This window comes from Glaciecola sp. 1036 (genome assembly GCF_050306235.1).
Lineage (GTDB): Bacteria > Pseudomonadota > Gammaproteobacteria > Enterobacterales > Alteromonadaceae > Glaciecola.
Map to the genome: position 1 here is coordinate 403,701 of NZ_JBLWFH010000001.1, position 57,671 is coordinate 461,371.

General features: G+C 40.1%; 50 protein-coding genes and 1 tRNA gene (2 of these 51 cut by a window edge). 17 read left to right on the plus strand and 34 right to left on the minus strand.

The genetic code is table 11. The annotated features are described in order from the left end of the window. The 3 genes from ACNKW3_RS01765 to ACNKW3_RS01775 all read right to left on the minus strand — a co-directional run. Positions 1-129, minus strand: the 5' portion of a protein-coding gene (locus tag ACNKW3_RS01765) for a DUF3109 family protein (protein WP_427397567.1). Its footprint begins 3,231 nt before the window's first position; 129 of the gene's 3,360 nt are visible here — the first part of the coding sequence; the start codon lies at positions 127-129; the stop codon falls past the left edge of the window. An 89-nt stretch (positions 130-218) separates the two neighbouring features. After that, complete coding sequence (locus tag ACNKW3_RS01770; protein WP_427397568.1) at positions 219-722, minus strand: prepilin-type N-terminal cleavage/methylation domain-containing protein; 504 nt, start codon at positions 720-722, stop codon at positions 219-221. A gap of 141 nt (positions 723-863) precedes the next feature. Beyond that, a complete protein-coding gene (locus tag ACNKW3_RS01775) occupies positions 864-1,595 on the minus strand; it encodes a hypothetical protein (protein WP_427397569.1) in 732 nt (243 codons plus the stop codon). Positions 1,596-1,947: 352 nt separating this feature from the next. On the opposite strand from ACNKW3_RS01775, the gene ACNKW3_RS01780 reads away from it, so the two are divergent. Next, complete coding sequence (locus tag ACNKW3_RS01780) at positions 1,948-2,484, plus strand: prepilin-type N-terminal cleavage/methylation domain-containing protein (RefSeq protein WP_427397570.1); 537 nt, start codon at positions 1,948-1,950, stop codon at positions 2,482-2,484. A 128-nt stretch (positions 2,485-2,612) separates the two neighbouring features. Then, positions 2,613-4,523 carry a GGDEF domain-containing protein gene (locus ACNKW3_RS01785; protein ID WP_427397571.1) on the plus strand — a complete coding sequence of 637 codons (1,911 nt, stop codon included), beginning with the start codon at positions 2,613-2,615 and terminating at the stop codon, positions 4,521-4,523. 19 nt (positions 4,524-4,542) lie between these two features. On the opposite strand, the gene ACNKW3_RS01790 is transcribed toward ACNKW3_RS01785, so the two are convergent. From ACNKW3_RS01790 to dapB, 6 genes are all read right to left on the minus strand, one after another. Next, positions 4,543-4,619, minus strand: a tRNA-Pro gene (locus ACNKW3_RS01790). A gap of 64 nt (positions 4,620-4,683) precedes the next feature. Beyond that, complete coding sequence (locus ACNKW3_RS01795; protein WP_427397572.1) at positions 4,684-5,385, minus strand: carbon-nitrogen hydrolase family protein; 702 nt, start codon at positions 5,383-5,385, stop codon at positions 4,684-4,686. A gap of 79 nt (positions 5,386-5,464) precedes the next feature. Then, on the minus strand, positions 5,465-5,941 hold the full coding sequence (gene greA / locus ACNKW3_RS01800; protein ID WP_427397573.1) for a transcription elongation factor GreA: 477 nt from the start codon (positions 5,939-5,941) through the stop codon (positions 5,465-5,467). Between the two features lie 184 nt (positions 5,942-6,125). Continuing rightward, on the minus strand, positions 6,126-9,347 hold the full coding sequence (carB, locus tag ACNKW3_RS01805) for a carbamoyl-phosphate synthase large subunit (RefSeq protein WP_427397574.1): 3,222 nt from the start codon (positions 9,345-9,347) through the stop codon (positions 6,126-6,128). Positions 9,348-9,356: 9 nt separating this feature from the next. Continuing rightward, positions 9,357-10,508, minus strand: coding sequence for a glutamine-hydrolyzing carbamoyl-phosphate synthase small subunit (gene carA / locus ACNKW3_RS01810; protein WP_427397575.1), 1,152 nt, complete (start codon positions 10,506-10,508; stop codon positions 9,357-9,359). Positions 10,509-10,833: 325 nt separating this feature from the next. Then, the gene (dapB, locus tag ACNKW3_RS01815) at positions 10,834-11,637 is read right to left on the minus strand and encodes a 4-hydroxy-tetrahydrodipicolinate reductase (protein WP_427397576.1); all 804 of its coding nucleotides are present in this window, start codon (positions 11,635-11,637) and stop codon (positions 10,834-10,836) included. 126 nt (positions 11,638-11,763) lie between these two features. Between dapB and ACNKW3_RS01820 the strand changes: the two genes are divergently transcribed. Continuing rightward, a complete protein-coding gene (locus tag ACNKW3_RS01820; protein ID WP_427397577.1) occupies positions 11,764-12,450 on the plus strand; it encodes a cytochrome b/b6 domain-containing protein in 687 nt (228 codons plus the stop codon). An 85-nt stretch (positions 12,451-12,535) separates the two neighbouring features. On the opposite strand, the gene ACNKW3_RS01825 is transcribed toward ACNKW3_RS01820, so the two are convergent. From ACNKW3_RS01825 to grpE, 8 genes are all read right to left on the minus strand, one after another. Beyond that, a complete protein-coding gene (locus tag ACNKW3_RS01825; RefSeq protein WP_427397578.1) occupies positions 12,536-13,015 on the minus strand; it encodes a c-type cytochrome in 480 nt (159 codons plus the stop codon). Between the two features lie 101 nt (positions 13,016-13,116). After that, positions 13,117-13,668, minus strand: coding sequence for a PqiC family protein (locus tag ACNKW3_RS01830; RefSeq protein WP_427397579.1), 552 nt, complete (start codon positions 13,666-13,668; stop codon positions 13,117-13,119). Next, positions 13,665-15,275 (minus strand): intermembrane transport protein PqiB, encoded by a 1,611-nt coding sequence (gene pqiB, locus ACNKW3_RS01835; protein ID WP_427397580.1) that lies wholly within the window; start codon positions 15,273-15,275, stop codon positions 13,665-13,667. The genes ACNKW3_RS01830 and pqiB overlap by 4 nt, the downstream gene beginning before the upstream one ends. Before the next feature lie 6 nt (positions 15,276-15,281). Further along, positions 15,282-15,911, minus strand: a complete 630-nt coding sequence (locus ACNKW3_RS01840; RefSeq protein ID WP_427397581.1) for a paraquat-inducible protein A — start codon at positions 15,909-15,911, stop codon at positions 15,282-15,284. Next, positions 15,904-16,518: a paraquat-inducible protein A gene (locus ACNKW3_RS01845; RefSeq protein ID WP_427397582.1), complete on the minus strand. Its 615-nt coding sequence runs from the start codon at positions 16,516-16,518 to the stop codon at positions 15,904-15,906. The genes ACNKW3_RS01840 and ACNKW3_RS01845 overlap by 8 nt, the downstream gene beginning before the upstream one ends. A gap of 176 nt (positions 16,519-16,694) precedes the next feature. Further along, positions 16,695-17,822, minus strand: a complete 1,128-nt coding sequence (gene dnaJ / locus ACNKW3_RS01850; protein WP_427397583.1) for a molecular chaperone DnaJ — start codon at positions 17,820-17,822, stop codon at positions 16,695-16,697. Positions 17,823-17,966: 144 nt separating this feature from the next. Then, positions 17,967-19,892, minus strand: a complete 1,926-nt coding sequence (gene dnaK / locus ACNKW3_RS01855) for a molecular chaperone DnaK (protein WP_427397584.1) — start codon at positions 19,890-19,892, stop codon at positions 17,967-17,969. A 91-nt stretch (positions 19,893-19,983) separates the two neighbouring features. Continuing rightward, positions 19,984-20,625, minus strand: coding sequence for a nucleotide exchange factor GrpE (gene grpE / locus ACNKW3_RS01860; RefSeq protein WP_427397585.1), 642 nt, complete (start codon positions 20,623-20,625; stop codon positions 19,984-19,986). 123 nt (positions 20,626-20,748) lie between these two features. Here grpE and ACNKW3_RS01865 point away from each other — a divergent pair, with 123 nt between their 5' ends. Then, positions 20,749-24,093 (plus strand): hybrid sensor histidine kinase/response regulator, encoded by a 3,345-nt coding sequence (locus ACNKW3_RS01865; RefSeq protein WP_427397586.1) that lies wholly within the window; start codon positions 20,749-20,751, stop codon positions 24,091-24,093. Between the two features lie 38 nt (positions 24,094-24,131). Then, entirely contained in the window at positions 24,132-25,208 is a 1,077-nt protein-coding gene (locus ACNKW3_RS01870) for a diguanylate cyclase domain-containing protein (RefSeq protein WP_427397587.1), read from the plus strand. 32 nt (positions 25,209-25,240) lie between these two features. On the opposite strand, the gene ACNKW3_RS01875 is transcribed toward ACNKW3_RS01870, so the two are convergent. After that, positions 25,241-25,915, minus strand: coding sequence for a response regulator transcription factor (locus ACNKW3_RS01875; protein ID WP_427397588.1), 675 nt, complete (start codon positions 25,913-25,915; stop codon positions 25,241-25,243). 45 nt (positions 25,916-25,960) lie between these two features. After that, positions 25,961-28,261: a TonB-dependent receptor gene (locus ACNKW3_RS01880; RefSeq protein WP_427397589.1), complete on the minus strand. Its 2,301-nt coding sequence runs from the start codon at positions 28,259-28,261 to the stop codon at positions 25,961-25,963. Positions 28,262-28,459: 198 nt separating this feature from the next. Here ACNKW3_RS01880 and ACNKW3_RS01885 point away from each other — a divergent pair, with 198 nt between their 5' ends. From ACNKW3_RS01885 to ACNKW3_RS01920, 8 genes are all read left to right on the plus strand, one after another. Further along, complete coding sequence (locus ACNKW3_RS01885) at positions 28,460-29,755, plus strand: GntP family permease (RefSeq protein WP_427397590.1); 1,296 nt, start codon at positions 28,460-28,462, stop codon at positions 29,753-29,755. Between the two features lie 12 nt (positions 29,756-29,767). After that, the gene (locus ACNKW3_RS01890; RefSeq protein ID WP_427397591.1) at positions 29,768-30,961 is read left to right on the plus strand and encodes an E22 family MetX-like putative esterase; all 1,194 of its coding nucleotides are present in this window, start codon (positions 29,768-29,770) and stop codon (positions 30,959-30,961) included. A 3-nt stretch (positions 30,962-30,964) separates the two neighbouring features. Further along, positions 30,965-31,966, plus strand: a complete 1,002-nt coding sequence (locus ACNKW3_RS01895) for an extracellular catalytic domain type 2 short-chain-length polyhydroxyalkanoate depolymerase (RefSeq protein WP_427397592.1) — start codon at positions 30,965-30,967, stop codon at positions 31,964-31,966. Between the two features lie 3 nt (positions 31,967-31,969). Then, entirely contained in the window at positions 31,970-32,737 is a 768-nt protein-coding gene (locus ACNKW3_RS01900) for a 3-hydroxybutyrate dehydrogenase (RefSeq protein WP_427397593.1), read from the plus strand. Positions 32,738-32,813: 76 nt separating this feature from the next. Further along, on the plus strand, positions 32,814-33,686 hold the full coding sequence (gene nadK, locus ACNKW3_RS01905) for an NAD(+) kinase (RefSeq protein ID WP_427397594.1): 873 nt from the start codon (positions 32,814-32,816) through the stop codon (positions 33,684-33,686). A gap of 75 nt (positions 33,687-33,761) precedes the next feature. Then, on the plus strand, positions 33,762-35,438 hold the full coding sequence (gene recN, locus ACNKW3_RS01910; protein WP_427397595.1) for a DNA repair protein RecN: 1,677 nt from the start codon (positions 33,762-33,764) through the stop codon (positions 35,436-35,438). Between the two features lie 76 nt (positions 35,439-35,514). After that, positions 35,515-35,862, plus strand: coding sequence for an outer membrane protein assembly factor BamE (locus ACNKW3_RS01915; RefSeq protein ID WP_427397596.1), 348 nt, complete (start codon positions 35,515-35,517; stop codon positions 35,860-35,862). A gap of 112 nt (positions 35,863-35,974) precedes the next feature. Continuing rightward, positions 35,975-37,081, plus strand: coding sequence for an AI-2E family transporter (locus ACNKW3_RS01920; RefSeq protein ID WP_427397597.1), 1,107 nt, complete (start codon positions 35,975-35,977; stop codon positions 37,079-37,081). 25 nt (positions 37,082-37,106) lie between these two features. Here ACNKW3_RS01920 and ACNKW3_RS01925 read toward each other — a convergent pair whose 3' ends face one another. The 5 genes from ACNKW3_RS01925 to fabB all read right to left on the minus strand — a co-directional run bounded on the left by ACNKW3_RS01925 (position 37,107) and on the right by fabB (position 45,442). Next, positions 37,107-38,927, minus strand: coding sequence for a glycoside hydrolase family 2 protein (locus ACNKW3_RS01925; RefSeq protein WP_427397598.1), 1,821 nt, complete (start codon positions 38,925-38,927; stop codon positions 37,107-37,109). A gap of 101 nt (positions 38,928-39,028) precedes the next feature. Beyond that, positions 39,029-41,884 (minus strand): FimV/HubP family polar landmark protein, encoded by a 2,856-nt coding sequence (locus ACNKW3_RS01930; RefSeq protein ID WP_427397599.1) that lies wholly within the window; start codon positions 41,882-41,884, stop codon positions 39,029-39,031. A 61-nt stretch (positions 41,885-41,945) separates the two neighbouring features. Next, positions 41,946-42,962 carry an aspartate-semialdehyde dehydrogenase gene (locus ACNKW3_RS01935; RefSeq protein WP_427397600.1) on the minus strand — a complete coding sequence of 339 codons (1,017 nt, stop codon included), beginning with the start codon at positions 42,960-42,962 and terminating at the stop codon, positions 41,946-41,948. A 32-nt stretch (positions 42,963-42,994) separates the two neighbouring features. Then, positions 42,995-44,143, minus strand: coding sequence for a 4-phosphoerythronate dehydrogenase (locus tag ACNKW3_RS01940; protein WP_427397601.1), 1,149 nt, complete (start codon positions 44,141-44,143; stop codon positions 42,995-42,997). Positions 44,144-44,227: 84 nt separating this feature from the next. Then, entirely contained in the window at positions 44,228-45,442 is a 1,215-nt protein-coding gene (gene fabB, locus ACNKW3_RS01945; protein WP_427397602.1) for a beta-ketoacyl-ACP synthase I, read from the minus strand. Between the two features lie 164 nt (positions 45,443-45,606). Between fabB and mnmC the strand changes: the two genes are divergently transcribed. Then, positions 45,607-47,619, plus strand: a complete 2,013-nt coding sequence (gene mnmC, locus ACNKW3_RS01950) for a bifunctional tRNA (5-methylaminomethyl-2-thiouridine)(34)-methyltransferase MnmD/FAD-dependent 5-carboxymethylaminomethyl-2-thiouridine(34) oxidoreductase MnmC (protein ID WP_427397603.1) — start codon at positions 45,607-45,609, stop codon at positions 47,617-47,619. Between the two features lie 12 nt (positions 47,620-47,631). Here mnmC and ACNKW3_RS01955 read toward each other — a convergent pair whose 3' ends face one another. From ACNKW3_RS01955 to ACNKW3_RS01980, 6 genes are all read right to left on the minus strand, one after another. Continuing rightward, positions 47,632-48,393 carry a FlgO family outer membrane protein gene (locus ACNKW3_RS01955; RefSeq protein WP_427397604.1) on the minus strand — a complete coding sequence of 254 codons (762 nt, stop codon included), beginning with the start codon at positions 48,391-48,393 and terminating at the stop codon, positions 47,632-47,634. Between the two features lie 35 nt (positions 48,394-48,428). Beyond that, positions 48,429-49,181, minus strand: a complete 753-nt coding sequence (locus ACNKW3_RS01960) for a FlgO family outer membrane protein (RefSeq protein ID WP_427397605.1) — start codon at positions 49,179-49,181, stop codon at positions 48,429-48,431. Next, positions 49,178-49,837 (minus strand): FlgO family outer membrane protein, encoded by a 660-nt coding sequence (locus tag ACNKW3_RS01965; protein ID WP_427397606.1) that lies wholly within the window; start codon positions 49,835-49,837, stop codon positions 49,178-49,180. Before ACNKW3_RS01965 ends, ACNKW3_RS01960 begins: the two co-directional genes overlap by 4 nt. 283 nt (positions 49,838-50,120) lie before the next feature. Beyond that, the gene (locus tag ACNKW3_RS01970; protein ID WP_427397607.1) at positions 50,121-50,429 is read right to left on the minus strand and encodes a YfcL family protein; all 309 of its coding nucleotides are present in this window, start codon (positions 50,427-50,429) and stop codon (positions 50,121-50,123) included. 1 nt (position 50,430) lies between these two features. Then, positions 50,431-51,555, minus strand: coding sequence for an ATP-NAD kinase family protein (locus tag ACNKW3_RS01975; RefSeq protein WP_427397608.1), 1,125 nt, complete (start codon positions 51,553-51,555; stop codon positions 50,431-50,433). Continuing rightward, complete coding sequence (locus tag ACNKW3_RS01980; protein WP_427397609.1) at positions 51,543-52,154, minus strand: elongation factor P hydroxylase; 612 nt, start codon at positions 52,152-52,154, stop codon at positions 51,543-51,545. The genes ACNKW3_RS01975 and ACNKW3_RS01980 overlap by 13 nt, the downstream gene beginning before the upstream one ends. A 135-nt stretch (positions 52,155-52,289) precedes the next feature. Between ACNKW3_RS01980 and ACNKW3_RS01985 the strand changes: the two genes are divergently transcribed. Next, the gene (locus ACNKW3_RS01985) at positions 52,290-52,781 is read left to right on the plus strand and encodes an acyl-CoA thioesterase (RefSeq protein WP_427397610.1); all 492 of its coding nucleotides are present in this window, start codon (positions 52,290-52,292) and stop codon (positions 52,779-52,781) included. After that, positions 52,778-53,932, plus strand: a complete 1,155-nt coding sequence (locus ACNKW3_RS01990) for a retropepsin-like aspartic protease family protein (RefSeq protein WP_427397611.1) — start codon at positions 52,778-52,780, stop codon at positions 53,930-53,932. Before ACNKW3_RS01985 ends, ACNKW3_RS01990 begins: the two co-directional genes overlap by 4 nt. A 120-nt stretch (positions 53,933-54,052) precedes the next feature. On the opposite strand, the gene ACNKW3_RS01995 is transcribed toward ACNKW3_RS01990, so the two are convergent. From ACNKW3_RS01995 to ACNKW3_RS02005, 3 genes are all read right to left on the minus strand, one after another. After that, the gene (locus ACNKW3_RS01995) at positions 54,053-54,376 is read right to left on the minus strand and encodes a hypothetical protein (RefSeq protein ID WP_427397612.1); all 324 of its coding nucleotides are present in this window, start codon (positions 54,374-54,376) and stop codon (positions 54,053-54,055) included. Between the two features lie 211 nt (positions 54,377-54,587). Then, on the minus strand, positions 54,588-54,971 hold the full coding sequence (locus ACNKW3_RS02000; protein WP_427397613.1) for a hypothetical protein: 384 nt from the start codon (positions 54,969-54,971) through the stop codon (positions 54,588-54,590). 413 nt (positions 54,972-55,384) lie between these two features. Further along, the gene (locus ACNKW3_RS02005) at positions 55,385-55,798 is read right to left on the minus strand and encodes a hypothetical protein (RefSeq protein ID WP_427397614.1); all 414 of its coding nucleotides are present in this window, start codon (positions 55,796-55,798) and stop codon (positions 55,385-55,387) included. A gap of 217 nt (positions 55,799-56,015) precedes the next feature. On the opposite strand from ACNKW3_RS02005, the gene ACNKW3_RS02010 reads away from it, so the two are divergent. Beyond that, on the plus strand, positions 56,016-56,213 hold the full coding sequence (locus ACNKW3_RS02010; RefSeq protein WP_427397615.1) for a hypothetical protein: 198 nt from the start codon (positions 56,016-56,018) through the stop codon (positions 56,211-56,213). A 63-nt stretch (positions 56,214-56,276) separates the two neighbouring features. Here the strand turns inward: ACNKW3_RS02010 and ACNKW3_RS02015 are convergent, their stop codons facing one another. Beyond that, positions 56,277-57,671, minus strand: the 3' portion of a protein-coding gene (locus ACNKW3_RS02015; protein WP_427397616.1) for an FAD-dependent oxidoreductase. The gene runs 645 nt beyond the window's last position; only the last 1,395 of its 2,040 coding nucleotides appear in the window; its start codon lies off the right edge, out of view; its stop codon occupies positions 56,277-56,279.

Sequence of the window (57,671 nt, forward strand, 5' to 3'; positions counted from 1 at the left end):
AAAACGTTGGACTAAAGAGGTTTTTCCGACTCCAGGTTGGCCTTTTAACAAGATTAACTGGGGACCATTTTCTAATTCACCAAATGCACGGTAAATTCGTTTTAATTCTGATGTTCTGCCCTGAAACACGCTAAAAGACTTCTTCTTATAAATTTTTACGCAAGTTATAAGTTGAATCTTACACTAGAGTTTCAGCTTTATCAGTATTTGTTGGGTATTTAACAATCACTATCTAAAACAGTAATTGTCGGAGGCGTTCCTTCTGCTTGCGCTTGCTGATAAATAACTTTGCAATTATCTAATGAAGCAACCCCGCTAGGTAAAATAGCAAATTCATCACTACGGGTTACAGCCTGAGGCGCAGAATCAGTTAGCACGCCAATTCGCCAATCGGTATTATTGCCAGTTCCGCTACCATCAAGATCTATCCATGACCTGTGGTTTGTCACTATGTCTCTAATCGCTGGATAGCCATAAACAGTGTAGACAGTGCTATTATTGATTGACATATTCTCATCTGCAGCGCGCTCTTTACCAGCTAACACTGCTTTTGAATAGACTAGATCTGCACCGCCTTGAATTGCAGCTTTAAGCCCCTGTAGACTCGCCTTTCTTGCATCACTTTGCACATCAATAAATCTAGGGGCCGCAGTAACAGCAAGAATGCCCAAAATAACAATGACTATAATGAGTTCGATAAGAGTAAAACCGCGTTGCTGCATGTAAGTGGAATCCAAAAAAACAAAGACTTCTTTAGTTTGCCACAAATGAATAATAGGAAGGTTGTTAAAAACTAAGCTTAGTTATGAAAATTAGTACCTTACAACTATCATATTTGTAAGGTACTAAAAGTTTAATCTAGACTACTTAAAACGGCGACGATTGGCGTATGCCAGACCAGTAAAAAATATCAAGATCATTGACATTGTTGAAGGACCGTCGGTGCTAATTGCGGGACATCCGCCGACGCCTGGAGGGTTAGTTGCACAAGGATCTTGACCACCAACAGAAAATTCCGTAATAACGCGAACGAAATCTCCAGGTGTTGATGCTAACCAATCGACATACAAACGATTTGTTTCGGTGCCTGTGCCAATCCACACGGTATCCTGAGCTGGCTCTAGACCGCGAGCACCTGGATTAAGATAGGTAACATTATTGTTTAGAAGATTATCACTTGCTGCAAGCAAATTGGTACTAGTAATAACTGCAATAATGTTCGAATCAAAATCCACATAGCCTTGTTGAGCCGTTGAATCGTCTGGGTCAAAAAAGACATAATGACTTGCTATAGTGGTTCCAGAGGCAACGGTTCCACCAATATTTGTCATTAGGTCTGATGCCAGAAGTATATTTTGACCTTCATTAAACCCGTACAAATTTGGCGTTTGAAAAGTATCATTCCCTACTGTGTTGGCAGGTCCTGCTGGAGGATTAAAAGGCAAGGTTAATAACTGGAAAATGCCGCCTTGGTCAAATGCATCAGGGTAAAGTGCGCCACTACCAATATCAGTTACTGCCCCTCCGATGATAACTGCATGAGAATGCGCTGCAAAAAGACACCCAACTAGGGTAATAGCTATTTTTTTAAACATTGTTACAAACTCCATGTAAGATTATTTTTCTTGTCAGATAAATACAGCGAAAAATCTTTCCTTTTATCCTTTTGAACAAAGTGTAAAGTCATTAATTCAAAAGTTAGATTAATAACCAACACCTTTTGATTAATTTTTAAGCAATTCATACACCAAAATACTATTCTTCATTTAAAACAACGGCTTATAAATTATTTTTACTAATTTGCACTTGGTAATTTAGTAATGCGTAAAAATTACTGACACCAGATATAAGTTTTCAAGTCAAACTAGCTATTTTAACTAAGGCTAAAGTTCTACTCATGAAGCCGATACAACTAAAGTAAAGCTATTTATGGAGTAAGTTCCCACTATGGAAAAATCATATTCAACTATTTCGTCTATTCGTGGATTCACCCTTATTGAGTTGATAATAGTAATTGTGATTATTGGTATACTCGCAACCGTAGCCGCGCCTAGATTTATCGATATTAGTACGGATGCTCGAATAAGTGCATTAAACAAAGTAGCATCTGAAATGAAATCCACCATTACTTTGGTGAAAAGTAAGGCCATTGTAAGCGGGCTTAGAGCGGCCGCCAGTAATCCCGCCGGCGGTTCTAGTAGTAATCAAATTGGTTACGCAGTGGATTTTGGTTTTGGAAATACAGAAGTAGACTGGCGAAACTTATGTCCGGAAGCAGAAGCCGAAGTTAATGACGCCCTTGGTATGCTGGACTTTGTCAACTATGAAGCAAACGACTTTCAAGTAAGAACTGATAATCAGTATGCTCTTTTAGGATTTGAAGTCCCGTCTAGCGGTATACCCACAAACCAAGGTTGTTACATAATTTACGATTCCTTTGGCTCTCCAGAGTGCACTATTACAGTTGTGACTACCGATTGTTAATCTCAATACCAAACTGAACTTCTCATTTGTCGGTATGATTTACTGAAAATTCAATTTATACTCTCGCTGTTATCATGAGTCCAGTCCAATTAAACCTTTAAATTTAATTAAAATCAGAGTGTTAGCCGATGTTGAAGTATGAAAAAAAGCTACTAAACTGTCTCTGTAATGTGTCTAGTTCATTTTTCATCTATATTGCCGCAGTTTGGCTAATCTGGGCCATGCCCATGTACGCTTTAGCTAGTGAATTTGCTCAAGCTCAGCAGATAGAAGACAGTGATATTAGCTTCAACGAAAAGTATAAATCCTTATTGTTATTGCTTGAAGATTCTGAAACTTGGTCAACCGAAGAGCAGAGCTCATATTTTCAATGGTTAGGAACTGCGGCTGGCGAAATTGACAAATTAGAAGAAGCAGAAACCTACCTTACTAAATCAATTGTATTGATCAAAGATTCAGCGCCGTCAGAGCAATTGGCGTTTAGCTTATTAGAACGTTCGTATTTTAGATATTTAGATACAGGAGACACTCAAATCTATTGCCCTGATAGATTTTTAGCTATTGATATTGCCAGACAACTTGAAACATCTGAGATGTTGCTTAAAGCATTAACTCAGGCGGCTTTTTGTGCCACAGACACCAAGGACTTTCAAACCGGATTAAGTTTGCTAAAAGAAGCATTAAATATAATGGAAGTTGATTCTATTCCAAGCACCGATAAAGGACTAATTTATAATGCTACCGGTAATATTTATCGCAGCAATGGCCTACATGAGCGGGCTTATTTCTACATCAAAAAAGCTTATGACGAATGGTTTGCAATTCAAGATTATGTAGGTATGTTCAACATGTTGCATACGTTAAATGCAGAAGCTATCTCTTTGCAACAATTCGAGGTAGCACAAAGTCATGTGGATAAAATGTTTGAAATGGCAAATGCTAATTATGCGGGAATAGACTTTTTATTCTTTGCAAATTTTAACCAAGGCACCTTGTTTTATGCACAAGAAAAGTTTGAAAAAGCCTATGCCAGCTTTTTAAACGCTTATGAGTTAAAAGAAACTACTGTAGAGCAAGATTTTGTAAACACTCTGGTGTCCTTTCTATCTTTTTCAGCTTGGTATAATAACGACTTCACCTCAGCCCTTGAATACGCAAATTTAGCGTCCCAAAGCAAGCCTAAGAGTATTAGAGAAAAACTCTTACTGGACGGAATAATTCACAGCGCAACGAGTTCTAAAAATGAAAAGCAAACTATGTATAGGCTTTTAGAGCTCGATAAATACTATCGGCAAAAAAATTCTGAGTTATTGTCTAATCAAATCGGTGTACTTTCCCTTGAACACGATGTGGTTGTCACCAATGTTGAAAAAGAACTATTGGAAAAACAACTAGCTTTAAGCCAACTTGAAATTGAAAAAAAGCAAGCAGAAGAAGAGCACACACAATTTGTACAGCGGATATTAATTATAATTCTAGGTATGCTGTTTCTCGGTCTGTTTGGCTTATTTTGGGCATTGTCCTATTTCAAGAAGATGGCGGGAACCGATTTTCTTACCGGAGTAAAAAGCCGTAGGGCCGCATTTAAGCTTGGCGAAAAAATCATGCACAGCAATTTGGAGCAAGATAAAGAATTTAGTGTACTTGCCATTGATGTGGACCATTTTAAACGTATAAATGATAACTATGGACACCACATTGGCGATATTACGTTAAAAGAGATCGCTAAACGATTGCAAAATGCATTACGCAAAAAAGACATCCTAGCCAGAATTGGTGGCGAGGAATTTCTGATTTTATTACCCAATACTGCTCAGACAGAAGCAACCGATTTAGCTCAGCGGTTACGTGAAAAAATGAATAAGGATCCCATCAACTTCGATAAACGTTCTTTGTCTATTACCATCAGTATTGGTGTAGCAACAAACACATCAGGCGTTGCTTTCGATAAGCTGATTGCAGTTGCTGATAATGCTTTATATCAAGCAAAGGAAACAGGTAGAAATAAGGTTGTGGTAGCGGACGTTGCTAGTTCGTGAATAAGGTGAGGATGTTAATTGGTCGGTGTGAGAGGATTTGAACCTCCGACCCCTGACACCCCATGACAGTGCGCTACCAAGCTGCGCCACACACCGACCGTAGGCTGCGCATTATATGGATTTGGTACAGATAAGCAAGTGTTTTATAAGCTTAATTCAGCTAAATATCTATGCAAACAAGACCGGTTTCAGTTTTATTTAATACTGCTTTCAGTGCACCTGAATTAGTCCAGACTGCTGATTGCCCTGCGTTAATATAATCAGCACTTTTCCCAGTGGCATTTGAAAATATTATCGGCATATTGAGTTTTCGAGCTGTTTCGCCATAAAATTCAAACGCACTTGCCATTGAGTGATTTGATTTTGCTACCCCAACAAGGTAAGCATCAGCATTTTTGTGTCGATTAACATGTGGTTGTTGTAGAGACTCATAACAGATACCTATGGCTAGATGCTTGTTTTGCCATTGCAATAAATTATCTTTTTGCCCAGGCGTGTAATAAGGCAATTCATCGTCATGCAAAAGGCGTTTTTGATAATCCCAACAAGCGCAATCTGGAAAAATGAATCTATGGTTAATAAACACCTGTTTGCCATCTAACTTGGGAAAGCCGCCCCCGATTGCTATCTGAAATTGGTTAGAGGCTTGTTGCAAAACTTGGGTAAATTGCATTATCAAAGGAGCAAATTCTTTCGCCATCTCTATAGCGCCTTTATCTAGATATCCGGTAAGCGATAATTCAGGGTATATTATGAGATTTGCACCCTGCTCTGCCGCTAAACTCATCAAGTGAAGATGCTGTTCAAGATGATAATCGAAATCACCCAATCGGCTCTCTATTTGTCCCGCGGCAATCCTCATTCTATTGTCCTTTAATGAATACACATAAAAAAATCCGGTGTAGCTAGGCTAGACCGGATTTAGTATTAAATACGTTTACTTATTTATATTCAACTTCGATGATTTCGTACTCAACTGTACCTGCTGGGGTTTGAATATTCACAATATCATCTAGCTCTTTTCCAATTAACCCTCTGGCAATAGGCGAGTTTACTGAGATTAAACCATTTTTAATATCCGCTTCATCATCACCAACGATACGGTAAGTGGTTTCTTCTTCATTGCTGACATTTAAGATGGTAACAGTTGTACCAAACACAACTTTTCCGTTGTTAGGCAATTTGGTGACATCAATAATTTGAGCGTTTGAAAGCTTACCTTCGATATCTTGGATGCGACCTTCACAAAAGCTTTGTTGCTCACGAGCTGCATGATATTCAGCATTTTCTTTTAAATCGCCATGCTCTCGTGCTTCAGCAATAGCATTAATGATGCGCGGGCGCTCTACAGACTTCAAATGATCTAATTCTTCACGCAATTTTTTAGCGCCTTCCGCTGTCATGGGATAAGTTGTCATGATTATTCTCTTTGTTTTTCTGCTTATACCTGATTGTTTGTTCCTTCAAATGAACAATCAATACGTTTAAAAACAAAACGAATGCCAATTGGCATTCGTTGTTTCGATAGAGATGAACCGATAAGTATATGTCAATTTTGATGTTTTATCATCTTATTTGATACTTAACAGCTTCCGTTGTGGTTTAACCTGTAATGCGCTTATGTAATTCCTGAACGGATTGTACATTACGTTTCGCGTCAGCAGCACTTGCTTTTAACGTAGCGAATGCGGCATTCAGCGTTGTCGTATAAGGCACTTTATTCAACAAAGCTTCGCGGCGAATATAGACTGAATCAGTTATCGCCTGACGTCCTTCAGTTGTATTTACTACATAACAGTATTCACTGTTTTTGATAGCATCTACAATATTAGGACGACCTTCTGATACCTTATTTACTTCTTTGCAATCGATACCTGCGATTTCAAGAGCTTCGGCAGTGCCACGGGTTGCTTCGATAACAAAACCACTTTCCAGTAACTGTTTAGCTAAATCAACAATTCGCTTCTTATCATTATTTCGAACAGACAACAGAACTTTACCGGCTTCAGGTAAAGGTGCAGAAGCACCTAGGTTTGCTTTCGCATAGGCCTCTTCAAATGTCTCCCCGACGCCCATAACTTCGCCTGTAGAACGCATCTCAGGACCAAGTAAAGGATCAACGCCTTGGAATTTAGCAAAAGGTAACACCACTTCTTTGACTGAGAAAAACGGCGGAATGACTTCTTGGGTTACACCCTGCTCTTTCAACGATTTATTCACCATTGTTCGAGCTGCAACCTTGGCTAAAGGAATACCCGTCGCTTTAGATACAAAAGGAACAGTTCGAGCAGCCCTTGGGTTTACCTCAATCAAATAAACTTCATTGTCTTTAATTGCAAATTGGGTATTCATTAGGCCTTTCACACCTAACTCAAGTGCCATTTCTTTTACCTGAGTACGCATAACGTCCTGAATATCTTTATTCAATGAATAAGGAGGTAAACTACAAGCAGAATCACCAGAGTGTACGCCAGCTTGTTCAATATGTTCCATGATCCCGCCGATCACTACGTCGGTACCGTCGCAAATGGCGTCAATATCAACTTCTACTGCGTCATCAAGGAATCTATCTAACAATACAGGCGCTTCGTTTGACACCTTCACCGCTTCATTTAGGTAGCGTTTTAAGTCTTTGAGGTCATACACAATTTCCATTGCTCGACCACCTAGAACATAAGAAGGTCGCACTACCAGTGGAAAACCAATTTCTTTTGCCTTTTCTAGTGCTTGTTCCATATTGCTCACAGTCGCATTAGCAGGTTGTTTCAAACCAAGCTTTTGCACCATTTTTTGAAAGCGTTCACGATCTTCTGCCATATCGATAGAATCTGGTGAAGTACCTATGATAGGTACGCCGTTTTTCTCTAGATCTCTAGCTAGTTTAAGTGGTGTTTGACCACCATATTGCACAATGACGCCCGTCGGTTTTTCAACTCGAACTATCTCTAATACATCTTCTAATGTAACAGGCTCAAAATACAATCTATCTGACGTATCATAGTCGGTGGAAACAGTTTCAGGGTTACAGTTCACCATGATAGTTTCGTAACCATCTTCACGCATCGCCAGTGCCGCGTGTACGCAGCAATAATCAAACTCAATACCTTGACCAATTCGATTAGGGCCACCGCCAAGTACCATGATTTTTTTCTTGTTAGAGGGCGCAGCTTCACACTCTTCGTCGTAGCAAGAATACATATAAGCAGTTGAGGTAGAAAACTCTGCAGCACAGGTATCAACCCGTTTAAATACCGGCAGAACATCAAGCTTTGTTCTTTGTTCACGAACATTTGTTTCACTGGTATTAGTTAAAGTCGCTAAGCGGGCATCAGAAAAACCTTTACGTTTTAAATTTCGCATTAGGTTTTCGTCAATGCCAGTTAGCCCAACCCTGGACGACAATTTTTCCAGCTCAATGATTTCTTCGATTTGCACTAGGAACCAGCGATCAATATTGGTAAGTCTAAACACTTCTTCAATGCTCATACCTAATCTAAATGCATCGCCAATGTAGAAAATACGTTCAGCGCCAGGTTCTCTTAATTCATAAATTATTTTGCTTTGTGCTTCAGGGTCGTCAAGGTCAATGATGGGATCAAAGCCTGACACTCCAGTTTCTAGCCCTCGAAGTGCTTTTTGCAAAGATTCCTGCTGATTACGACCAATGGCCATAACCTCACCAACAGATTTCATTTGAGTAGTTAATCTATCGTTTGCGCCGGCGAACTTTTCGAAGTTAAAGCGTGGTATTTTAGTCACAACATAATCGATAGAAGGCTCAAACGAAGCTGGCGTTAATCCGCCGGTAATGTCGTTATCAAGTTCATCAAGGGTAAAGCCTACCGCTAGTTTTGCTGCAATTTTGGCGATTGGGAAGCCGGTAGCTTTAGACGCTAAAGCAGATGAGCGAGAAACCCTTGGGTTCATCTCAATGATGACAAGGCGTCCTGTTTTAGGATCCACACCAAATTGCACATTAGACCCACCGGTTTCAACACCGATTTCACGTAGTACTGCCATAGCGGCATTACGCATAATCTGGAATTCTTTGTCGGTTAATGTTTGCGCTGGCGCTACGGTAATTGAGTCACCAGTATGAACGCCCATGGCATCGATATTTTCAATAGTACAAACGATAATACAGTTATCCGCTTTATCGCGAACCACTTCCATTTCGTACTCTTTCCAACCAATTAAGGATTCGTCAATTAACAATTCATTGGTGGGAGATAAATCTAGGCCTCTGGCACAGATTTCATTAAATTCTTCGATATTGTAAGCAATACCACCACCTGAGCCGCCCATGGTGAAAGACGGGCGAATGATACAGGGAAAACCAATGCGCGATAAAACGTCATGAGCCTGTTCCATATCGTGAGCTATCTCAGCTCTTGGACATTCCAATCCGATTGATTTCATGGCTTTGTCGAATCTTTCGCGGTCTTCAGCTTTATCTATTGCGTCAGCTGTAGCACCTATTAGTTCAACGTTAAATTCATCTAAAACACCATGCTTATTCAAGTCTAGAGCACAGTTAAGCGCAGTTTGTCCACCCATGGTAGGAAGGATGGCGTCTGGCTTTTCTTTAGCAATGATATTTCTGACCACTTCCCACTGAATTGGCTCGATATAAGTAGCGTCGGCCATTTCAGGATCTGTCATGATAGTTGCAGGGTTCGAGTTAACCAAAATAACTCGATAGCCTTCTTCTCTTAACGCTTTACAAGCTTGAGCACCTGAATAATCGAACTCACAGGCCTGGCCTATTACAATAGGACCAGCGCCTAAAATCAAAATACTTTTGATGTCGGTACGTTTTGGCATTCTTTCTTCCTATTGCTTAGATTGGGTAATTAAATCGATAAAATGATCAAATAAATCTGCAGCTTCATGGGGTCCAGGGCTTGCTTCTGGGTGTCCTTGGAAACTGAACGCTGGTCTGTCAGTAAATTCAATACCTTGTAGAGAATTATCAAATAAACTCACGTGGGTTACCTGTATGTTGTCAGGTAATGATGCTTGATCCGCGGCAAATCCATGGTTTTGGCTGGTGATCATAACTTTATTCGATCTCAGGTCTTTCACTGGGTGGTTTGCCCCGTGGTGACCAAATTTCATCTTAATTGTTTTAGCTCCTGCGGCTAACGCTAGTAGCTGATGGCCTAAACAAATACCAAACACAGGAATTTTCTTTTCCAAAAACACTTTTATTGCGTCGATTGCGTAATCGCATGGCTCAGGGTCGCCAGGTCCGTTTGATAGGAAAACGCCGTCAGGATTCATGGCTAATACTTCTTCTGCTGAGGTTTGCGCCGGTACTATAGTCAGTTTGCAGCCTCTGTCGACAAGCATTCTTAGAATGTTCTTTTTGGCACCGAAATCGTAAGCCACGACATTAAATTTATAGTCTTGAACATTTGTTGCGTGCCCAGAGCCTAGATTCCAAAGGCCATCAGACCAAGGGTGAGTGTCTTTACAGCTTACGACTTTAGCGAGGTCCATCCCTTTAAGACCGGGGAAAGCTTTTGCTTTTTCTAAGGCTGCTTGAGTCGCTTCTTCGATATTATCAACATCTAGCTCAACTGTCATAATACAGCCGTTTTGCGCACCTTTGTCGCGAAGGATCCTAGTTAACCTTCGAGTATCTATGTCTGCAATACCTAAAATCTTATTCATTTTTAGATATTCTGAAAGTGATTGCTTGTTTCTAAAATTACTTGCAATTAAAGGTAAATCTCTAATGATGAGACCTTTTGCCCAAACTGTATCTGATTCAACATCTTCTTCGTTGGTACCAGTATTGCCTATGTGAGGATAGGTAAGAGTAACAATTTGTTCGGCATAGGATGGATCTGTAAGAATTTCTTGATAACCTGTCATTGAAGTATTAAATACCACTTCACCAACAGAGTATCCGTGAGCACCGATTGCAGTTCCTTTAAATACAGAACCATCGGCGAGTACAAGCAGGGCAGAAACAGCCAAGTCGACCTCCTGAAATGAGAGATAACTAAGAAAAACTTGCGTTAAGCAAGAATTTCTATATTATTGTCCTCTTTCCTCGCAAAAAGAGGATAACATGTCTCTACCAAAACACCTTGCATGTTGCCTTTTTTCTTGATTGCAAGCCTTATTATTTAAGGATTCAATCCTCAATGACCACCAATCAAAACAAGCTGCAAGAATTTCTTTTTGGCAAATTCCGAGCATTATATACAACAAATTAAACTAGGTCTAACAGTTTTTAAATTGATTTTTAAATATGTAAAAACAAAGCTTTTATTACCATTATTAGACTTAAGCCCTAAAATCACAACAATTCCAAAACATTCTGCATCGAAAACAGACCTTTTTCTTTACCTTTTAGCCATTGCGCTGCATGCAATGCGCCGTTGGCGAAGGTCAATCTACTCGAAGCTTTATGAGTAATTTCAAGGCGTTCCCCAAGCGTCGCAAACATGGCTGTATGCTCACCAACAATGTCTCCTGCGCGTACTGTGGCAAAACCTATGGTTTCTCGTGATCTTTCTTCGGTAACACCTTCTCGGCCGTAAACCGCACATTGGTCTAGATTTCGATCCAAAGCATCGGCAATTGACTGCCCTATTGCCATAGCTGTGCCCGATGGAGCATCTTTTTTAAATCTATGGTGGGCTTCGAGGATTTCGATATCTGCTGTGTCTCCCATGACTTTAGCAGCCGTTTTCACAAGATTCAGCATCAAATTAACGCCAACTGAATAGTTGGCAGCAAATACGACTGGGATATATTTTGCAGCCTCGTCAATCAAAGTTAGCTGTTCGGATGTAAGTCCTGTAGTACCAATAACTATTGGCGTTTTAGAATCTACGGCTAAGTGTAAATTCTGCTCTAATGCCTCAGGTAACGTAAAGTCAATGAGTACGTCAGCGTGTGTAATAATATCTTTTTTCAGTTCAACCACCTTGATATATTGCCGGCTAATTCCAGCTAATTCACCTGCGTCCATTCCGATAAAGGGAGAATTTGACCTTACACTGGCAAATCCTAACGCGACAGATGAATGTGCATATGCGGCTTCGATAAGAACTCTACCCATGCGACCATTTGCGCCTAAAATACCCACTTTTACCATTTCTTTGATTCCTTTGTTTAAGGTCAATTTGATGAGGGGTATTGTGCATTAATGTATGGCGATTAGTAAGTCTAATCTGTTATTCTTTAGATGTTTTTTTACTTTTTTCGTTAAATTGGATTTACTATGCAACAAGCAGATGTCTGGGATTTCCCTACCCGTCTTTTTCATTGGTTATTGGTAGCTGCGTTAATTTTTCAATATGTAAGTGGTGAGATTTTAGATGATGCTATGCAGTGGCACTTTTATATTGGTTACTTCACTATTGGACTGATTGTTTTTCGACTATTGTGGGGCTTTGTTGGTCATACTCATTCAAGGTTTAGCCAATTTATTGTTGGCCCTGGCCGCGTGGTAAACTATGTTAAAGGCCAAGATAGCCAGCATTATCTAACTCACAATCCATTAGGCGCTCTGTCAGTGATTGCTATTCTAGCAATAGTAGCAACCCAAGCGATCAGTGGACTTTTCATTGATGATGATATTTTCTTTCAAGGTCCTTGGTATGCAGCTGTGGATAAAGACACTGTAAGCTTAGCTAACACTATTCATCATACGTTTTATAAGGTAATTATTGGATTAGCAATTTTGCATATCATTGCGATTGGGTTTTATCAGCGAGTCAAGAAACAAGCCATTGTGCAAAGTATGATACATGGTAAAAAGCCGACTCAAAAAGCTCACGCTTATCCAACGTTTAGTCGTTCTCTTGTTTGGCGCTTTTTAATCGTAGTGGCTATTTCGGCTGCTATAGTCTATTTAGGCGTTGAAGTGTTGTCACCAGAGCCAGTCGAAGAGTTTTTTGGATTCTGATAAGGATTAACTCGCACTCGTTATCATTAAAAAAGGACAAGCATGGTCCGCCATACTTGTCCTTTTACATTATTGAAACTTTTATTTAGTCAGCTTTGTAAGCGTCGTGACATGCTTTACAAGTGCCGCCCACAGCACCTATAGCTTTACGATAATTATCTTCATCTTTGCTAGCAGCAACTTTTTCTAAGGCTTGTGCAGCTTCAACCATATCCATGGCTTTTTGATTAAAATCAGCAGAATTTTCCCAAATAGCATCTAAAGCTTCAGTGTCTACGTCAAAGCCACTTGTATCAGGCGCAAAGTAATCTTCCATCATCATGCCAAGTTGTGCGATACGCTTGGCGTTTGTTTCCATTTTTGCTGCATCAAAATCGATCTGGCCTTTAGCCATTGCACCCAAAGGACCCATATTGGAATACACCAATTTTAAAATGGATTGGCGAAAAGCAACAATAGATTGCGCTTGTTTTTCAGATTTAACGCCGTGGTCATCGGCCAATGCAATGGTAGACAAGCCTGAGATTACTAGCCCACAGGCTAATGCCATAACGGTTTTTTTCATTTTATTTTCCTTGTGTGAAACGTTTTGAATAATTGATTTATCTTAATTTTTACAGCATGAATCGGCGAAAAGTTTATATTTTATTTTTAGTGGTCAAATCATCAACGTTTTTGCTTAAGGATTTCCTTCGCTAACTCTGATATGGCCTTTCTCATAGCTTGCACCGAAGACAAATAGCCTTTGGTAGCTTGCCTAACTTGTATTTCAAAAGTATGACCTGTACTAGTCACATTTGCTTTCGAAAATTTAAAATACCCAGTTAATACTATATTGCCATCAAATGTTGGGTAAAAGCTGTCTAAATAAAGTTTTAACTTTTCACAATCACGGCAGGTATCGACAAAATTAGTCGCATCTGTTTGCTGGTTTAAATCAAACACCAGAACATTCTTTAACATTGTGTCTAGATCCACAGCCCATTGATGATAATTAGCAATATAAAGTTTGTGACTCTGCTCCAACATTACAATATTTTTCTGCTGTAAATATGCAGGGATTGCGACAATCTCAACGCTAACACTTTGGTTTCCCTCTTCCCATTGCATCACTAAGGGTTTATCTTCAAGTAAATAATAATGGGTTTCTGGCACCGACTCAGTAGTCACACAACCAAATAAAATTGTTATCAGCAGCAAAATTACAGATTTTTTCATTTATCTTCACCCGATGAATTGTCAGGATTGGGTTCTTTGTCTTCTGGCGCAGCATCACTAAAAATAAGAGAATTGGGCTTGTTACTGATATCAGATATCATGGGCTGCACCATTAATAACGTTTGCTCTAACTCATCTAAGCTTGACATTAGCCTATGGTAAACGGCTGAATCCGGTTGCACTCCCTGTAAAGCATCATCCACCTCTTTCATAGTGGATTCTATAGTATTCACAAGTGACTGCATCGAAATTAAAGTGTCTTGGGCCACTAAAACAGTTTGATCAGTACTTTGTAATAATTGTTCGATGGGAAGCGCATTTAGCTTTTCTAATAAGGCATCAGTTTTACTTAAAAGAGAAGCAAAACCGCCTTCAGCCAAAGGAATTATGGGATATTCACCAAAGGTCTCATAGTTACCAACACCGGCTGGATTAAAATCTAAAGTCACCTTCAAAGAGCCTGTAATGTAATTGGCGGTTTCAATTCTTGCTTGCAAACCGTTTTTAATCCAATGCTCAAAATGCTCGGTAAAGCCTTCTATATTACTTTCGTTTGAACGCTGAGTAATGCGAGCAGGTTCAATATTGATAACCACTGGTATTCGGGTTTCGTTTTCCCGTATTTCATTCGTTTCGTAAAAGCCTAGGTAAGGTTTAGCAACTCTACCGATTTTAATTCCTCTGTACTCGACAGGAGCGCCAGTATCCAAACCACCAACTGTTTCTTCAACCAAAATGACGTAAGTTATGGTTTCGTATTGCCTTTCTTCAATTGTCGCTAGTTGTGAAGGATACAGCTTAAACGTAGTGGATTCTGAAACAGCTTCACCTGGTGTTAGATCTTCAGGTACATCAAAAGCAACACCACCAGCCACTAAGGACTCAAGTGAAGAAAAATCTACTTCTATGCCACTAACACTGGTGGAAACTGTGATACCACTAGCATTCCAAAAATGGGTATTAGATGTGACCAGCTTATCAAAGGGAGCGCGAATAAAAATACCATAGGTGATGCTTCTATCTTCTATATCAAAATCTATGGATTCCACAACGCCAACTGAAATTCCGCGATACACTACGGGATTTCCTTCAAATAAGGACTTCCCACCATAAGAGATCAAATCTAGTTTGATCCCAGCCTCAGATGGCGATGCCACAGGAGGACGGCTAAGGCCAACAAATGAGTCACTTAGATTTTTTTCTTCTCCTGGCTCTAATGCGATGTAAGCGCCAGATAGTAAAGTGCCAACACCACTAATTCCAGTGGCACCTATACGCGGGCGCACTACCCAAAAATGGCTGTCTATTTTTAAAAATCGTTGCGCATCTCGATTAATTTTGATGTCTGTTAAGATAGACTTTCCATCATCGGCAAAGCGGATTCGTTCAACTCTACCAATATCAACATTACGATATTTTACTAAGGTTCGGCGGGCTTCGATGCCTTGGGCATCATCAAATTGTACTATGATATCTATGCCCCGATTAAGCCAACTTTGATACAAGAGTCCCCCACCAACGAGCGCTGCAATAATTGGTAATAGCCATACCCAAGAAATACCTTTTTTGTTTTTGATCTCAGGAATAACGGGTTGTTGGTCGGTCATAGAAACTTACATATCCTTTTGTTGTTTATCCCATATTAAGCGCAAATCAAATTGATGTGCAGCTAACATGGTCAGGATGACAACGCATGCAAAGGCACGTGCGGCGACGCCCGGTTCAACTACCATGATATTCGAAACATGGACTAAGGCAACTAAAATTGCGACTACAAACACATCTATCATTGACCATTTTCCAATGAACTCGGTAACTTTATACATAAAAGTTAGCTCATTTTCAGATAGTCTAGAGTCTTTACGAGTGCAATAGCACAACCAGAAAATGATCAAGATTTTAGCGATTGGGATAAAAATACTGGCGGTAAAAATAATCCCAGCGACCAAATAAGATTCATGTTCCATAAAAGCCAATATGCCTTGAATTATTGTGCTTGGTTCTCTTTGTCCTAACATGGTATTTACCATGATTGGATAGGTATTGGCTGGAATATATAAAATAATCGCAGTAATGAGCAAGGCTATGGTTTTTTGCACACTCTGAGGTCTTCGCACATGGACATGAGTGCCACAACGTTTACAGCTTTTGGTTTGCCCCTCATTTATTGTATAGCAAATATGGCAGGCTTTTTTTCCCATACTTGCTGCAGTATTTTGAGGATAGTTTGCTTTATCAGTCATTGGCCATAGCCTCTATCCAACACCAAACCTGGTATTTATTGGCAATTAAGGATGCCGCAATAAAGCATAATGTAAAGCCAATGTACGCCCAGAAAGCGATGCCTAATACTATGTCAGCCAATTCAATAACCTTAATTAAAGCCACCAAAACGCCTATGATAAACACATCTGCCATTGCCCAAGGAATTAGCCGTGTTAGCAACTTTGCACAGGTTAATGATGCTCTATAAGGCAATAGCGCATTTTTTCCCATCAATAGTAATATCAAGCATATGAGATAGATGAAAGGAACGGCCAAAATAAAAGCTAATACCAAAAATCCTAGCAACCAAAAACCTTGCAAAAACAAATCGAAGGACGCTTCGGTTATGGTTATTGTGCGTAGTACGCCCGAGGCTTCAAAGGTTAAAAAAGGAAACAAATTCGCTACTGCAAATAAAATTAACGCGGTAACGCTGTATGCAAAACACTTTTGTGACGCATGAATTTGATTTTCAAACAAAAAACTATGACAACGAGGACAATAAACCCGTTGATGAGGTAACAGATCGTCTGGTGTTTTAACCACCAAGTCACAATGTGAACATGCAATCTGTTTTAATGCCATAACTTGATAATTAAACCTGAAATTTCAATATATTGCTGATGAAAATATAACAGGCTGAGGATATGCATTCAATCTGATAATAAGTCGAAACGAAATTGATATTAAATTGATTTAAGATGCAGATAAAAAAAACAACCGCTTATTGCGGTTGTTTTTTGGACTTGGTTTTGTGAACTCTAGTTAGTTAGATCATCGAAAAACTTTTTCACACCATCAAAGAAACCTTTTTCTTTTGGTCTGTGCTTTTCTGACGAGCCTTTCATCGTTGCTTCAAACTCTTCTAACAATTCACGCTGTTTAGATGACAAATTCACCGGTGTTTCCAGTACCACTTTGCAGATCAAGTCTCCAACGGCGCCACTGCGAACTGATTTGACCCCTTTCCCACGCATTCTAAACATCTTACCCGTTTGGGTTTCTGGTGTAATTTTCAGTTTTACTTTACCGTCGAGCGTTGGCACTTCAATCTCACCGCCTAGCGCAGCTGTGGTAAAGCCCACTGGGACTTCACAGTACAGATTGTTTCCATCGCGCGTGAAGATGTCATGGTCGCGAACATGCACTTGAACGTACAAATCACCTGCTGGAGCACCGTTCTCGCCGGCTTCACCTTCACCTGTTAAACGAATTCTGTCTCCGGTATCAACACCTGCAGGTACTTTAACTGAAAGAGTTTTGGTCTTTTCGACACGCCCCTGACCACGACAGGAATTACAGGGATCAGAAACAATCTTACCTTTACCCGAACAAGTTGGACAGGTTTGTTGAACCGCAAAGAAGCCCTGACGCATCTGCACTTGGCCATTGCCTTTACAGGTTGGACAGGTTGTTGGTGATGTACCCTTTTTAGCACCCGATCCATGACAAACTTCACATTCAACCAAGGTTGGAACACGAATTTCGACTTCTTTACCTCTAACGGCTTCTTCAAGCGTCATTTCAAGGTTATAGCGTAAATCAGCCCCTTGTCTGGCTCGACTTTGACGGCCTCTACCGCCACCAAAAATATCACCAAAAACATCACCGAAGATATCACCAAAATCGGCGCCACCACCGTAGCCTCCGCCACCTCTGTTAGGATCGACACCGGCATGACCATACTGATCATAAGCTGCGCGCTTACGTTCATCTGTTAAGATTTCATAGGCTTCTTGAATTTCTTTAAATTTTTCTTCCAGCGCTTTATCACCAGAGGTTCGATCTGGATGATATTTCATGGCTAGCTTCTTATACGCTTTTTTAATATCGCGTTCGCTAGCGCTTTTGCTGACGCCTAATACTTCGTAATAATCTCTTTTGGACATACACCCACATCCCACTTAGTGTGGTATTGAAACTGTTTAACAATACCTTTCGAATATCTTAGTTTTTACAACAAACAGGCGCAAACTGCTACCAGTTGCGCCCGCTTATGCTGTTAAGACAGTCGCCACTGCCTATGACGATACTTATTTTTTATCGTCATTTACCTCTTCAAACTCAGCATCTACAACATCATCATCTGCTTTACCAGCACTGCTTTGCTGTTCTGCTGATGGATCCTGTGCTTGAGCTTGCGCTTTCGCTTGAGCAATTTCCATTAACTTCTGAGAAGCTTGAATTAATGCTTGAGTTTTCTCTTCAATGGCTTCTAGATCATCACCTTTACGTGCTGTTTCTAGATCATTGATTGCAGCTTCAATTGCTTCTTTGTCGCTAGAATCAAGTGCGTCACCTGCTTCTTCAACCTGAGTACGAGTACCGTGAATCAGACCATCAGCTTGGTTACGCGCTGTAACTAGCTTTTCAAACTTAGCGTCTGCGTCTTTGTTCGCTTCAGCATCTTGAACCATTTTTTCTATTTCAGAATCAGATAGTCCAGATGACGCTTGAATGGTAATTTTCTGCTCTTTACCTGTATCTTTGTCTTTAGCAGATACATGCAATATACCGTCAGCATCAATATCAAACGAAACTTCAATTTGTGGCGTTCCACGCGGTGCAGGGCGAATACCTTCTAAGTTAAATTGACCTAGAGATTTGTTCCCAGCTGCTTGCTTACGTTCACCTTGAAGCACGTGTACAGTTACCGCAGATTGGTTATCTTCCGCTGTTGAGAAGGTTTGAGATTTCTTAGTAGGAATCGTCGTATTTTTCTCAATTAATGCGGTCATAACGCCACCCATTGTCTCAATACCTAGAGACAGAGGTGTAACGTCTAATAAAAGAACGTCTTTAACATCACCGGCTAAAACACCACCTTGAATTGCCGCACCAGTGGCTACAGCTTCATCAGGGTTAACATCTTTACGTGGCTCTTTACCAAAGAACTCAGCAACATATTTTTGCACCAATGGCATACGTGTTTGACCACCTACCAAAATGATGTCGTTAATATCGCTTACTGACAAATCAGCGTCCGCAAGTGCTTGTTTAACTGGTTCAAGGGATTTTTTCACCATGTCTTCAACTAAAGACTCTAACTTAGCACGGGTTACTTTGATCGCTAAGTGCTTAGGACCAGAAGCATCAGCCGTGATGTAAGGTAGGTTAACTTCAGTTTGTTGTGCTGAAGATAACTCAATTTTCGCTTTCTCACCGGCTTCTTTTAAACGCTGCATAGCAAGAGGATCTTTACGTAAATCTACGCCTTGATCTTTCTTAAATTCATCCACTAAGTAAGTGATCATTCGGTTATCGAAATCTTCACCACCTAAGTGAGTATCACCGTTTGTAGCTAGTACTTCAAACGTGTGTTCGCCGTCAACTTCGTCAATTTCAATGATAGAGATATCAAATGTACCACCACCAAGGTCATAAACGGCTACTACGTTGTCGCCTTGCTTTTTATCCATACCGTATGCAAGTGCAGCTGCGGTTGGTTCGTTAATAATACGCTTAACTTCTAAACCAGCAATTCGGCCAGCGTCTTTAGTTGCTTGACGTTGAGAGTCATTAAAGTAAGCAGGTACAGTGATTACTGCAGCTGTTACTGGCTCACCTAAATAATCTTCCGCTGTTTTCTTCATTTTCTTAAGAACTTCAGCAGAAATCTGTGGTGGTGCCATTTTCTCATTGTTGGCTTCTACCCAAGCATCACCGTTGTCAGCTTTCACAATTTTGAACGGCATGATGTCAATATCACGCTGAACTTCTTTGTCTTCAAAACGACGTCCAATCAAACGCTTAATCGCAAAAAGCGTGTTGTTTGGGTTGGTTACTGCTTGACGTTTTGCCGGTTGACCAACCAACGTCTCTCCATCTTGCGTGTATGCAATGATAGAAGGGGTTGTGCGGTCACCCTCGGCGTTTTCAATTACTTTTGCTTTGTCGCCGTCGAGTACGGCAACACATGAATTAGTTGTACCTAAATCGATACCGATTATCTTACCCATGTATATATCTCCAGAAACTATTCGTTGCTAATCTATGTGGGGTTAATAACCCCTTTTTCAATAGGTGTATTACAGATTTATTGCAAAAAATTTAAGCAGTAGTATCTACGCCTTCACTTGGTGCTCTTGATACCATCACCATTGCAGGTCTTAATAATCTACCGTTAATTAAATAGCCTTTTTGCATAACAGCTATCACCGTATTTGGCGCGACATCCGCTGACTCTTGCATTGACATTGCCTGATGATGTTCAGGATTAAAAGCTTCCCCTTGAGGGTCAATCACTTCAATGCCAAATTTTTCTATGCTAGCCATAAAGCTCTTGTGAGTTAGCTCAACCCCTTCTAATAAAGGTTTAACTGCCTCGTTTTCAGCATCCGCTGACATTGTTGCTCGCTCAAGATTGTCGATTACCGACAATAATTCACCAGCAAATCTTTCCAATGCAAACTTGCGTGCTTTTTCTACGTCTTGCTCTGCGCGTTTGCGTACATTATCTGACTCTGCAATGGCGCGAATAACGCGATCTTTTTGCTCGTCAATCGTACGTTTGGCTTCTTCCAATTCCGCTTCGAGGGATTGAATTTGTGCCTGTTCAACCGTTAAACCGTCTACATTCTGCTGCGTATCCTGGTTCTCAGTTTCGTTTGAATCAGCCTCATTCACTTCAGGTTGTTCTACTGAATCTGTCGCCTGATCTTGCGTTTGTTCGTGCTCTTGGTCTTTACTCATTTATCACTCCGGTTTCATGAGTGTGTTTAATCAACTGGGTTTTTGCTTACAATGCTGGCTATAATGGGGATAGATCCTATGGGTTCAAGACAATAATTAAAAAAATTTTTAGAGCTGCAAAAAATGTTTTCAATTTGGACAGTAAGTGCAATCACACTTGTATATTTGGTTTTTTTGTTTGCCATAGCGCGTTGGGGGAATCGACAGCAAAAACTGTCCAAAAATGTATATTCACTCTCTTTGGGGGTGCATTGCACGTCTTGGGCATTTTTTGGTACCGCTACTCAAGCCAGTGAATTTGGTTGGCCTTTGGTGCCTACATATCTTGGTTGTATTTTGGTGATGTTTTTTGGGGTTAATTTTTATAAAAAAGTCGCCCTTTTGTGTCAGCAGCATCAAATCAGTTCGCTTTCCGAATTTATTGGGATTCGATTTCATCACTCCAACAGCATTGCTGGCATTATAGTCGCTATTTGTATCATTGGCGTAATTCCCTATATTGCCCTTCAGCTTGACGCAATATCAATGGCGGTTGCACTCCTTACCGATACTGGAGAGACTGGCAGGTTTTCTATCAGCTTTTACATCACAGTGACCATGGCATTATTTGCTGTTTTATACGGTCATAGAACCCTTGATTTGACCCAAAAACACCAAGGTTTGATGTACACATTAGCGTTTGAAAGCATTGTTAAATTGGTAGGGTTGGCAATAGTAGGTATTTTTGTAGTTTACGTGCTGCACGACGGAGTTTTCGACTTATTTTCTCAGGCACTTAAAACCCCATCTATAAATGAAAGTTTAACCCAACCCTTTGCTTTTTTAGTTTTCGCTAGCCACGTGTTATTGGGAATATGTGCTATGTTCTGTCTTCCTCGCCAATTTCACGTAAATTTTATTGAAAACAGGAATACCGAAGAAATTGATAGAGCCAGATGGTTATTTCCTATCTATTTATCGTTAATGAGCATTTTTGTATTACCTATTGCCGTTGCAGGAGACTTAGCGTTTTTAGGGCAATCTGGCATCAATGCTGACCGTTATGTGCTCTTGTTGCCGCAAAAATACGATGCTCCAATCATTAGTATTGTCGGTTTCTTAGGAGGTTTGGCCGCTTCTACTAGTATGGTAATTGTCGCCACATTAGCATTAAGTAATATGGTAAACACTAGCTTAATAATGCCAATTTGGTTAAAAACGCGCAGATTACACAAAGCTCAACCTAACCTCAGTAGCAAACAATTACTTAGAACACGTCAATTCAGCATTGCTGCTTTGGTATTTATCGCCTACTTATATCATGTTCAGATTAGTCAAACCGCTCCTTTGGTGAAATCTGGCACCATAGCATTAGCGCTGTTATCGCAAATATTCCCTGCTATTTTATTTTCGGTTTATTGGGACCGTGTAAATAAAGTGGGCATCATGTTAGGCCTAGGATTAGGCGTCACTATTGTCATAGTTAATATGGTGTACCCAGCAGTTGTGGCCAGTTATTACTTTGCGCCTCAGCCAACGGATGAAGCATTCGCTTATGCCATCTTTTTATCGCTAGCTGTTAATATCTTTGTTATCGCTCTCACCAGTGTGATTTTTCCAAACACCAAATTACATCCATTCATGCGGCAAAAATTGGTCACCACGGGTCTGCAAATCACACCTGAAGCATTATTAAATTTAGTTGAACCAGTGTTAACAGGTCAGGCAAAAGATGAGTTTAGACAGAAAGTCGAGCGCCAATCTAAACTCAGTTTTGTCGACCCTATCACCATTTTGCACGCTCAGAGATTGCTTTCAGCAAGATTAGGGGCTGCCAGTGCACAAATTTTACTTAACGCGGTAGCCGACAATAAAAACACTGACCATACTGAAATTACCGAATTAGTAGAACAAGCAAGTCAGACTTTTCAGTTTAGGCATGAAGTATTGCAATCGTCTATCGCCAATCTACCCCAAGGTATTTCTGTGGTAGATGCTGAATTACGTTTGGTTGCATGGAATAAGGCCTATGAAAATCTGTTTCAATATCCCAATGATTTTTTGTCCACCGGTATGCCAATAAAAGACTCCTTGATGTTCAATGTAAGTCAGATAACCACAGATGCGACCACCTTGCCAGATGCGGAAGCAATGATTAACCAACGCATCGACTATATTCAAGGTCGCGAGCCATATAAAGTTAAGCGGCAATTGAAGTCTGGCAAAGTCTATGAGGTGTCTGGTAGCCCGTTACCCGGTGGTGGCTATATCACTACTTACACTGATATCACTGAGTATATGAATATACAAAAAGCCCTTGAGGACTCAAAAACAGAATTAGAGGATCGTGTTCAACAACGTACCCATGAATTGCAATTAGCGAAAAAAGAAGCCGAAGAAGCCAATGAAAGTAAAACGAAATTTTTGGCCGCTACCGGTCATGACTTAATGCAACCCATAAGCGCTGCTACCTTATTTGCTTCATTGTTAAACGAAAAATTGCTGGATGAGCAACTTAAAGAGACCAGTCACAATTTGCTAAATTCATTGGAAAATGCTGATCAACAGTTAAGTATGTTGATTGAATTCAGTAAATTAGATTCTGGCCGTGTAGTGCCAAGTGAAACTGTATTTCCATTAAATCAAATTTTAAAGAATGTGGTGAATGACTTTAGACTAATGGCACAGAATAAAGGTATACAACTGCACTTTGTTGAAACTTCTTTATTAATTAGAACGGATAAGCGCTTATTTACCCGAATTGTGCAAAACCTTATGTCGAACGCTGTGCGGTATACTACAACCGGAAAAGTGCTTATAGGTGTTCGTCGCCGTAAAAATAACCGCTGTGAACTTTGTGTCATAGATACAGGCCCTGGTATTGATGAAACCAACCAAAGACAAATTTTTCAAGAATTTGCCCGCCTCAATCAAACGTCTCATATTCAAGGTTTGGGGCTAGGATTAACCATAGTTGAACGGATGTGTCGCTTATTGAATATTAAAATTGGGCTAAAAAGTAATGTGTTAAAAGGCAGTTTGTTTAGTTTGGATTTTCAACACTTGGGCAGAGTTACTGAACAAAAGTTTTCAACCAAGTTACCAACTTCCGATCGAACTACTCAATTAAAAGACTGTTATATTATGGTGTTGGAAAATGATGAATCAGTGATTACGGCGCTTACTGCTTTGTTAACTGAATGGGGATGTAACATTAGTGTGGCACGGCAAAAACGAGAAATCCAAGTCATTCCCGAAAACATTGATTTTATTATTGCAGATTATCATCTAGATAACGATGAAAATGGCGTAGATCTTATAGAACATATTAGGTATTGTGCAAATAAACCTATAAAAGCAATTTTATCCAGTGCAGATAGAAGCGATAGCATAAGAGACTTGGCGAGTACCCATAATCTCGCATACTTACCAAAACCAATTAAGGGACCTGCACTGAAACGCTTGCTACTCAACTTGTTAGCGCGATAACTAGAGCGTGTTTATCTTAACCTTGTACATGGTGTGAAGTGGGAATCCAGAAGTCATCTTACGAAAAACAAATTAATGAAAGCTTTGCAGAACTAGAACAGCAAAGCGTGCAACTCGTAACTGAAAAATTGCTTCAGCGCCTTTGTCTGTTCGGCGCTTTCTCTCATTTATTTTTTATCTTTTTCTTTGCACTCATTGGTTCACATGAATTAGCTTTTCTAAATGTCATCAGTGTAACACTATGGGTAATTGCGACTATCCAAAATATGCGCCAGCACCATACTTGGTGCATCCGCTTAATTATAATTGAAGTCGTTTTACATTCTTATATTGTTACCTACATGATTGGAATCGCTTATGGTTTTCACTTTTATCTTTGGTCATTGATTGGATTTGTGCTTTCAGGGCCGATTGGTACATTAAAACAACAGATTAAAATTATCTTGGTGATTATTGTTGGTTTTATAGGTATTTACTTCATGAGTTTATCTAACAATTATGCATTGGATGTTACTTCATTAGCACCCTATGCTTACTCGGTAAATTTATTTTTATCTATAATTCCCATAGCCATAGTGGTTTATCACTCACGCAAAAACTCGGCACAAAGTGCCAAGAGCTTCTTTATTCAAGCGAATACAGATATTGTGACGGGCACCTTTAATCGACTGTACGTTGAAAAATTACTGAAAGAAGCGCAAGAGGGATTAACAAGAAGAGGCTTCGATCAATATTCAGTGGTTTTGTGCTCAATACAGAATCTTCATGAATTGAAAGAAACGGAGCAAAACGCTAACGTCGATAAAGTGCTACAAAACGTCGCCAAAACCATTCAAAGCAACATCCGCGATTCAGATTTAGTAGCAAGATGGCAATTCGACGAATTTATGATTCTGCTTTCTAACGCTACTCATGAAACTACACTTAAAATAGTAGACAAGATAAAATCCGCGATAGAGCAAGTTAAGGTGCTAAAAGACGATAATAGTGACATAGTGCTAGGTGCGGCATTCGGTATTGCAGACTCGGCCGGAACTGACGATTTTGATCGCGTAATTATCAAAGCAAATGTTAACTTAATTCAAGCGAAAGCCAAGTTTGTGACTAAAGACTAGAGACTGTTCAACTTTGCTAAGATAAACATCCTCTAATCATCTGTTTGCATAATTTGCTTATAAATGACACCTGCTTGAGTTCTGTTAATCAGCCCCAGCTTGCGCAACACAGCCGAAGCATGTTGTTTCACTGTGGACTCAGAAATACCAAGCTCATAAGCAATTTGTTTATTTAATAGCCCATTTGCCATCATATCCAATACACGTAATTGATGAGGTGTAAGTAATTCTAGTTTTCGTAAATACTGGACCTCTTCCTCACTTTGTTCGGCGCTTTCAAAATCTTCAGGCAACCAGGTTTCACCTGACATTATTGCCGCAACAGCCGTTTTCAATTTATCCAAATTCAGTGATTTAGGAATAAAACCACTGATACCCACTTGAATTGCCTTTTGAATAATTCCTGGATTTTGTTCTGCTGAGACAAGGGTAATCAAGGTGTTCGGAAAAAGACTTTTAATCTGTACTAAACCTGCTAAACCATTGGCGTCAGGCATATTTAAATCGAGAAATACTATGTCGTAATCAGCGTTTGACTCCATTAGTTTGATCGTTGAGGCATAATCAAAAGACTCTTCAACTTCAAAATTAAGTTCCTGTGTCAGCATCAACAACAAAGCTTGCCTGAAAAGCGGATGGTCATCGGCAATAATTGCTCGCATTTTTAACGTACTACCTTCAAAGTTGGATAATTTTTTATCAAACATACTAAAAAAGGCGACAGAAGTCGCCTTTTTATCTTAGTCTGTCAATTAAAATCTATAACCAACAGTCACATGAATGGTACGAGGGTCACCGAAATAACCAATCAAGGTTAAGTCACCACCAACACCAGGAGCAAAACTTCCATTTCCATCAGGCGCGCCTACAAAGTTGTAACCACCTACAAGGTATTCTTCATCCGTTAAGTTTTTACCGTGAATACTTGCATACCAATCGCCTTCTAAACTTTCCCAGTTTAAGCTCATGTTGAGCATGCCGTACCCGTCTTGCGCTAACAGTTCTGATGTTTCGAACAATAAGTATTCGTCACGTACGTAGTAGTTAGCGATAAGAGTAAAGTAACCTACATCTGTATCAAAGCTATAGTTAGCTGCAAAGTTTGCAGTATATTTTGGAGAGTTAGATAATCCAATTAATGGCGGAACAGCGGTATTTTCTTTAATCTCGAAGTCCAAGTAACCAAGCGCTACATCAAATGATAAATGCTCTGTTGCGACATAGTTAATTTCTGCTTCAATACCACTACCTTCTGTTCGTGCAGCGTTTTGTAACGTTTGGTTTAGGTCGATACCATCTGTTGCACCAACCGCTATATACTGTCTGTCTTTGTGGTCATATTGGAACAAAGTAACATTGGTTCGTAATTTAGTGCCCCAATCTTTCTTGATACCTAATTCAAATGAATCAACTACTTCCGGATCTACACCTGCTTCGTTGCCTTCAGCTCTTGGGTTAAAAGTACCTGACTTGAACCCCTGGCCATAAGACGCGAAGATCATAGTGGAATCATCCATCATATATTCTAAGCCAACGCGAGGCGTAAAGCGGGACCAACTTTGAGATTTAGGAGCGTCTAATACGCCATCACCATCAGTGTCTACACCTAACACTTGAGGCGTTATGGCACCGCTAGGGAATGGGCTGTCTGGACGTACATATCCAGGTACCCAACCTGACTCAGGATAAACGGTGTAAAACACCACACCATTGTCCACTCTTGCCACTTTTTCTTCATCTGTGTAACGGGCACCAAGGGTCATTGACAATTTGTCAGTAATATCGAAACTAGTCTGCGCGTAAGCAGCCCAACTTTCAGAGTTATTACAACCAGCGGTCTCACGCGTTAACCCTGGCAATAATAAAGACTGTCCAAAACGTTCTAATATTGCGTTGAACATACCGCAAGATTCGCCGTCGTAATAATACAAACCTGATACAAAGTTAAAATTACCATTATCAAAATTAGCTTGTAACTCGTGAGTTGTATTGTCGTCAGTATAAATAGCTGGAACATCGAAAATCACAGCTGCTGTATTGTCGAAATCGATATTGGTAGGAGAATAACCTTCTCTTTTTGATGCGACATATTTAAGCTCAAGATCATCAGTTACGTCATAGCGAGCCATAAAAGAATAACCTTCTAGCTCAACTAGGTTATCTGTAGGTAATGAGGTGTAAGAATCAAAAACACTGTCAGGAACAGGGGCATCCGTTAATAATGAAGGAAGAAGACGATACCCACCTTTAGCATTTGAAGTATCGCGCGTTTTATCCCAACCAAAACGGAAAAACAAATCGTCGGAAGCATGATATTCAAGATTTAATCTAGCAGTCCACAGTTCTTTGTTGTAGTTTTCTGTGTTTTGATTAGACAATGCTGATTGCAAATACTCACCAAAGCCGTCTCTATTTAAAGTGGCAAATCCAGCGCCCACATACAATTTATCTTCAATTAGCGGCATTTGACCTGTGGCTTTCAAATCATTTTGACCGAAGCTACCGACAGTAGCCTTGATATCAAAACGCATATCGCCCATCATTTCTTTAGTTACATACTTAACTGCACCACCTATGGTGTTTTTACCGTAAAGTGTTCCTTGAGGACCACGCAACACCTCGATTCTTTCCACATCAAGAATATCTAACACTGCCCCTTGTGGACGAGCGATATACACGTCATCAATGTAGATACCAACACCTGGCTCATATCCCCATAGTGGATCTTGCTGACCTACCCCACGTATAAAAGCTGTTAACGTACTGTTAGTACCACGGCTTGTTTGTAAGGTTGTATTAGGTGAAAATTGTTGGATTTCGTTAATTACTGAAATGCCGTTTTCAGCCAAATCTGAAGCACTAACAGAGGTAAGTGCTACCGGCACTTCTTGAATTGACTCTACGGATTTACGTGCTGTAACTTCAATTCTTTCAAGTTCATCTTTCTTTGCTTCCTCTTGAGCTAGCAAGGGCTGAGCAAATAGTGCGGTGGCAACAGCCAATGCGCACATGGTCGGTGTGTTGTGTAAAAAATTCGTTTTATTATTCATCATTATATTTCCCAAGTTGAAAATGTTCGTTACCTTAGGCGTTGCGGTCTTTGTTAAATCTAAGTTAATTTTTGTTTAAAAAAAACAGTACCATCGTACTATGGGAAAAATTTTATACCCTTGTAGACTTAGCCACATCTCGGCGTACTGCGGTCACAGATACGAAAGCTTTAGTAGCTTATTTAACGGGATAGAACAAAAATGATAAGTTTAATTGGATTAATTGGTGGGCTTGCATTACTGATAGTGCTAACCATCAGGGGCATGAATTTATTTATTGCCGCGCCTTTTTGTGCCGCAATAGTGGCAGCGACAAATGGGTTAGCTTTCTTTACCGGCGATGCCAACTTTGTGACAACCTACATGTCTGGGTTTACTGGTTTTATTGCCTCATGGTTTTTCATGTTTTTACTTGGCGCATTGTTTGGTAAATTTATGGAAGATTCAGGCGCAGCTGAATCGCTAGCTCGCTGGATTGTTGGAAAGCTAGGCTTTAAACACGCCATGTTTGCTATTGTTGCCGCTTGTGCAATATTAACCTATGGTGGTGTCAGCTTGTTTGTGGTCGCCTTTTCTGTCTATCCAATGGCTGTAAGCTTGTTCAAAGATGCTGATTTACCTCGCCGTTTTATTCCGGCGACCATCGCATTTGGCTCGGTCACCTTTACTATGACCTCTGCAGGTTCACCAGAAATTCAAAATTGGATTCCAACCAAGCATTTAGGCACTTCGCCTTTTGCCGCTTGGGAAGTGAGTTTGGTTGTAGCCATAATCATGGCAGTTTTCGGTTATTGGTGGCTATCAAGAATGGTCAACAAAGCAGTGAAAAACGGAGAACGGTTCACTACTCGACCTGAAGATCCAAAGCAAAAAACACGCGATTTACCAAGTCCTATCACAGGTTTTATTCCATTGTTAGTGGTATTATTCGTGTCGTTTTTATTCCATGACAGTTTTGGGCAATATGCGTTAATTTTAGCCCTCGGCGGCGGCGTACTCATGCTAATTGCCTTGAATTTTAAATACTTCACTAATTTTGCAGGCGCCATCAACTTAGGTACTACAGGTGCTTTAGTGGCAATCGGAAACACAGCGGCTGTTGTTGGTTTTGGTGCTATTGCGAAAACCACAGATGCATTTCAACAAACCGTTGAAGTAATGACACAAATTCCCGGAAATGAACTTATAGGCGCTGCTGTAGCAGTAAGTGTGATTGCAGGCTTAACTGGTTCGGCATCCGGAGGGCAGGCTATCGCCCTACCATTGGTTGGTCCACACTATATTGATCAAGGTGTAGATCCCGAAGAGCTCCATCGCATAGTGTCTATTAGCTCAGGGGCTTTAGATTCTTTACCTCATAATGGCTATGTTGTAACGACTATACGCGCCATTTGCCATGAAACTCACAAAGCTGCTTATGGCCCCATGGCCGCACTTACAGTAATAGTGCCATTGATTGGTTTGGCCGCAGCTATTGGTTTGTTTATTTTATTTTAATAAGGGCATTTAATGAAACTTCGACAATTATTGTTTACGCTATGCTTCTGTACTCTGCTAGTAAATTGCGTCAACGCGAAGGATAAAATGTTAGTTGAAAAACAACACCATAACATAAAGAACTTTAACACCCATTTTGGGAAAACAATCGCTGAGGTGAATGTAGGCTGGGAAAGTTATGGCAAGCTAAATGATGACAAATCAAACGCAATTTTAATCACACACTTTTTTACCGGTAATAGCCACGCGGCTGGGGTTTATTCGGAAGATGATGAAGAGCCAGGATACTGGGATAGCATCATTGGTCCCGGCAAGGCTATAGACACAGATAAATTCTTTGTCATTAGTGTGGATAGTTTAGTTAATATCAGTGCAAACAATCCAAAAGTGATTACCACTGGTCCTGCGTCCATAAATCCAGCGACAGGAAAGCCTTATGGTTTAGATTTTCCAGTTGTTACTATGCGTGATTTTGTTAACGCACAGAAATCTGTTTTAGACAGTTTAGGTATTGAAAAGCTCTATGCAGTTGCTGGCCCTTCAATGGGAAGCATGCAAGCTATTGAGTGGGCTAGTGCCTATCCAGATAAAGTTGAACGTATGATTTCTGTTATTGGCAGCGCGGGGGCTGATGCTTGGACTAAAGCTTTGTTGGATCAATGGACTTGGCCAATAAAGTCAGATCCTAATTGGCAACAAGGCAATTATTACAACGAACAACAAGAAAATTATCCAGTTCAAGGACTCACCCTGGCCTTAGCGTTAATCACCCAAAGTGCACTTACTCCAGCATTTTTTAATTCTGTTGAAGATCAACTTGCTAAGATTTCTAAGCAACAACTAGCCTCCTCGGTCACTCAAGATACCGCCATTGTCAAATGGTTAATGGAAAGAGCTGGGGCTCGTGCAAACCAAATGGATGCAAATCATTTACTTTATTTGGTCAGAGCGAATCAATTATTTTTAACGGGTATGCAGTCCGACCTATCGTCAGGCCTTGAGCGAATCACAGCAAAAACACTGTTCATCACTGCGAAAACAGATTTGTTATTGATGCCCTATCACGCCGAACTAGCGTTTAATCAATTAACGTCCATGAATAAAGATACACAAATTGTCTACATTGATGGCCCTTTAGGGCATTTAGAAGGAGTAGCTGGAATACAAAAAGCAGCCACAGAAATTAAACAATTTTTACAGGACTAATATATGCAAGGTTATTTAAAAAAATGTTCACTTGTAAGTCTGCTAGCAATATCGCCTTTTGTTGCCGCGCAAAAATTAGTGGTAGATCTCGATAACACTAGCATCTCGGGATTATCTTCTGGGGGTTATATGGCAACTCAATTTCAATTTGCACATGCTGAAACCTTAGTAGGTGCTGGAATTGTTGCTGCTGGCCCTTATTACTGTGCTCAAAATTCTATTTCTACTGCTCTTAGTGAATGCGTCACAGCTACAACCGACGCCCTAGATCCACAAGTGTTGTTAGATTATGTTTCAGCGCAACAAGCGGCCGGCAATCTCGCAGATGAGGAAGCTTTAAAACAGCAAAATGTTTTCCTCCTACACGGAACCTTGGATGCTAAGATTAATCCTAAGGCTGCCAACTTGTTGCACGCACAATATCAATCAATTGGCGTAAACAACCTTAAATTCGTAAACGACAAGGCATTCCCTCATTTATTACCTACTCTTAGCAATGGCGTAGAATGTACAGAATCAGCATCGCCATTTATTGGTGCTTGTGACTATGACGCTGCAGGTGAAATGCTTAAATTTATCTATCCGGACTTAGGCCCTAAAGGACAAGCTAAGAAAGAAAATTTGATCACCTTTGCGCAAAATGCATTAACCGACATAAAAGAAGCAGAAATGGGCGAAAAAGGTTTTGTATACGTACCAGATAGTTGCCAACAAGGTGAAACTTGTTCTGTGCATATTAGTTTGCACGGTTGCAATCAAAATCAAGAAGATGTGGGTGATGCATATGCCTGGCAGTCAGGGTACAACGACTGGGCAGAAAGCAATCACTTGATTGTATTATATCCGCAGACTAAAAAGTCTAAAATGTTTCCACTTAATCCCCAAGGTTGTTGGGATTGGTGGGGCTACACAGGCAGCGAATTTGCAACTAAGCAAGGTAAACAAATTACAGCTATCTATAATTTGCTAAACGCATTAACAAATATCGATGTTAAGGATCTTTAAACAATGAGCAAATACAATATTCTCATTACTGGTGCAGCAAGTGGCATTGGCTTCGGAATAGCTGAATACTTAGGTAAACAAGGGCATCACATTATTGTTGCAGACATTAATATGGAAGCAGCGCAGTCAGCGACAGAAGATTTAAGCGCAGCAGGAATTTCTGCCAGTGCCGTTGCCGTAGATGTGTGTAATGCGTCTGAAGTGTCTGAATTGCCCGAAAAATTGAAAAACACACCTGTGGACGTTCTGATTAATAATGCAGGTATTCAACATGTAAGCAAAATAGAAGACTTCCCCCCTGAAAAATGGCAATTATTGATTAACATCATGCTTGTGGGACCTGCATTGCTTACGCAAGCATTTTTACCTCACATGAGAGAACAGAATTTTGGTCGCATCATCAATATTGGCTCTATCCATTCATTGGTCGCTTCTCCATTTAAGTCAGCCTATGTAGCAGCTAAACATGGTTTGCTTGGATTTTCGAAGACTATCGCTTTGGAAACCGGTGATAACGACATCACCATAAATACCATCTGCCCTGCTTATGTAAAAACGCCTTTGGTTGAAAAACAAATTGCCGCCCAAGCTGAAGCGAACAATATGACAGAAAAAGAAGTGGTTGATAAAATCATGCTTGAACCTATGCCGAAAAAAGCCTTTATTAGTTTCGAGGAATTGGCGGGAACAGCTGAGTTTTTAATCAGCGACAAAGCCAAAAACATGACCGCGCAAACATTGGTCTTAGATGGCGGCTGGATAGCAAGATAACAACTAATGCGCAAAAATGTTTGCAAGCAGTTTTGACTGCTGTAAGCTACTGATATCTCACTAAAGAGCGAGTAAGATGTCATACAAAACTGTTGGTTTGATAGGTAAAGTCAGTCACAAAGCCACTTACGATAGTTTACGTGCACTGATAGTTGAATTACAAAAGCGCGGTTGCGATATTCTGGTTGAGAACAGAATCAGCGTAGACTTTGATGTCGATGTTGCTTACACCAGCATGCAGGACATTGGAAGAAACGCTGATCTTGCCATTGTGGTCGGCGGTGACGGCAATATGCTTGGTGCTGCTCGTATATTGGCCGAGTACGATATTGATGTAGTCGGCATAAACCGCGGGAATTTAGGCTTTCTGACCGATATCAACCCTGATGACATCGAACGCCAGCTCGATCATATCTTTGCTAACAACATCTACCGCGAGCGACGCTTTTTATTGCAAGCATCGGTGTATAACGGCGATCATCTTAGTGATAGTCACAGTGCAGTTAATGAAATAGTGCTCCACCATAGTAAAGTTGCTCATATGATGGAGTTTGAACTTTATATTGGCGGGCATTATGTGTTTACCCAAAGATCTGACGGGTTAATTATCGCCACACCGACCGGCTCAACTGCTTACTCGCTTTCCGGCGGCGGTCCAATATTAATGCCTCATTTGGACGCATTAACTTTGGTGCCAATGTTTCCACACACCCTTAGTAGTCGCCCGATAGTGGTAGATGCTAACAGTGAAGTAATGCTAAAAATATCGGAAAAAAACACAGACTCAGTGCAAATTAGTTGTGATAGTCACGTTGTAATAAAGGTAGAGCCTGGTGAACACGTGATCATTGGCAAAAATGCTCAGCATTTAAACCTAATTCACCCGCCCGATTATAACTACTTTAATGTGTTAAGAACCAAACTTAACTGGAGTAATAAACTGTTCTAATTTTTTTCATACAGTACTTTACACAGTATTGACTACTGTATATATTATCAGTTATAAACGTGTAGAGGGTTTTGTATGCTTGCTCATCTTGATATTCGAAATTTAACCGTAGTAAAAAAAGTTTCTCTAGCTGTTCAGCACGGCATGACGGCTATTACTGGCGAAACGGGCGCAGGTAAATCTATTGCACTGGATGCTTTAGGTCTGTGTTTGGGGCAAAGAGCTGAATCTTCCATTGTACGTCAAGGCGCTGAAAAAGCTGAAGTAATTGCACATTTTGACGTAAGTAAAATGCCTAAAGCTAAACATTGGTTAATCGAAAACTCTCTTGAACAAGAAGATAATCTCGATGAATGTTTTGTGCGACGCGTAGTAAGCAACGAAGGACGTTCAAAAGCTTTTGTAAATGGCATCCCAGTTAATCTCCAACAGCTTAAAAGCTTAGGCAATTATCTGGTGAATATCCACGGACAACATGACCACCATGCTTTCTTAAAGTCTGAGCATCAGCTGAATTTATTGGACAGTTACGCAGATCATAAAGCACTGATGGATGCTGTTAATACTGAATATGTTGAATATAAAAAACTCTCTAAACAACTAAGTGAACTGCGTCAAGCCCAACAACAACGCATAGATCGTTGCAACCTCTTAGAATATCAAGTGAGAGAGTTAGATGAATTTAGTTTAGCTGAAGACGAATTTGCAGAACTTGAAATCGAATTTAAAAAACTATCAAGTCTTCAAAGCTTGGCTGAAACCAGTGATAAAGTTTGTTATCTTCTAAAAGATGGAGAACCTGCTAGCGCCTTAGATCTTCTTAATCATGCGGCAAAAGAAATCCAACATCATTTGGAAACAGATCCTGCATTAACTGACAGTCATGAGTTGCTGCAGAACGCTTTAATTCAGGCCCAAGAAGCCTATCGTGAGATTGATCGTTATAGAGATTCATTAGAAGCTGATCCTGAAAGGGCATCAGAAATTGAACAACGATTCAGTCAGTGTTTAGATCTAGCGAGAAAGCATCAAGTAAGCCCTGAAGACTTATATCAAACTCACCTTGCAATGATTGAAGAATTAGAGGCTCTCACGTCTGAGGAAGCCAGTGTTGAATCACTGGAAATTCAGGTACAAAAATGCCATTCCCAGTATTGGCAATTATCTGAAAAACTGAGTCAATCCCGCGCTAAAGCTGCGGCAAATCTATCTAAAGAGCTTCAAGCCAGTGTAAGAAGTTTAAACATGCCCCATGCGCAACTTAACATCAAAATTACCTTTGAAAAACAAGCTGAACCGTCAAAGTCAGGCAATGACAATATCAAATTCCTAATTTCTGTAAACCCAGGTCAGGCCCCTGATGTACTCGAAAAAGTGGTGTCAGGTGGTGAGTTATCAAGAATTGGATTGGCTATGCAGGTGATTTATTCTAATCATAGGCAAGTGCCTACACTTGTGTTCGATGAAGTTGACACAGGGATAAGCGGTCAGACAGCTTCAGTTGTTGGAAAATTATTAAAACAATTGGGTGAAAATAATCAATTAATTTGCGTGACTCACCTACCTCAGGTAGCGGCTCAAGCTGATAATCAAATTTTTGTGAACAAAATTACCGATGGTAAAACAACCGAAACACAAGTATTGAAACTCACCAAAGAAGAACGCATAAATGAAATAGCGAGACTTTTAGCCGGTGATCAGTTAACAGATACAGCTATTGAAAACGCAAAAGATTTACTATCAATAAAATAGAACCAATAATCAGTTGATTGGTCTACACCTACAATGTAGTATTTAGCGCGTTTTAAGAAAGAAGGTTTAGACATAAATGAGATTTGCAGCGGTACTATTACTAATATTGTTGGTAACGGGTTGTTCAAACTGGATCTATCGTATAGATGTTCCACAAGGAAACTATTTAGATCAGAAAGACGTAGACAAACTCAGAATTAATATGACCAAAGAACAGGTGCAATTTGTTTTAGGCAACCCTGTTGTAGAAGATAGCTTTGATCAAAATACCTGGTACTACGTTTATGACATGAAAAGAGGCATGGAAAAGCGTGGAAAAGACGTTCGCTTAGAACTTGTTTTAGAGTTTGTTGAAGGTCGTTTAGCTAAAATGAACGGTGACTTTGATAAACCTGAAAATTTTGACGAACCTCTAGAAAGCTAATGTAAAATGCCGTGAGGAATTTCACGGCTAAACCCCATAACTTCTTGCTAGCTTGCTTAACACTGATTACATGTTAAGCTAACCTATTCTCCTGTTTTAGAATGGATTCTTCATGGCAAACACTAAGTACGCTCAGTGGTATCACATTAGTGCTCTTTTTGTATTTTTTGTGTTTGTTTTGTACACAGCAAAACCTTTACTTTTACCTATATTTATCTGCGTATTAATGGCATTGTTGCTGAATCCAGCAGTATCCTTTTTAGAACGCTTTTTCTTTCCACGCTTTGTGTCCACCATAATACTAATAACCTGTTTGTTTATACCTTTAACATGGTTATCCGTTGAGCTGTCTGAGCCCGTGCATAGATGGGCTAAAGTACTTCCTGAATATTCCAAAATATTGGATGAACAAATTGAAAGCATAAACCAAACCTTAAACGAACAACTGGATGGGCAAGAGCCAGTGATAGAAAAAAAAGAATCGAGCTGGTTTGGGTGGTTTGACGATGAAGAGGAAAAGGTTAAAGACGACAATGTATTAGACGCAAAGTCAGTTACTGATAGTATCAAAGAAACCACATTAAATGCCTTTATCGATGGCGTATCAGCTGCGCCTGTTGTTTTAGCCCAAATCGCCGCGGGTGCCGTACTACTAGTGTTTATCTTATCGTTCAGCCCAAGTCTGTTTTTCGCGTACACTCAGCGCTTAGATGTAGCCCAACGTCGCAAAGCATTAGTACTTAAAGGAAGAATTCAAAAGGAATTGTCCACTTATGTAGTGCTTGTGACACTAATCAATTTTATCTTAGGTGCAAGTGCCGCTTTATGTTTCTATTTATTTGGATTAAAAGATCCCCTACTCTGGGGCTCTGTGGTTGGCTTGTTAAACTTTATCCCCTATATAGGCATGATGATAGGCGTTTGTCTTATTGGACTTGCTAGTGTCGTACAGTTTGAATTGACCCTTGTAGCTTGGGTTCCTTTAATTATCTACCTGTTACTAAATCTTTTCGAATCCCAATTTTTCACTCCAATGCTAATGTCCCATCGTATGAGTTTAAACCCGCTAATATTACTGTTGTGGCTAGCATTTTGGGGCTGGTTGTGGGGAATTGTCGGACTTTTAATTGCACTTCCACTTCTAGTCTGTTTAAAAATAGGCCTAAGTTTTACTGAATTCGGAAAACATTGGCTTCCAGTGATAGAAGCCAAAGGTTAGTTGATTAAGCACATCTAGGGCCTGTTTATCGTTGATCTTGCTGTGCAATAGAACGATAAAAATCTCTCAACACATACCAAGCTTGTTTGCGTTGTCCGGTTTCAGATAAGAGTCCCTTTCTATTCCAGAAGTCCTGAATATCGTCTAGAGGGCGTCTAGGGGAACGAAAATCCTTTAATATCCAAGGTGTGACACCGCGCAATGTTGGCATGTTTTTCATCATTTCTATGTTGTGTTTGTATACGTCGGATTGATATTCTTCGGTCCAAATCTCGTTTTTCTCTCCATGCAATCCTGCTAGAGCCCCTGCCCCCATTTCGCTCATAATGATGGGCTTTTCATAGTGCGAATTCCAACGTAAATTTGCGCAGTTTGCTGGAGCATCACTGTACCAACCGCAATAACTGTTAATACCTATAATATCTACATATTTAGCTAGAGGATCATCAATTAACTTACCATTTTTTGCGTTACTTTGTGTATCCATAGCAGCAGTTATCAAACGATTAGAATCTAGCTCTCGGGCTTTTTCAATCAACCGACTTAGAAATGATATTCTGGCATCTGATACCGGTGTTTCGTTGGCCACGGACCACATAACGATAGATGCGCGATTTTTGTCTCGAGAAATCATTTCTGTTAATTGCTGTTGCGCTTTAGCGTATACCGCTTGGTCCTCAAACATAACCGTCCAATAAACTGGAATTTCAGACCACACCATAAATCCCATTTCATCGGCAATTTTTAACATCATTTCGTTATGAGGATAGTGAGCTAAGCGCACGAAATTACAACCTAACTCTTTCGCCCAAGTTAACAATGTGCGACCATCAGCTTCTGTCCATGCTCTCCCAGCGCCAAATGGAGACTCTTCGTGGATACTAATTCCTCTCAAAAAGACAGGCTCGCCATTTAATAAAATCTCAGTACCTTTAACTTCGATGGTTCGAAATCCAATAGCATCTTCTATAGTTTCACCGTTAAACGACAGAATCACTTTGTAACGTTTGGGATTTTCTGGACGCCACAACTCTGGTTTAGCATTTATACTAAACTTTGTTTCGCCGTTTGCTTTAACCTTTATAGTTTTTTCGATATGCAATTCAGGAATTATCAGACTTACTTTGCCGTCCTTTTGGGCGTTTGATAGCTTGAGACTGCCCTCTATTGCGCCTGTTGTTGAGTTCAGCGCCAGATGATAATCAGACAGATAGCTTTCAGGCACTTCTATTACAGATACAGATCGCGTTAAGCCACCGTAATTCCACCAGTCGGTGTTCACCGTTGGGATTTGATCTCGCTTGCGGCTGTTATCCACTTTGACAACTACAAAATTTTCACGATTTTTTGCAACATGGGTAATATCGAACTGAAAAGGTGTAAAGCCGCCTTCATGTTCACCCACCTTTTCCCCATTAACATAAACAATTGCATGGTAGTTTGCTGCGCCAAAATGCAGTAAATATCGTTTATTTTGCTGTTTATTTAATTCAAATCTTTTGTGATACCAAAGTGTCCCCTCGTACAAAAATAATTGCTCCTCTTGTGAATTCCAATCACCAGGCACATCTATTTTTTTCGCTGTTTCAAAGTTATATTCTACAAGCTCTGAAGGTGTTTGAGGTTTTCGATTCTTAAAGTATCCATTGGTATGAGCTTCGTATCTATGGTTGTAATAACCATTTTCATAGGGATCTATAATTCTATTCCATTTCCCATTTAAACTGATAAGGCTTCTAGCATGAGGGTTTTGAATCAGTTCACTTGTGTCAGATGAATGGGAATAAAATGACAATAAAAAAATAATGAGGAAAAAACTCGTTCTACATAATCTGAAATCAGACATCCATTCTGCTCCCGAATGATATAGGCTTTACAAAGCCGAAAAATAACAAAACTAAAAGGGTTAATCTCTTAAGTTAACATTATTTTTACATTCGTTCAGATTTATTTTTTGATTGAATCAAGTAAGGATGTGGCTTCTTGTTGTTGAGCTTGTGAGCCGCGCTCTATTACTTCATTGAGCACATCTTTAGCCGCATCGAAATCTTCCATATCAATGTAGACCTGTACCAAATCCAGGTTAGACGCTTGGTCAATATCAAGATCGTCAATTTCAGAATCATTGGCTTCACTTTCAACCAACCTGTCCAAAGAGCGGTCTAGATCTAAATCAATCTCATCGTCTCTAAGGGGAGTAGCTTCCTCTGACTCTGCTAATAACTGATCAACATCTAAGAAATCTTCGTCGTCATGATCTCCGCTATCATCTTGCATCAAAGCATCTAAATCTAGACCGCTTTCTTGCAGAAGATCATCGACTTTCTGACTATCGTCGTCATCTTTGGTTAAGTCATTTTCCAGATCAGCTAATAAATCATCAAAGTTGCTGGCTTCAATATTAGAAAGTTGTTCACTTTCTTCATTTTCTGCTAAATCAGTTTCTTCAAGAGTATCAGTGTTTTGTGAATCATCCGGACTTTCTAACCAATCATCTAGATCCGGTAAGTCTGCTAAAAAGTCTTCTTCGGTTGAAGTTTCATCGACTTCAGATTCTTCATCTACCTCTTCCTTAATCGGGCTTGGAGGCTCTTTTTCATTGATGGACTCGACAACTTCATCTGGTTCATCTTTATGGTCAGTAAATGAAGGTATATCTTCCAATAAAGAATCAATGTCTTGATCATCTAACTCTTCCGAGCTTTCTTCCTCGGAAAGTTCGTCCAACAGTTGATCAAGTTCGTCATCTTCATCTGAATCAGACTGTAATTCATTTAAAAGATCATCCGTTACATCATCTGTTGATGAAGTTTCTTCCACTGCAGTAACTTCATCTAAATCTATATCGCCAGCATCACCTTCTTTATCAGGTTCGCTGAACTCGTCTAAAAGCCTATCGAGTTCGTCATCGTCCATTTGGCTTTCAACAGCTACATCTTCAGCATCAGGTACACTTTGTTCGACTTCTTCTTCGTCTACGTCTGAAACAACGTCAACCTTTTGTTCGGTTTCTATTTTGTTGTTAGTATCCGCATTAATTTCTGCAAGAATTTCGTCGGGATCTAAGGTTTCCGGCTCTTGTGCTAAGTCGTCTTCAGAAATCTCATCTTCACCTGAGCTAGTGTCCGTTTCGTCTTCTAACCCAATATTTCTTTCTTCATCAGGTTCGGCATCTGCTTCAATTTCAGTGGCCGCTGGTTTTTCGTCTTCTGTATCCTCAGTAACATTATCTAGTTCTTCCAGTATTTCGTCAGTTAACTGAGTAATCTCCTTATCTTTGGTCTGAATTTGCTGTTCAATTTGACTAATGGTTGAGTCGTCAATTTCACCTTCTTCGTTCAGGTTTATGCCGTCGGGAACACCCTCATCGTTTATATCCACTGCTAAATCATTAGTTGCAGCGGGTTGTTTGGCTTCTTGGGCTGGCTGTTCAGGTACGGGGGCTGGTGTAGCTTTTGGTTGCTCAGCGTCCGACGAATCACTGTCAGTTATTTCAGTTTCGACTTCTTCGGACTCCGCTATATCTAAGTCATTTGACAGATCAATAGAGTCAGTATCATCGTCCTGGGTATCAAGATCCAATGCTTGTGTATCTTGATCAATTTCATCGACACTAGTTAAGCTGTCTTCTGAAGGACTGTCTGGGACCAACATCTCATCATCTAGCGAATCCAAATCACTGTCAGTATCATCTACCTGTATTTCGTCTAAACCATCTACGAGGTCGTCAGATAAAATATCATCAGCATCATCCACTTCTTCAGACAAGGCCGCTAGTAAATCATCTGCGTCCTCAGTACTAGCATCATCAAGCTCCCCAATGACTAACTCATCATCTACGATATCAACACTACTCGCCGGCTCTTGGGGGGCGGATAAAGGTTTTTCTTCTTCTGATTTTTCTGATGGTTTATTGGCCGGACGTCTAAGGGCCCAAATAGCTAATCCAACAAGCACTAATAAAGTAAATACTGACGATAAAATAATGATGCCAGTTGGCGTAGTGAGTTTAGACAGTATAGATTCAGAAGCTTCTTCTTGTTCTTTTTGTTGCGCTTCTTTTACCAAAGCAATAAGCTCTTTTTGCAGTGCCAATTGCTCGTCAATTTGCGATTGAACTTCGCCTTCTACTTTACCTCGAAGCTCGGCAATATCAGCATTAACGCCATCTAACCTATCATATAGCTTGCGATTTTCTTCTATCAATGCCTGTACATTACTGATTGAAGAAGCCACTTGCTCTTTAACTTCGTTAAATTGTTGAGTTTGCTGTCGATTAAAGGCATTTAACTGCTGTTGTAATTGCTGCTGGGCACGAGTCAAATCTTCTTGATTAACCAGAGGAACTTCATTCTTAATATTAGGTTCATTGACCGTTTCTACTTCTGCCTGCTGAGTTTGTGCGGCAGTCGCTTGAGGATTGGATCGAGAGAAAGCTCTATCATCAGCATCAGCTTTTGCTTTGGCTCTTTGCGGATCAATACGTGCTATATATGCATCACTTGGAAGCTGTAGAATTGCCCCATTGACCATGGTATTAAAATTACCATTTTCAAAGGCTTGTGGGTTTAATTGATAGATAGCCAACATGGTCTGATAAACACTAAAGCGTCTATCTTGTTTATAACGGCTAGCGATGCGCCACAGGGTATCTGACGCATCAATTGGACCATATACAACCCCAGAATAACTTTCTGCTGATTCTCTAGGGCCTTGAAGTTGAACTTGAGCTTCGGCGGAATATGGGCGAATGAAAGCCAAGGTTATTACTAATAACAGTAATGATATATGCTTAAAATTCAAACCTAACTTCCGCCTAAAATGTGATTAATACCTTATTTTATCGGCATTTACCCGATTTTATTTATAAATATTCTGCAATTAAAGCTTCTGCAATTTGCACACTATTTGTTGCTGCGCCTTTGCGAATATTATCAGACACTACCCACATATTTATACCATTAGGATGAGACACGTCTTCTCTAACACGCCCAACATGCACCCAATCATTACCACTGGCACTACATACCTGGGTTGGGAAGTCTTCTCTGGCATCATGCAACTTAACGCCTTCAGCATTTCTAAGAAGCTCTTTTACTTCTTCAGCACTTATCGGCTGATGAGTCTCAATATGCACAGCTTCACCATGACCATAAAACACAGGAACACGAACAGCAGTAGGATTCACCAAAATACTATCGTCGCCGATTATCTTTTGCGTTTCCCAAACCATTTTCATTTCTTCCTTGGTGTAATCATTGTCCATGAAAACATCAATTTGAGGAATGACATTAAACGCAATTTGACGAGAAAACGCTTCTGATTCAATGGGTTTAGCATTTAATAAACTAGCAGTTTGTGAAGCAAGCGCTTCCATCGCTGATTTACCTGCACCTGAAACCGACTGATATGTCGCTACATTTACTCGCGCAATGCCTACCGCATCGTGAATTGGTTTAAGCGCCACTACCATTTGTATTGTGGAACAGTTTGGGTTGGCAATAATGTTGCGATTTCTAAAATCAGCTAATGCACTTTTATTGACTTCTGGCACAACCAAAGGAATATCAGGCTCGTAACGATAATGGCTGGTGTTATCAATGACAACACAACCAGCTTCCGCGGCAATGGGTGCAAATTTAGCAGATACACTACCACCGGCAGAAAAGAATCCAAGCTGGACTTGGGTCCAGTCAAACTCATCAGCATTTAATACTGTAAGTTTTTTACCCTTAAATTCCACTGTACCACCGGCAGATCGTTCGCTGGCAAGCGGGTATAAGGTATCAATTGGAAAATTACGCTCGGCTAAAACATCCATCATAGTCTGACCTACCAGACCAGTTGCACCTAGCACGGCTACATTATAAGCTTTTGACATATCTAAAAAAGTCCTCAACAGTGTTTACAGGTTTATATACTGTCGCTGGTAACACTAAACCCTAAATCCAACAATTGTTGTTGTGTATTTCTATCATCTATCTTTAGCGAAATTGCGTCGAATTCGCGTCGAATAGGATAATGTCGTCGGATTTCTGAAATTGAAGCCGATTTTGCCATGTGCTGACGAAAAAAACTATCATCATTTTTGATATCATAGAAGCAAGTAACAAGTTGATGCAGCAAACGTTGAGTCAAACCCTGTTTATTAATCTCATTTTGCACATTGAGTAAAGCTTCTGAGGCTGGAAAATCTGGCAGAAAATCCTTGAGCGTTAAATCACCCCGTAACCAAAAAATGTCACATAACTTTGCATACAACATGTAGGTTCCACGTGCTTTTCCTTCAAGGGAGTGCCCCGCAATGTGCGCTGTAGTTAACAGACATTTGGGAATAAGATCGCGATTAATTTCAGGTTCATTTTCCCAACAATCAAATATCAGAGTCGGCGCTACCTGGGTAACTTGATGCAAAAATTCACTTTCTACTACTTCGCCTCGCGCCGCATTAATAAATAATTGGGATGATGTGAGATCAAGGAGTTTATCTTGATCAAACATATGAAACGTGGGGAATTGCCCAGTTTTCGTTAAGGGCGTATGCAGGCTAATAATATCGGCGTCCAAAACATCATCCAATGGTGCACTTGTAAATGTATCATCACGCAACTGTTTTGGTGGATCATATTCAACCACTTGCAAATTTAGCGCTTTGAAGAGCTGACTGACTCTGCTACCTACTTCACCAACGCCGACAACCGCAATGGAAAGCGTTGAAATATCACAAGAATTATTTTGACAATAATGAAGTACCGCTGCTAACACATATTCAGCCACAGCCCTGGCATTACATCCGGGAGACGCGCTCCACTGAATATTTCTGTGATTTAGTGCACTAACATCAAAATGGTCAAAACCTGCTGTAGCAGTACCAACAAACTTTAGATTAGGCGCCATATCTAATAATTCAGCGGTAATTTTAGTGGTAGATCGAACTAAGAGGATGTCAGCATCTGACAACTGACTAGCTGATAACTTTCCAACTTCAAACCCTTGAGCATTTCCAATATCGGAAAAAAATGCTTCTGCATAGGGCATTGCTTGGTCGTATTTAATCTTCATAAATTAAAGGATGTAGGTTGAACAATTCATTTATTATAGTAAATGAATGTATTCAACCCTATTGTAGACATTAATATTTCCAGCTTATAGTTGGTATTTTTTAAATACTAAAGAAGCGTTAGTTCCGCCGAAACCGAAGCTATTTGACATCGCCAAGTTCACTTCTTGCTCACGGGTTTGAGTCACTATATCTAGATTCTGTGCAGCTTCATCCAAATTATCGATATTAATAGAGGGAGATATGAAACCATGTTGCATCATTAATAAGGTATAAATAGCCTCATGCACACCAGCAGCACCTAGCGCATGCCCAGTTAATGATTTGGTAGCACTGATCGCTGGAGAAGCACCTGCAAAAACTTGCTGTATTGCTTTGAGTTCTTGCACATCACCTACAGGTGTCGAAGTACCATGAGTATTAAGATAATCAAGCGGCTGGTCGATTCCTTGCATTGCCATTTGCATACAACGGGCTGCACCTTCACCTGACGGAGCCACCATATCGTAGCCATCTGATGTCGCGCCATAACCAACGATTTCTCCGTAAATTTTAGCTCCTCTTGCCAGTGCATGTTCTAGCTCTTCAACTACTACCATACCGCCACCGCCAGAACTGACAAAACCATCTCGATCTGCATCATAGGTACGAGAAGCAACCGCTGGATTATCGTTATACTTGGTGGATAATGCGCCCATGGCATCAAACTGGCTAGATAATGCCCAGTGTAATTCTTCGCCGCCCCCGGCAAACACCATATCTTGTTTACCAAGTTGAATCAGTTCCCAAGCATTTCCAATACAATGCGCACTGGTGGCACAAGCAGATGCGATAGAATAGTTAACGCCTTTAATTTTAAAAGGTGTTGCCAAACAAGCGGAAACCGTGCTCGCCATGCAACGGGTGACCATGTATGGTCCCATTCTCTTGACGCCTTTCTCGCGCAAGATATCAGCTGAAATAACCTGATTTTCGGAAGATGCACCGCCAGATCCGGCGATAATCCCTACTCTTTCATTCGAATATTCAGCTTCACTTAAACCTGCATCTTCAATTGCTTGTTGCATGGAAAGATAAGCATAGCTTGCTGCGTCGCCCATAAATCGCAACGCTTTTCTATCAATTAATTCTTTTAAATCAAGCTTAAGGTTTCCCCAAACCTGACTGCGCAAGCCCATCTCTGCAAACTGTTCTGAATATGTAATGCCAGAGGTACCTGATTTTAACGATGCTAAGACTTCTTGGGCATTGTTGCCTATGCTGGAAACTACGCCTAATCCCGTAATAACTGCTCGTTTCATTTATCACCTTTCATTAAATTTTTTGTTTGTACCAATTTTTGTCGCATATGTTAGCGTGTAATTTGATTCAACTGGTCTGCTCTTAACGATATACTGTCACAAAAAGTCTGTTCAAGTCACATTAAATTTACAAAGTAGTCTAAAAAGGAATAGCACAGCCGCCTATGAAAGTCGAATATGCTAAGGTTTCATTTAATCAGTATGGCACCCCAACTTCCGATAAGTTCGATGATGTTTATTTTTCCAATGACGATGGCATTGCGGAAACTAATTACGTTTTTATAGAAGGTAATGAACTTAACAAAAGATGGTTAGAATTTAGCCAAACAACCTTTATAATAGGTGAAACGGGGTTTGGGTCAGGCTTAAATATGCTTTTAGCGGCTGAGCAGTTTTTACAATTCAAGCGCGTAAACCCAACTCATAAACTGCGTTTTTTGCATTTTTTTACCTTTGAGCAATACCCAATTTCTGTAACTGATTTAAAAGTTATCGCGTCACAACGTCCGTCATTAAATAACCTCTATCAAGCCTTAATTGCCCAGTATCCGCTGCCTATCGAAGGCATTCATAGAATTCAATTAACGGAAGAGATTACCCTAGACATAGTATTGGGTGATATTAAGCAAAGCATACAAACATTGTATGCAAATCAAGGGTTAGCCCATGCATGGTTTCTAGATGGATTTGCCCCAAGTAAAAATGAAGGAATGTGGCAACCAGCAGTATTTAAACACATTGCACGTTTAAGTTGCGAAAATGCAACCTTTGCTACCTTTACTGCCGCAGGCATAGTTAAACGAGGTTTAAAAGACGTAGGCTTTGAGGTCAAAAAACGCAAAGGGTTTGGTCGCAAACGCGACATGCTTGTAGGTCAGTTTTTGTCTATGACCAGCGAACGTCTCCAAAGTGCTCCTTGGTACGCCCGCGCCAACGCGACTAAGGTTGATTCAGTGACTGTGGTTGGCGCTGGACTAGCAGGCTTGCTCACTGCTTATGAACTATTAAAACGAGGGTATGCTGTTCAAGTAATATCCAAGGGAGAATTAGGCGACGGAGCTTCGGGAAATTTTATCGGCGGCTTTTATCCCCAACTGCAAGCTGATTACAGTGTTTCTAGTATGTTTTATATACACTGCTTTGAATATGCTCGTCACTATTATTCTGCTTTGAAACAAAAACAGTCATTTGATTCTGAGTTCTGTGGTGTGCTCCAACTGGCGTTTAATCAAAATGTCAGTGAACGCCAAAGCAAAATGCAAGAAAGACAGCTTTGGCCGGAACAATTAGTCAAATTTGTTGAGCAAAATTGCGCTAGTAAACTGGCCAATGTTGCACTTCCACATGGTGGTATTTATTTACCTGAAGGTGGATGGATATCGCCTATTTCTCTAGTGAAAGCAATATTTAAACTTTGTTCGCGTTATCCCAAATTTAATTATTATTGCCACACGGAATTAGCGTTTTTCAATATTGAAAATGATAAACCCATTGTTCAATACCAAGGTAAAAATGCTCAACAAGTAAAACAAACCGATGCTTTGGTCCTGGCCACAGGAGACGGGAGTAAAGCGCTGTTTAAGCAAGATATCGATTTTAGAGTAACTCGCGGACAGGTAGAATACCTTCCCACCAATGAGGAGTTTTCTCAGTTACAAGCAGTGATTTGTCACAAAGGATATTTTACTCCCGCTCTTCAACAGCAACACGCATTAGGATCTACCTATACCAAGAACGATACAAACATGGCGTATAGAAAAGAAGATAAAGACGAGAATTTGTCTGTCCATATGAAAGCTATGCCGCTTGAGAATTGGCAACAACTGCTGGAAAAGAATTCTCAAGAACAAACAGAAGGTCGAGCGGCGATTCGATGCTCTACACCAGATCATCTTCCTGTTGTTGGCAATATGCCCGATTTTGAAGCCCAGCAGAACACTTATGCGCGCATTGCGAAATTTAATAATCCAATGCAATATCCGCCTGCGCCACAAATGCCAAATGTTTTCATATTGAGTGGTCTTGGTTCAAGGGGACTAACTACTGCGCCACTGTGCGCAACATTGATAGCCAATCAGATTGATAATCAACCTTTGCCACTTTCGGAAAAATTATTAAATGCGATCAATCCAAATAGATTTTTGATTCGTGAGCTTATGAAAAAAGCTCACGAATAAGAAACTCGCTTATTAACGTCGCACTAATTGACGTTCAATGGAAGCGACTACGAAATCTGGTATTAGCCCTTGTGCAGATGCAATGACTTGATTAGTAGACACCGAAATAATGCGCGCATTTACAAACACGCCGTTGGGTTTTTCAATCATGGTGCCGGTTAACACATAATCCATTAGGCGGTGGTTTGACAGCTCGATGATATTGCGCGAAAAAGCGATATCGCCCCAAGAAGTTACTTTCAGTGCAGGCATTAATTTATGATCAATAACCGCTAAACCGTAGCTTTGCATTTCACTGATTAAATATTCAGATAATTGGTTACCTAAAATACTGGTGCTCTGCAAGGTTTCATCAAGCACCACAAAGGAACTGACACCAATTTTGAGATCGCTACTCAGGCCTACCGCATTTTTAACCAATTTACGAGATAGCTGAGCCGCATAGTCTTCTACGCCTTTAAAGGTAAATGATGGACGATAGAGATTTGCATGCATAGAAATACCAACATCGACCGGCACTTGTTCAGTATTATCGCTGATCACAATATCGCCCTTGTAATTATCAAGGGAGATAGTGTTGCGAGCTTCGTTGTTGTTATTTTGCAATTCAGGTGGTAATTCACCTGCTAACCCATATTCTTGGGCTAAAAAGTCGCCAATTTTACGTGGTGGCGTGTATCCAGCAGTCAACATTTCACTCACTGCACAGCCAGATAAATATACAGAGGTTCCTACCAAAGCAACTACTTTTAAAAACGACCTCATTTTTTGCATTATTCTATCCTCAGATTCTGCTGATATTATTTGCATTATTCACCACGAATAATTCTTACCCCATCGACCACGTCATTTTGTCGACTGGATGAACTTGGTAACAAAGCATCAACAACATAAAACGGGATAAAGGTCTGTGCACTAGCAACTACCACTTTAGATTCCATGCCCAACATTTTAGCGTTGATAATATAACCGCCTTGATGCTTAGTCATGGTGCCCGTTAAAACGTATCGAATAGGTGTACTATTATTCAGTTCGAGATAATCCCGAGATAAAATATAGTCCCCCGTTTCAGTGATTCGAATAAACTGCGTCGCTTTATATTCGACCACTGGCATACGGAATTTGTGAAACTCATGTACAAAGGATTCAGCCATTTGCTGACCTAAAAGATTGGTTTCTCGCAAGTCGCTATCAATAAGCACAAAGTTTGTTACCGCAACAGGGGTTCGCTCGGTGACATACTCCATAGTGGACACTAAGTCTTGCGCCATATCTCTAACATAGTCACCTACGTGATTTACGTAGGGTGTACTTTTATAAGCACCAGGGGTTTGAGAAATCACATTGGGTTTTAGCATGGCACCGAAGGCATCCACTCGTCTATCATCCTGTGCAACTGTATAGTTCTGATTATCAGCAGCCACTACATCTACAATTTCAGGCGCTGCTTCCTGTTCTGGCTCATCATTTTGATACATAGATAAAATATCGAATTCAGGCATGCTCATACTTGAGCAACCTGACAATACAAAAATTAATCCAGTTATAAATACAAATTTCATTCGTCATCTCCAGCGCTACGTGATGTTTTAAGCGGTTTATCCGTTCTATACAACATGCCATTTCGTGTGGTTACTTGTTCTCTCTGCCAGAATAATTCTGCTGGGAAGTATTTGGTTGCGGCAGCGATAACATCTTTATTGCGTACATTAATTATTCGCGCATTTACTATTGCGCCTGATTCTTGTTCGGTAATAGTTCCGGTGATATAAAAATCGATATTTTGTGAGTTGCGCAAATGGGCAAGATCCCGCGACAAAGCTCGATCTGAATATTCCGATAAAATTAAACTATTGGCAGCTTTAAAATCTTGTGCAATAAAGCCCAGTCTGACCGCTTCAGTGGTAAGCCCTTGCTCCAGCTGATGTCCCAATAACATCAATGGGCCTTGATGATCTAAGTTTGTTTTTAGACTGGTAACAGGCACAAAACCCGCTACTGCATACCTAAATTGACGATCAGGGGTCATCTGAGCAAATAATTCCATTGCCAATTCGTGGGTATATAATTCTGTATTTCCAAGTACTACCTTTTGTTCTACAACATGGGACTCTTTCCGACTCATTGGCAAAGAATCGCAGGCTGTAAGCGATAACAGCACCAGCACACACAAAATTGAAACAATAAAATTTATAAAACTTTGAAGGTGATTCTTCATATCAATACTCGTTTAGCCATTATTTCTTTGCTCTGGTCACTGCCAGCGCTCAGATACATTTGTGATCCTATTAGCCACAAATTTTTGGCGTTTAACCTATCAGGTACTGATGTTTAGCAATAATGATTCCACTTTTCACAAATCAAAAGAAATATGTTTTTAGCATATATTTCAAAAGGTTAAATTTGCAGAAGTGTTTTTTTTGGGGTTAGTCAGATGACGACTGAGTGTGAGCGGCAATGCTTTGCAGAGTAAAACGGATGCGGCAATTTAGGTGGCAAAATCATGCAGTGAGTAAACGTTGATACATCTTTTGTACATCAGCAGCGTCTTCCGCAGTCAACTCTTTTTCATCTATCGCTTGTTGTATGCTTAGTTGAAGTTCTGATAAAAACTTACTAGTCGCTTGGTTAAATTCAGCTTCCGTTGTGTTATTCGTATATTCGCCAAATACTCTTGCAGCGATTAAAGATAGGTGGCCATGAAGGTAACTGGCAGCAAATAATTCTTGATCACTTCCGTGCTCTATAAAACTGTCTAAAAAGGTTTCTTTGTTTGAAAGATAATCCTCGAATTCAGCGGATAAAATCAATCTAATCTCCTCTTACAAAATACAATACTTGGTCTTTATAACCTGTAATTACTGGAATTGGACCTGCCAGACTAGCGTCTAAATCAGGATCCCCCGAATCCACTATTAATCCCTTCTGTCCCAAACTTTGAAGTTTTGCTTTAGTGGCCACTAAATAAATATCATTTTTGTTTAACCGAGCTAAAAACTTATTACTGAGTTGCTGGTTGCCGCGCCCTATAATGTGACCTTGACCGCCAATAAGCGTTATTACTAGCTTTACGGGCTTATCCTGAGTTAGTTTTACTAATTGGTCAGCAGTAACATCTTGTGCCAATAATTGATTTTGATACACAAGGTCAACGCCCAACAATGTATTTTCATAACCAATGTCCTGCATCACAAAATCTATGGTACTGCCAGAGCCCATGACAAAAATATGATCGTCATATTCCTGCATGAGTTCTTGCACATAAGCGGCAATATCACTGAGCAACAATTCATCAGATTCCTTTCCGCCCATTTTAACCGCTTGAATATAGGTCAGCTCTTCTGGCACTAACATTTCACCGAAATGTTTTGCTACTACCACACCTTGTCGAAACTTGTCTTCGTCAATATCGCGCACCTCAGCGCTCATAAGGCTGACCAATTCCCCCTTAATCACACTTGCGAGTACTTTTCCTGCGGCTTGAGGCGTAATGGCATATACGCCACTGTGAATTTTACAACCTGCCGGAATTCCCAACACAGGTAGTTTATCTTGCACTTGCTGACAAATATCAATGGCTGTTCCGTCCCCACCAGCAAAGAGCAGTAAATCTATCTTTTGCTCAAGTAACTGGGCAACCGCATTAACCGTATCAGTAGCTTCGGTCTGTTGATTTTGACAATAATAAACAACCTGATGCTGAAGGCCTAATTGATTGCACGCGTCTTCACCCATTTCTCCGCTAGCAGTAATCACACAAAACTGCGTTTTTATATCAGCCAAAGCCTCTAAGGCTAGCAAGGTTCTGCTTTGGGATTTTTTTTCTGCACCAGCGGCTAGGGCTTTTTGACGAATTTCTGCACCGTCACTGCCTTTAAGTGCAATGGCCCCACCTATGCCTGAATAAGGATTTATTATGAGTCCTAAACGGAACATAGATTTCCAGTGCTGTTATTTTGATTGTAAGAAAGATCCTGCTTGCTTGATTTCAATGCAGTAATAAATGCTTGAGCTCTTGGTGGAAAGCCCAGTTGCTGATAGCGTTTATATTGACTAATAACAGCTTTCGAAAATTCAAAGCTATTGTAATTCGGCAAAGATAAGTTATCAGCGCTCACCCTAAACTCGATATTTGCAGCTAGAGAAAATGCATATTCAAGTGCTTGGGGTTTCACTTCCACTTTTTCAAATACTTTTTGTTGTTCCAGGTCTCGCCCATCTGGGGAGTACCAATAGCCATAATCTAATTGTCTGCGGCGTTTCTCACCGGCAATACACCAGTGCGCTACCTCGTGTAAGGCACTAGATGCATAATCAGCGCGATAGAAAATGCTATTATTTTCAGTATTGGGCGCCTGCTCAAATTGAATATCTTGATAATCTTTGGGATTTTGGCCTTTAGGAATATAAATGGGCTCACTGGCGCCCCCTTGTAGTATGGTGCCAAGGGTCGCGAAAAATGTGTGATTAAACACTTTTTCAATCTGAGCAGCATTTAGGGGATGTGAATCAGCGCGTTTTGTTTGAATATCCAATCTCATACAGTCAAAAAGACAAATAATTAATACTTCGGCAGATTTGCTACCTTAAACATGAAGCATTAGTATATCCTGTAATCGCTTTTCTGTATTTCAAATTTTTTGGATTTTTACGCTATAAGGTAGAAGTACATGCTTGAATGTCAACTTGTTGGGGATGATGCTAATCGCTGGCATGAATTAAATTGGCAAGTTAATCGGCCTTTTATAATGCTGTGGGTAGTGCAACAAGATGAGCTAGACCATTATAATCATGCGAATAATACTGTGTATGTAAAAAAGCTAGAACAGCTAGCTTGGGCACACTCGGCTAGCTTGGGTCTCAGCATCGAAGATTATCAGCGCTTAGACCGAGCCATGGTAATTCATAAACATGTGATCGAATACAAACACCCTTGCCTTTTTAATGAGCAAGTCGCTTGCGCTACTTGGATAAGTGGTTGTGATAAAAAGTTTAGACTACAACGCCATTTTCAATTTATCGCTACTGATACCGAACAAACCGTTCTTACGGCGACAACAGACTATGTATGCGTTAGCTTAGCCTCAGGCAAACCCAAACCAATGCCAGCTGAATTTATTGAAACTTATGGCCAAAACGTCATTTATGAGTCTGACAAATGAAATATTTGTTCGCATTTTTGTTGACGCTTTCGCTGACCACTAATGTGTTGCTAATACGTGCGTTATATTTTTCAGAAAATGGGGCTAAGGAAAATTCAGAAATAGAGGTTTCAATAACAACAGATAAGGCGCTTAATCCCGAAAATTACAAAACTAGCTCTGACTCATTTTCTAGTACGCCATCTAAAAATAAAGTCACCTCTGATAAGGAAGTCGTGTCATCTATTGGTGATGCTCAATGGGATAGACTTCAGTACTTACGAGGGTCGCAAAGATATGAGGAGTTATTGGTTGAAGTTAGAGAATATCTGCGCGCTTATCCAGCGAATATAGATGCGGTATTGCTAGAAGCCGAAGCCATTTATCATACTCAGCCGCTGAATGCTGCAATTGTGCATTATTATGGCTTAAAAGATGTGCCCATGGCAGCCCACCAAAAGCAAGAAGTAGAAAAGTTCATCGAAATTCATAGCAGCAAAATCATTCAGCAATTCAGTGGTGATGGACATTGGCATTTATTAGCGGCTTTTCTAGAACCCCTTTTACAAGTTGATCCTACCAATAGAGCTTATATTTATTCCCTTGCCCAATCATATGGAATGGACGAGCATTTTGGGTTAATGGAAGACACTTTGGCGGCATTACCTTCAAACGACATACGCGCCGAAAGGCTACGCAACAATATTTACGCGATGGCGGATAATAAAGACGCTCCGTTAGATCCCGTTACGGACACAAATTTGCCTTTACAGGATGCCAACACCGATAACAGCAAAGTAATAGCGCTAACGAGAATAGATAATCAATTATTTGCTGATGTTGACCTTGATAGAGAGCAACTGCGATTGCTGGTTGATACCGGCGCCAGTGTCACCGCACTGCCTAAAAGCCTTGAAGAGAAAGTAAAACGTCGTTCAGAGTATTTAGGTCTGTTTAATGTGCAAACCGCTGGCGGAATGATTTCCAGCCCTATGTATAAATTATCTAGCTTATACTTAGGAAATACAGAGCTCACTAACGTAACAGTAATGTTATTAGACGACAATAACCTAGGGAACTACCAAGGGCTACTGGGAATGAATGTACTATCTAAGTTTGATTTTGTCGCTTCCAAGGCTAGCGGTACAGTAGGGCTTAGGTTAATTCGATAGTGCATTTTTGAAATAAGTATAAATCGCAAAATCTATATTTACTCGATTTTGAATAAGTTTATTTTCCAATTTTTTTCCATCGTATAGAGAATAATCTAATCTGATTTTGGATTTCTAAACTTAATTTTTATTGGTTTTGAATACTCGATAATCTTGCAGCAGACTGTAAACAAGAGTTACTAACAATAAAAAAGTAACTAAGATTGCGAAAGATAGCCCCTGTGTCCATGTTTGCATTATTGATAAAATTAGGAAGAATGCAGTCTCCGCCAAACCTAAACGAATGGCCCACATTTTCTGATTAACTAAACCATAAACAATAGTGGTATTGATAAGAATGGTTAAAACCGAAGCAATTCCTACCATCAAGAAGTTCGCAATTTCAATAGTGTCTGTGAAAAAAGCGACGCCAAAGGAAATTACAATTAATGCAAATCCAATCACAGCCAAGAGCGTTATAAAACTGAATGCCAGCGCAGTACCTTTCGTTTCGATTTCCTATTGTCCTTCTGAGAATTTAGTTAATAAAATTAATCATCCAATACGATGTGAATAATAGTCTATCAAACCTCTTCTATTAACTTGTAGTGAGACAATATATGTTGTTTCACCTTCCATGCTGTCTTGATATACATTTGCCTGTTTATTGCCATTATCATCGTAATAATAGACTTTTACCTTTGTGTTTGCTTCTATCGAGCATTTTAACAACAAAGTTAAAGCCTGATATTGTCTCCAGAATTAGCAGCTCACTAGATTCGAATTCGTTATTTATATCCGTGAGGATTCGTTGATAAAATTCGTTTTTATTCCGGTTAACGGTTTTGATATCAGGAAAAATCATCTCAATATCTACATCAGTAGCAAATAAGCCTAAAAATTTATTGATATCATCTTCGGTTGGGTCTGGTTGTTGCAATCTATTCTTGAGAGTTAAGAACTTTTTAGCGATTTGTTCTAACTCTTGGTTTTTAAATTTTGGACAAGCAAGTATGTTAGTGGAACAAGCTAACAATACCAGAATTAAAAAGACGCGCATGCAAACTCCTTTTATGCTTAGAAAAGAGAGAACTGACTAGCTGTTATATCTAACCTACTTACGAGTTACTCAAAATACAAAAACTTCCTATTGGATATACGTAAACAAACATAGCGCAAATATTTGGTTTTTAAACTTTCCCATGCATTAGCTAAGAATCTAAGAACAAAGTACACTGCACCTTTCTTAGCTTGGACAAGCCGATTTAATAACTTATGCTTAGGTGTTGCTAAATAAAAACTGTTTCGATTCGACTCTTAATCATCTGGTTTGGTTATTATTTCTTAATAATACGAAGATAAAACATTTGAGGGCCTTAAGAGACACGTCAATATCTTTTAAGGCCGAGGGGTGCTTAGGCGAGGGGGGCTTATAGGTACAACAAATAAGTGCGAGGGGATAGCCCGAAAATCTTAGCCATTGGATCGATTGACATTCCTAGCAAATACGTAAAAAACGGTAACTAAAAGAAGCAATCTAGGAAAAGTAGTGGCAAGGTTAAACGTTTCTTGAGCCTGTGATTGCAGGATAAAATACAGCTGCAGTAAAATTAAAGGTATCAAAACCAAAGCATAAAAGGTGACACTAGGCGCTTTTATTAACTTTGCTCCCAAAAACGCTAACACTAAATAAGTGAGGGACAATGGCACAGCAATGGTGACTAGGTCTACTAGAGTGAATGCGAACATACTCGAAATTTGCACTAAAGGTTTGAGTATTTCACTCGGAATAGCAATCGCAGCTCCTGCGCCAATAATAAATATTGACATATAAGCTAATGTCACACCAATTAGAATTGCAATAACATGTTTATAAAATGGCTCCATTTGATTCCTTTGTTAAATGAGTATTAGTTAATTGATATCATTTATAACGTAAATAGTAGATTTAAATTACCAAAACCCAAGCCAAAATTCACCACACAAATTATAACCATTAACGACATTTATACCGTGTTTTTCAGAATACTCATGTATAATCCGCGGCAACCTTAGGTGAGACGTTTTATCTTATAATCAGTTACCATTTTCTTCGGAGTATCAGATGTTCGAAATGTATATTTTAGGCCTTTTCGCAAGTATTCATTCATTATTTGCAGTTAAAGCCTCTACTAGCGGTGTGTTAATTAATAAATCGAAACGTGGTAAATGGATTGCACTTTCTTTAGTTTTTGGTTTTGTAGGGCATTTTATTTATTATGCACTACAGCACGACAGTGAGTATAAGTCACTGCGTTCTTAATCATCCAAGAACGAAAAAAGCCGATTTGCTAAAGCAAATCGGCTTTTTTGTTGTTTGTAGCCACTATAAACTAGCGGCTAAACGTGTCCCTTGATCGATTGCACGCTTGGCATCTAATTCAGCAGCAACGTCTGCGCCACCAATTAAATGGTGTGGCGTTTTCAAGTTCTCCGCTAAATCTCGCAATGGATTTTGTCCTGCACATATAACCACATTATCCACTGCTAATAATTGAGCTTCACCATTGACCTTAATGTGTAATCCCTGATCGTCAATTTTTTCATATTCAACACCAGCGATCATCTTAACGCCTTTCATCATAAGGCCGACTCTGTGTGCCCAACCAGTGGTTTTGCCCAAGCCAGCACCAACCTTAGTCGATTTACGCTGCAGTAAAAACACTTGTCTGGGAGACGGTTCTGGTAAAGGTTTCATGCCCTCTACACCACCTCTGGCCTCAAGATCCATGTCGATTCCCCACTCTTTCATAAAGGCAGGAATATTGGTAGATGTAGAGACTTTACCGTGAGTTAAAAACTCAGAAGTATCAAAACCAATACCGCCAGCGCCTATTACAGCGACGCTTTTACCAACAGGCTTCTTAAGCTTTAAAACATCGATGTAACTTAACACCTTTGGATGATCAATGCCTTGAATGTCAGGCGTTCTAGGTTGGATACCCGTAGCAATGATAACGTCATCAAATCCCATTTCGTCTAACATTGCAGCGTCCACTTTGGTATTCAAACGAATATCAACTCGATGCAATGCCAATTGCACATTAAAATAGCGAATAGTTTCGTAAAACTCTTCTTTTCCGGGCACTTGTTTAGCAATATTAAACTGCCCACCAATTTCACTATCAGCTTCAAACAAGGTTACTTGATGACCTCGTTGAGCCGCCGTTAACGACGCCGCTAGCCCAGCAGGACCTGCACCAACTACCGCAATCTTTTTAAGTTTTGCGGCTGGCTCAATGTTCAGTTCTAGCTCATGACAAGCTCTTGGGTTAACTAGACAACTGGTCATTTTACCGGCAAATACATGGTCTAAACAGGCTTGGTTGCACCCAATACAGGTATTGATTTGACTGGCTTTGTTTTCTTTTGCTTTGTTAACAAATTCAGCATCTGCTAAGAAGGGTCGAGCCATACTAACCAAATCAGCATCACCTCTAGCGAGGACTTCTTCAGCTGTCTCTGGGGTATTTATTCGGTTAGAAGTGACTACAGGAATATTTAAGGCTTTTCTAAATTTCGCTGTTACCCATGTGAAAGCTGCTCTAGGCACCTTAGTAGCAATGGTGGGAATTCTAGCTTCGTGCCAGCCAATACCAGTGTTGATGATAGTAGCGCCCGCTTTTTCAATTTCCAAGCCTAAGGTTTTAACTTCTTCGTAAGTACTGCCACCTTCCACTAAATCCAGCATTGATAAACGGTAAATGATTATAAACTCTTC

Excerpts from the sequence above, each read along its gene's own strand:
- dnaJ (WP_427397583.1), bottom strand. The coding sequence starts at position 17,822 with ATGTCCAAAAGAGATTATTACGAAGTATTAGGCGTCAGCAAAAGCGCT.
- ACNKW3_RS01885 (WP_427397590.1), top strand. The coding sequence starts at position 28,460 with ATGATAAGTTTAATTGGATTAATTGGTGGGCTTGCATTACTGATAGTG.
- ACNKW3_RS02005 (WP_427397614.1), bottom strand. The coding sequence starts at position 55,798 with ATGGAGCCATTTTATAAACATGTTATTGCAATTCTAATTGGTGTGACA.
- nadK (WP_427397594.1), top strand. The coding sequence starts at position 32,814 with ATGTCATACAAAACTGTTGGTTTGATAGGTAAAGTCAGTCACAAAGCC.
- ACNKW3_RS01890 (WP_427397591.1), top strand. The coding sequence starts at position 29,768 with ATGAAACTTCGACAATTATTGTTTACGCTATGCTTCTGTACTCTGCTA.
- ACNKW3_RS01920 (WP_427397597.1), top strand. The coding sequence starts at position 35,975 with ATGGCAAACACTAAGTACGCTCAGTGGTATCACATTAGTGCTCTTTTT.
- ACNKW3_RS01935 (WP_427397600.1), bottom strand. The coding sequence starts at position 42,962 with ATGTCAAAAGCTTATAATGTAGCCGTGCTAGGTGCAACTGGTCTGGTA.
- ACNKW3_RS01780 (WP_427397570.1), top strand. The coding sequence starts at position 1,948 with ATGGAAAAATCATATTCAACTATTTCGTCTATTCGTGGATTCACCCTT.
- pqiB (WP_427397580.1), bottom strand. The coding sequence starts at position 15,275 with ATGACCGACCAACAACCCGTTATTCCTGAGATCAAAAACAAAAAAGGT.
- ACNKW3_RS01960 (WP_427397605.1), bottom strand. The coding sequence starts at position 49,181 with ATGAAATTTGTATTTATAACTGGATTAATTTTTGTATTGTCAGGTTGC.
- ACNKW3_RS01845 (WP_427397582.1), bottom strand. The coding sequence starts at position 16,518 with ATGGCATTAAAACAGATTGCATGTTCACATTGTGACTTGGTGGTTAAA.
- fabB (WP_427397602.1), bottom strand. The coding sequence starts at position 45,442 with ATGAAACGAGCAGTTATTACGGGATTAGGCGTAGTTTCCAGCATAGGC.
- ACNKW3_RS01915 (WP_427397596.1), top strand. The coding sequence starts at position 35,515 with ATGAGATTTGCAGCGGTACTATTACTAATATTGTTGGTAACGGGTTGT.
- greA (WP_427397573.1), bottom strand. The coding sequence starts at position 5,941 with ATGACAACTTATCCCATGACAGCGGAAGGCGCTAAAAAATTGCGTGAA.
- grpE (WP_427397585.1), bottom strand. The coding sequence starts at position 20,625 with ATGAGTAAAGACCAAGAGCACGAACAAACGCAAGATCAGGCGACAGAT.
- ACNKW3_RS01925 (WP_427397598.1), bottom strand. The coding sequence starts at position 38,927 with ATGTCTGATTTCAGATTATGTAGAACGAGTTTTTTCCTCATTATTTTT.
- ACNKW3_RS01840 (WP_427397581.1), bottom strand. The coding sequence starts at position 15,911 with ATGACTGATAAAGCAAACTATCCTCAAAATACTGCAGCAAGTATGGGA.
- ACNKW3_RS01865 (WP_427397586.1), top strand. The coding sequence starts at position 20,749 with ATGTTTTCAATTTGGACAGTAAGTGCAATCACACTTGTATATTTGGTT.
- ACNKW3_RS01985 (WP_427397610.1), top strand. The coding sequence starts at position 52,290 with ATGCTTGAATGTCAACTTGTTGGGGATGATGCTAATCGCTGGCATGAA.
- ACNKW3_RS01775 (WP_427397569.1), bottom strand. The coding sequence starts at position 1,595 with ATGTTTAAAAAAATAGCTATTACCCTAGTTGGGTGTCTTTTTGCAGCG.
- carB (WP_427397574.1), bottom strand. The coding sequence starts at position 9,347 with ATGCCAAAACGTACCGACATCAAAAGTATTTTGATTTTAGGCGCTGGT.
- ACNKW3_RS01785 (WP_427397571.1), top strand. The coding sequence starts at position 2,613 with ATGTTGAAGTATGAAAAAAAGCTACTAAACTGTCTCTGTAATGTGTCT.
- ACNKW3_RS01895 (WP_427397592.1), top strand. The coding sequence starts at position 30,965 with ATGCAAGGTTATTTAAAAAAATGTTCACTTGTAAGTCTGCTAGCAATA.
- ACNKW3_RS01965 (WP_427397606.1), bottom strand. The coding sequence starts at position 49,837 with ATGAAGAATCACCTTCAAAGTTTTATAAATTTTATTGTTTCAATTTTG.
- ACNKW3_RS01770 (WP_427397568.1), bottom strand. The coding sequence starts at position 722 with ATGCAGCAACGCGGTTTTACTCTTATCGAACTCATTATAGTCATTGTT.
- ACNKW3_RS01975 (WP_427397608.1), bottom strand. The coding sequence starts at position 51,555 with ATGTTCCGTTTAGGACTCATAATAAATCCTTATTCAGGCATAGGTGGG.
- dapB (WP_427397576.1), bottom strand. The coding sequence starts at position 11,637 with ATGGTAAAAGTGGGTATTTTAGGCGCAAATGGTCGCATGGGTAGAGTT.
- ACNKW3_RS01940 (WP_427397601.1), bottom strand. The coding sequence starts at position 44,143 with ATGAAGATTAAATACGACCAAGCAATGCCCTATGCAGAAGCATTTTTT.
- ACNKW3_RS01820 (WP_427397577.1), top strand. The coding sequence starts at position 11,764 with ATGCAACAAGCAGATGTCTGGGATTTCCCTACCCGTCTTTTTCATTGG.
- ACNKW3_RS01830 (WP_427397579.1), bottom strand. The coding sequence starts at position 13,668 with ATGAAAAAATCTGTAATTTTGCTGCTGATAACAATTTTATTTGGTTGT.
- ACNKW3_RS01880 (WP_427397589.1), bottom strand. The coding sequence starts at position 28,261 with ATGATGAATAATAAAACGAATTTTTTACACAACACACCGACCATGTGC.
- ACNKW3_RS02000 (WP_427397613.1), bottom strand. The coding sequence starts at position 54,971 with ATGCGCGTCTTTTTAATTCTGGTATTGTTAGCTTGTTCCACTAACATA.
- ACNKW3_RS01825 (WP_427397578.1), bottom strand. The coding sequence starts at position 13,015 with ATGAAAAAAACCGTTATGGCATTAGCCTGTGGGCTAGTAATCTCAGGC.
- ACNKW3_RS01955 (WP_427397604.1), bottom strand. The coding sequence starts at position 48,393 with ATGCAAAAAATGAGGTCGTTTTTAAAAGTAGTTGCTTTGGTAGGAACC.
- recN (WP_427397595.1), top strand. The coding sequence starts at position 33,762 with ATGCTTGCTCATCTTGATATTCGAAATTTAACCGTAGTAAAAAAAGTT.
- ACNKW3_RS02010 (WP_427397615.1), top strand. The coding sequence starts at position 56,016 with ATGTTCGAAATGTATATTTTAGGCCTTTTCGCAAGTATTCATTCATTA.
- mnmC (WP_427397603.1), top strand. The coding sequence starts at position 45,607 with ATGAAAGTCGAATATGCTAAGGTTTCATTTAATCAGTATGGCACCCCA.
- ACNKW3_RS01795 (WP_427397572.1), bottom strand. The coding sequence starts at position 5,385 with ATGAGGATTGCCGCGGGACAAATAGAGAGCCGATTGGGTGATTTCGAT.
- dnaK (WP_427397584.1), bottom strand. The coding sequence starts at position 19,892 with ATGGGTAAGATAATCGGTATCGATTTAGGTACAACTAATTCATGTGTT.
- ACNKW3_RS01900 (WP_427397593.1), top strand. The coding sequence starts at position 31,970 with ATGAGCAAATACAATATTCTCATTACTGGTGCAGCAAGTGGCATTGGC.
- ACNKW3_RS01990 (WP_427397611.1), top strand. The coding sequence starts at position 52,778 with ATGAAATATTTGTTCGCATTTTTGTTGACGCTTTCGCTGACCACTAAT.
- ACNKW3_RS01875 (WP_427397588.1), bottom strand. The coding sequence starts at position 25,915 with ATGTTTGATAAAAAATTATCCAACTTTGAAGGTAGTACGTTAAAAATG.